Here is a 57,671-nt window from a genome sequence, read left to right on the forward strand (position 1 = left end):
TCCATTTAAAACATCTCCTTAAATAATAATGTGGTATTAAATATTCTTTTCCCAATTGTGATGGAAAGAAACATTACAGTCTAAGTTTTTTCAGATAACTTAAGCCTATATGCGAAAATCTTGCGCCCGGTCGCAGACCTCGTCGTAAAGGAGCCGTCTAATAATGGTTTTAAGACGACTCCCAACATATTATTGAAATAACTCTGGATACATTTCTTTGGCTAGTATTTCCATGCCATCGATTGTATTGTAGCCATAGCCAAACATATAGTTGTAATCAACGATATAAATCTGTTTATTTTGGATGGCTTTCATACTAGATAGTTTTGGATTTTCATAAATAGCATCTCGTACTTTTGTTAAGTCTGAGCCATCCCAGTTAGGTAAAATTAAAACATCAGGATTAGTAGCTATTAATGTTTCAAGATTTATATTACCTGTTTCCTCTTTAAAAACATTGTCCAATTTAATCATATTAAAGGCATCATGGAAAAATGTTTCGCCGTTAGCTGGCCAAACATACAAATCATCTGGGTCATTCGTATGCATGTAAGCAAAAGTTTTATGTTCTGTAATGCTTTCTAAGCTTTTTGCAATAAATTGTTGCTTTTCTTTTAATTCATCAATAAAGCTTTGTGCCTTGTCTTGCACATTGAAAATTTCACCTAGATTTTCGATGTCCTTATAAATCGAAGCATACGTGCCACCTGTAACAGACGATTCTAATACATATGTTTTAACACCCATAGCGTTTAATGAATCGACTGTGCCAACACCCCAATCGGCATTGTCAAATAATCCACCTCGTCCAAACACTAAGTCAGGATTTGTGCCTAGTGTCACCTCTTTGCCGACATAGCCATCACTTAAAATCGGTAACTTCGCATATTCGTCAGCAACAGTAGTGTCTGGTGCACCGAAATCTGCTCCAACACCAACGATTTTATCGCCTAATCCTAGATGTAATAATAGTTCCGCGGCTGGGCGAGTATTTGCCATAATGCGCTCTGGTGCCTTATCGAATACTTGCTCCTTTTTCGACCAAGCATCGCCACCCTCAGGTTTTGCAAAGTTTTCAATTGTAAGCGGGTAGTGTGCCTCGCTTGCTGTGCCCTCTGTTTTTTGTTCCGTTGAATTGCCACATGCTGCTAGCAATAGCATTGTAGCTAAACCAATTGCTAATAATGATTTCTTTTTCATAATGCTCCTCCTAAGCCATAAGCAAATCCCAATCCCTTTGTCACAGGATTAATGTATGTTTGGCATTGTATATGATATAAAGCTTCAATTGTCGTTGGTGTTAATACTTCCGCGGGTGTACCATGAGCATAGATTTCACCATCTTTGACTGCATAAATGTAATCGCAATAATTTGCTGCCATCTCTAAATCGTGCAGAGCGGCGAGCACTCCGATATTTAATTCCTTCACACATGACAGTATTTCAAGCTGATAACGAATATCTAAATGATTCGTTGGCTCGTCTAAAATCATAAATTTAGGCTGCTGCGCAATTGTTCTTGCTAAAATGACACGCTGTTTTTCACCGCCTGACAGGGAGAGAAAACTACGTTCTTTATAAGCTTGAAGATTTGTGCGTGTCAAAGCCTCCTCTACAATCTCAAAATCTGAAGCCGTATCGGATTCAAGTATTTTTTTATGTGGCGTTCTGCCTAGCATGACCATTTGGTGAACCGATAAATCAAAGTGCATTTCGTTAAATTGCCCTACTACACCTAGCTGCTGTGACACTTTTTTTTCAGATGATTTTAAAATATTCAAATCATCTAAAAACACGGTTCCCTGCTGTGGGGCTAAACTTTTATAAATACTTTTAAGCAAGGTAGATTTTCCGCAGCCATTCGGACCAATTAGACCAACGAATTGCTTCTTTTTCACGATGACCGAAATATTTTTGACAATGTCCTTTTTTCCGATTGAGACGGCAATATTTTGTGCTGTTAGTTCCATCATTTACCCTCCAAAATTGTAGCCTTTTTTGATAATCATATAAATGAACAGTGGTGAACCGATAACAGACGTAATAATACCGATGGGTAGCTCAACATTTGTAATAAGGGTTCTTGATAATATATCAGCCCATATCATAAATAACCCGCCTAATAATAATGTGCCGAGCATAAGTCGTTTATGGTCAGCGCCAAAAATGCCACGTGCAATATGCGGAATAATCAATCCAACAAAGCCAATCATTCCCGCATAGGCAACCATTGTCCCTGTAACGAGTGCAGCAAGCACCATATAAAGCTTGCGAAAAACACTTAAATTGATACCTAGTGTAATCGCCGATTCATCACCGAGTAGCATCGTGTTTAAAATGCGATGTTGGAACAGGAAAAAGGCTGCTCCAAGTACAACGATAAACGCTAAAATCGGTGTTTTCTCCCAGCTAGCAGAAGCTAGGCTTCCCATAGACCAAAAAGTAATTGTTTTAATTCCTTCTGCATTATTCGCAAAAAATATGATTAAGCTAGAAAAGGAGCTACATAGAGCACCTATGACTACCCCTGATAAGACAAGTTTTACAGATGTTGCTTTACCACCAATACTTGATAACAATAAAACTGCCATTGAAGTGATGATGGCTCCTGTAAAGGCACCAAATGCTACCCCAAATTGAGCAAGTAATGCATTACTGCCAAAGCCTACAAGGATAGCAAAGGTAGCCCCTAATGAAGCGCCAGAGGAAATTCCGAGTATGTATGGGTCGGCAAGGGGGTTTTGTACAACCGCCTGCATCACAGCGCCACACAAGGCAAGTCCAACGCCAATAAGTAAGGCAAAAATAATGCGCGGCATTCTCACTTGCAAAATAATATTCAAATAGGATTCATTTTGCGTTAGCTCAAGGGAGCCTAGTTTGCCGTTTGTTAAAGTGTGTAAAAGTATATCCATTGATTGTTTAAATGGTATACTCACTTGCCCAATCGATAAGGAGAAAATAGCTGACAGTATAATGGCACAAATTAATAGCAAAATAAATATATAATAGAGTTTGCTAGTACTTGTCCGCTTTAAAGCTCGTGTATTCAAAAAGTATCTCACCTCGACTTTTATTGATAATGATTATCATTATTGACTAATTCATTCTAATTGATATTGCTAAAAAAAACAATATGATTTTTTTATGACAATAAAGTGAAACCTCAATCAGTGGATGCTTACTGCCCGTTAATGTGGGATAAAAAGCGTTGAAACATCTTATTTTTCTTAGCATAATAAAATGATGGAGTAGCTTGAAGATTATCTGTGATGGATTAGCTCAAAATAGTGACAGAAGGCGATTTATCCGTATATGTTAATATAGATAGTGCTATTTCTATGACGATATGAAATGGTTTGAAGAAGGGGATATGCACATGTTCGTTCAAATGAAGCGCTTTATTGTAACGGCGGGGAATTCATATAAAGTAATCGAACGCTTTGTACGTAAGCAAGATGAGGGTCCATCTTGTATGGAGCGGCAACAAGGCTTTCTAAGTCGAGAATTGTATGTGAAAAAATTGGATATCAGTCGAGAAGAGGTTATAGTGCTTATTTACTGGGCATCAGAGGAACAATGGGGAAAGTATAATGTGGATGATAAGTCAGAATTAGAGCAAGCTGCATTTGAGCAGGTAGATTATATTATTGAATGTATCTATACTAACTATCGAGTCAGATAAATTGGATGATTTGAGAGGATTAGGATAATTTAAAAGGGTGGAGTACAGATGAAAAAATGGATTTATGGCTTAGCAATCGTTACTTTAAGCTTATTTATTATGCTACGATTCACATACGAAACGCCGTCTTTCATCAATTTCGATGATAAGTGGGCGCAGCTACTTCGTGGCAATGAACTACTTATTTTTTTCCATTACATTGGTGAGCCAATTTTTGTTGTCATTGTAGCGTTAATTCTTGTTATTTGGCAATGGAGGAAGGGCAATTACGATGGGGTTGCCTTTATTGTGCTAACAATTGCAGTAGGCAATGTTTTGAATCAGTTATTAAAAAAATGGATTGAGCGTCCCCGTCCAGATATGGTAGACCAGCTTTTGTCCTTCAGCTTTCCATCAGGACATTCAATGACGGGCGCTTTATATTTATTAACTATTGCTTACTTGCTATCAGAGGGGCTGAATCGTAGTAAGAAAGCCTTGCTAATTTGGGCAGTCGCATTAATTTTAATATGTTTAATCGGTTTATCTCGCATTGCTGAGAGTCGGCATTTTGCAACGGATGTATTGGCAGGCTGGAGCATGGGCTATACATGGTTTATCGTCTGTATGCTGTGGTATGAGCGCAGGAAGCGCGCTAAACTTTAGAACCAAAGTTGTAGTGATTGCGGAATAGCATCAAAAGAGTGATATAAATATGCAAAAGGAAAATTCGCATATAAAAAGGACTTAGCTTTCAAAAAGAACTGAGTCCTTTTTTCGTTGGTGCAGCATTCGAATTTTAATTATTATTCAATTTCCAATGCTACTACATAGGTAGCTATGTTATCTCCCCAAGTTCCTGCTATTTCAATTATATATTTTCCTTTTTCTTTTATTTCTCCAAATGAATTGTATGTTTTGATTATATTGCTACTGTTCCATAATCTTATTTCATACTGTGTTGGTTCTATTTCGAAATCTAGCTTTATAGGCTGCGATAGATTAACTTTAGTCCCTTGTTCAATATTTACCATTTCGGTTGGAGGTGCGTGGTCTGCTTGAACAGTTACTTGTTGTCCTGTGCTTTTATCAAAATAGCTCCAAGCATAAGTTCCTCTATGAGTTGTAATTTCAATTTCTTCGATTGTTAGTTTTAAAGCGGGTGGAGCTTCCTCATAATTTGTAGCTTTGGACAAATTTACACTATCGCATCCTATTAGTACAAGTAACAGCGAAAAAAACATTCCAATCCGAATTAAAATATTCATATATATCTCTCCTTTATATATTAGTCGTAATTATAAAAATAAAGTTACTTTATTTTGTATTTGATGGAAAGTTGAATAAGCCCATAAAATATTTCCTAGTAAAATAAAGTTGCGTAAAGGAAACTGCTTGCGTATAATACGATTAACTTAGTAAAGTGAGGAAATATTTATGGACGGAAATGTATTATTGGCACTTGGCTTAACATTGTTTGCAGGGCTAGCAACAGGAGTAGGTAGTTTAATAGCGTTTTTTACATCAAGAACAAATACGAAATTTTTATCTGCCGCCCTTGGATTTTCTGCAGGGGTGATGATTTATGTATCGCTTGTTGAAATTTTTGTAAAGGCGAAAGATGCTTTGACGACAGCACTCGGTGCAACAAATGGTTATTGGATGACACTGGTCGGCTTTTTCGGGGGAATGATTTTTATCGCCCTTATTGATAAATTTATTCCAAAGAAAAATAATCCGCATGAAGTGCGTACGGTTGAAGATGTAAATGCTATTGAAAGCAAGCCGCTTGCAGATGCAGATAAACTAATGAAAATGGGGACTTTTACCGCACTTGCCATTGCTATTCATAACTTTCCAGAAGGTATTGCCACATTTATGTCAGCATTACAGGACCCGAATTTAGGAATTGCAATTGCGATTGCTGTTGCAATTCATAATATTCCAGAAGGTATCGCCGTTGCAGTGCCGATATTCTTTGCTACAGGTATTCGAATGAAAGCCTTCCGCTTGTCTTTACTATCTGGCTTAGCAGAGCCTATTGGGGCACTTGTTGCTTATTTAATTTTAATGCCATTTTTAAATGATGTTATGTTTGGTGTTGTATTTGCTGGCGTGGCAGGGATTATGGTATTTATCTCATTAGATGAGCTATTACCAGCAGCTAAAAAATATGATGAAACGCATATTTCTATTTATGGCTTAGTTGCGGGCATGGCTGTAATGGCAATTAGCTTAGTGTTGTTAACGTAGATAAAAAAGCGCAGGAAATCTATTGTAAAACATTGATTTCCTGCGCTTTTTATGCCTCAAATATAAATATCTCGTTCCCAAAAACGTTGCTTGGCGATATTTTGGATAAATTGCTGTGAGAAGTTTGGATTCGCTGTGGCAAAAAGAATACCCTCACTTGCTTTGGCACGCGTAGCATTAAAATATGGGACGCCTGTTGTGGCGATGCCAATAGGTTTATAGTTTTGATAAACTTGGCGAATAAAAGCTGTCATATCGCTATTAAATTTCGCCTGATTAGCTGCTGTTCCACCAACAACATATAGTGCGTCGTAAAGGACAGGCGATGTTGTTAAAAAGGTCGCATCCACTTCGAAAGTTTGCCCATTTGCTGCCCTCACTGGTTCAAAAGTTTCTGCAATAATTTGATAACGTACGCCATAACGCTTAAATTCCTTCATCACTTGCTCTAGCTCCTGCGCATTAAATTGATTGCCGATAATAATAGCTACACGCAATGTTTGGGGAACGAATATCGTATTTTGTTGACTAAGGGCAGGTGAAGATGCAGTTACATCAATTTGCTGCTGTGTTGGTTTATTCACCGCTAGCCGTTCAGCAAGCGTGGTTGCCAGTGTGTAGTCAATGTTAGCAAGCATATTGACTACATTCTGTCTAATACTGCGGACATTTACCTTGCCTACCTCGAAGGAAAAAGCATCTACAATATGCTTTTTTTCCGGTGGTGACATACTGTTCCAGAAAAGTCGTGCTTGCGAAAAGAAATCATCAAAGGACTTACTACGTCCTTGAATGACACGTCCCTCTACTTTTTCTGGAAAATGAACATATCCTCCTTCAGCAGCAGTGCTTGTTGCAGGTGTATTATCAGCTAATGAGTTTTTATGGTAACTCACTTGACCAACATTAATCATTTGTCGGCTAAAGCCATTACGCTGGTTGTTATGGAAAGGACAAAGAGGACGATTAATCGGTATTTCAGTAAAGTTAGGGCCGCCTAGACGTAATAATTGTGTATCTAAATAAGAAAACAGACGACCTTGTAGTAGCGGGTCATTTGAGAAATCGATACCAGGTACGACATTGCCTGGATGAAAGGCTACTTGCTCTGTTTCAGCAAAGACATTATCCACATTGCGATTTAATGTAAGTTTACCAATCCTTTTAACTGGAATAAGCTCTTCTGGCCAAAGCTTTGTCGCATCAAGTATATCAAAATCATACTTAAATTCATCTGCTGGATCGAGCATTTGCACACCTAATTCATATTCAGGGTAAAAGCCTGCTTCAATAGCTTCCCATAAATCGCGACGCTGAAAATCAGGGTCTGCACCACCAATTTTTTGCGCCTCGTCCCAAATTAGTGAATGCACACCGAGAACGGGTTTCCAGTGGAATTTAATAAATTTGCTATGACCAGCCGCATTGACAAAGCGGAATGTATTAACGCCAAAACCTTCCATCATACGGTAGTTTTTGGGTATTGCTCTATCAGACATTATCCACATCACCATATGAGCAGCTTCTTGATTACTCGTGACAAAGTCCCAAAATGTATCATGCGCAGAAGAGGCTTGTGGCATTTCATTATGTGGCTCTGGTTTTAATGCATGAATAATATCAGGGAATTTTATAGCGTCTTGGATAAAGAACACCGGGATATTGTTGCCGACCAAATCAAAATTGCCTTCCTCTGTATAAAACTTCACCGCAAAACCGCGCACATCACGCGCTGTATCGTTAGAGCCTGAGCTACCAACGACATTCGAAAAGCGCACAAAAACAGGTGTTTTTGTGCCAGCCTTTTGCAGAAAATGTGCTCTTGTAAATTCCGACATGGATTCATACAGTTCAAATTCTCCGTGAGCTGCATAACCTCTCGCATGAACGACTCTTTCTGGAATGCGCTCATGGTCAAAATGCGTAATCTTTTCACGAAAATGAAAGTCCTCCATCAACGTAGGACCGCGCAACCCCGCCTTCAAAGATTCCTCATCATTGGACACTCGCACCTGCTGATTCGTCGTCATCCTTGTGCCATCATTATTTACTTTGTAGGCATCGAGCTGCTCTAGCTTTTTGTTTTCGTTGTTGTCATTAGTATTGTCTTTCATAAAATCCTCCTTTTAAAGCTTTGTACAGCGTATGAGGGGGGGAAAGAAAATATGAAGTAGGGTGTCAGGCACGCAAACAATTCTGAAAATTGAATACAATTTAGCAAAAAAAAGCCTAAGTTATGTTTTGATGTTTCAACATAGCTTAGGTCGCTAGCCTTATTTAAGAGTATTTATATTAACTAGCTGAGGTTGTGTTTTCAGAGGCTGCTGTGAAGGCTTCATTAATATGTTTAGCATTCTCGATTTCGTCGACTACAGCTACTGCAAAATCAGCTTGGCTAATATAGCTGTTATGCTGGGAGTTCATTAGTAAATAGTCATGACCTGTAATATAGTGACCTGTACGTGGACCTTCCGCATCAAACATGAGGGCAGGGCAAATAAAGCTCCATGATATAGAGGATTGTTGCAACTGCTGTAAATTTTGCAGTTGATATTTAGCGGCAGCTGTTAGTTGGGCCGGGTATTCCTCGCTGTCGAGCAGCCGTAATATTTTCTCTTTATTGGTAAATAGACAGCCAGAGCTACCGATATCTAATAATCGTGTTTGCGATGGCTGCAAAATAGATATTAAATGCTTACCTGCTTCTACATACAAATGCTCTTCGCCACTTTTGGGGGCAAAGGCATTAACGATGCAGTCGAATGCTTCGATATCAGCCGTTGTTAGCTCGAACAAATCTTTTTCGAGCGTTTGTACATCTTCCTTTAAAGTGGCTTGGTTGCGTACTATTGCTGTTGCATCGTGCTCTCTCATAATTGACTCTCTTAATATATTACTGCCAGCTTGACCGGCAGCTCCAATAACTGCGATTTTCATTAACATTTCCCCTTTCTCCAATCAAGTGATAGTACTATACCCAATTTATCAAAAAAGTATGCATAGATTTAGTAGAGTAAGGTTTAATGGAGCTTTGACAGGAACATGGAATAGAACGCAGAAAACGTAGAATAAATGGAGTTGTCCGAAAAGTCCATTTTGTTTTGCCACCGCATTGAAATAAAGGTTTTCATCGCTTCCCTTTTACTGAAGGATAACGCTGCTAAAGCTAATGTTCCTCCCATTTTTAAAAGAGGCGTTTTCTGTTTATAGGAATCAACATTTTGTGAAACATCATTGCTACTGTCCAAAATGCCGGCTATGCAAGGCTTTTTGGACAGCCTCTAAAGCTTGGAAGTTATGAAACTACAAAAAAATGGGGATGTCCCGAAGGCGGTGTATTGCCTACATTTGGGACGCCCCCTTGCAAATTATAATGGTGTAATCGTACTTCCCTTTTTAGCTGCTGTCGTTAAAACGATACGATGCTCAGGGAATTGCTTTTGCATGCTGACAACAAATTCGTCAGCAAGTGTTGGCGGTATAATTGAAATAAGCGTTGGGCCAGCGCCACTTAATGCTGTGCCGTATGCGCCAGCTTGTTTAGCTGCTTGGCGAATCTCCATGTAGCTAGGAATTAGCTGTGCGCGGAAAGGTTCGTGGAATAAATCGGATTCCATATAGCGACCGATTCGCTCGTAATCTTTAGCAATAAGCGAGGCGGCAAGCATATTTGCAGCAGCACTTGCCTTTACTGCATAAGAACGCTCTAGCTGAGTAGGAAGGACGCTCCGTGCCTTTGCTGTTTTTAATTCTACATTTGGAATAAATAGCACGAAAGCCACATCCATATTTTGTACATGAATCGTATCAACTATATTATCCTCTGTCATAGAGGAAATCGTTAAGCCACCTAAAACAGAGGCTGTGGCATTGTCAGGATGCCCTTCAATTTGTGATGAAATATTGAGTTTATCTTGTATTGTAAGCTTTAAATTACATAGCAAATTAGCTAGCTCGATTCCTGCAACGATAGCTGCTGCGCTACTACCAACGCCACGAGCCAAAGGTAACTCGCTTGTCATTACGACATGACAGCCCGGTAATTCCTTATCGTAGTGCTCAGCCACTTGCTTGGCAATTTGATAGATTAAATGATTTTCTACTGTTGTATCTGCTGGTACATGTTCACCTTGATGGACAAATTCCCACTCTTTCTGCGGGATTGCTTGCAATGTTAAATAAAGTGACAAACCGAGCCCGATAGAATCAAAGCCGGGTCCTAGATTTGCTGTACTGCCAGGAACTTTAATTTGCCAACTCATAGTGTTCCCTCAATATATGCGCGAATTTCTTCTTCATCGTTTTTCAACGATACTAAGTCTACTGTTGAGACGCTCATTGCAGTATCTGGGTCTTTCAAGCCGTTACCAGTAAAAATAGTGACGACTTGACTACCTTGTGGAATAAGACCTGCCTTCACCGATTTTATCACGCCTGCAAGGGAAGCGGCTGAACCAGGTTCAACGAAAATACCTTCCTTACCAGCGATTAATTTATAAGCAGCTAAAATTTCTTCATCTGTTACAGAATCAATAATACCACCTGACTCGTCTCGTGCTGCCTCTGCTAATTTCCAGCTAGCAGGATTACCAATACGTATAGCTGTTGCAACTGTTTCGGGAGTAGCAATTGGCTCACCTTTCGTAATTGCTGCAGAACCTTCAGCTTCAAAGCCAAGCACCTTTGGTAGACCTGAGTTTTTTGCTTCATTATAATCTTTAAAGCCCTTCCAATAGGCGGAAATATTTCCTGCATTGCCGACAGGAATACATAAGAAATCTGGTGCTTTTCCAAGTGCATCAACAATTTCAAAAGAAGCCGTTTTTTGCCCTTCAATACGGTATGGATTGACTGAATTAACGAGGGCAACAGGTGTCGTTTCGCTAATGCGACGTACGATATTTAAAGCATCGTCAAAGTTGCCGTCAATTTCAATAATTTTTGCGCCGTACATTGTTGCTTGTGCTAGTTTACCAAGAGCTACTTTTCCTTTAGGGATAACTACAACAGAGTTGATACCTGCGCGTGTCGCATAGGCAGCAGCAGCAGCGGATGTATTACCGGTAGAGGCACAAATAACGCATTTTGCGCCATCTTCAACGGCTTTAGCAACAGCAAACACCATGCCACGATCTTTAAAGGAGCCTGTTGGGTTCGCACCTTCGATTTTTCCATATAACTCAATACCTAACTCTTTTGATAAATGAACTAAATGCACTAATGGCGTATTTCCTTCATTTAAAGTTAAAGCAGGTGTTTTTTCAGTAACAGGTAAATATTGCTTATATTCTTCAATTAAACCTTTCCACATATCAAACATGACTCCTTTTGTTCTTTCTGAAAGAACAGTTGTTTTTGTATACAAGACATTGTAAACCTCTAGCTCTATCATTTCAATAGTAAAACAACAATTTAATTTAAACAATATTGTCACAATTAAAAAATAGGTGTATAGTATACATGCTTATACAAGTGTAAAGACAGGTGGTTATATTATGGCAAAACAGCAAGAAATGCAAATTTCACGCAATAAATTACTTGGTGTAGCAGGTGTTGGATGGATGTTTGATGCAATGGATGTCGGCATTTTATCCTTTGTCATTGCTGCACTCGCAATAGACTGGGGTTTAAACCCTGCACAAATGGGCTTGATTGGTAGTATCAACTCAATTGGAATGGCAGTAGGTGCGCTTATGTTTGGTGTACTTGCTGACAAAGTAGGGCGTAAAAAAGTGTTTATGTGGACACTTATATTGTTTTCGGTTGCAAGCGGACTATCTGCGTTAACGACAACGCTAGTATTATTTTTGATTTTGCGCTTTTTCGTTGGAATGGGACTCGGAGGAGAGCTACCAGTTGCTTCGACACTCGTTTCTGAAAGCGTTGAAACTAAGGAGCGCGGTCGCGTTGTTGTGTTGTTAGAGAGCTTTTGGGCAGGTGGCTGGCTACTAGCTGCAATCATTTCTTATTTCGTTATTCCAGCGACATTCTGGCCAATTGAAGGCTGGCGTGTTGCGCTTATTATTACTGCTTTACCAGCATTTTATGCGATTTATATTCGCATGAAGCTACCTGATTCTCCGCAGTTTACAGCGAAGGTAGAGGCTAAAAAGCGTTCTGTCTTGCAAAATATTCGCGAAGTATGGTCAAAGCCATATGCACGTTCAACATTTATGTTATGGGTGCTATGGTTCGCAGTTGTATTTTCATATTATGGAATGTTTTTATGGTTGCCAAGCGTAATGGTTGGGAAGGGCTTCGATTTAATTTCCAGCTTTAAGTATGTGTTAATTATGACGCTAGCGCAGTTACCAGGTTACTTTACTGCAGCTTGGTTTATTGAGAAGCTCGGACGTAAATTTGTACTTGTAACATATTTAATCGGAACAGCAGCAAGTGCTTTTGTCTTTGGAAATGCAGAATCTGTAACTATTTTACTTGTTTCAGGGATGCTACTATCATTCTTTAATTTAGGAGCATGGGGAGCATTATATGCTTACACACCGGAACAGTATCCAGCGATTATTCGTGGTACAGGGACAGGTATGGCGGCAGCAGTAGGGCGTGTAGGTGGTATTTTCGGTCCACTCTTAGTAGGGTCATTAATAACAAAAGGCTATGACATTGGTTCGGTTTTTGCGATTTTCTGTGTCGCAATTTTAATTGGAGTATTAGCAGTGTTATTTTTAGGTAAGGAAACAAAGCAGTTGGAATTAGAATAGAGGTAATATCTGAAGATATAGCAAGATAATTGTGTTGCAAAACAACTATCTCTGAAGCAAACTAGTTTAATAGAAGTTTGGGCTGGGGCTGTCTAAATAGGCGGTCCCTTCTTTTATGCAACGAAAATTCCCCGGAGAAACGCCGCTAAATTCCATGTTTATCACGTCTTCAAAGCAATCTAATATTATTTTAAACAGCCATAATTTTATTTTCTTTTAGCGATGTTCTTTGCGACGAGTAACCGCAGGAGCCAATTTTTTGTCCAAAGACAGGAATTCAGTCTAAGAATACCATGTCCTGTCATAACGACTGGATGAACAGCATCGTGCTGGCTCTAGCCTTCGTCAAATGTCACAGGGCATGCAAGTTTTAGGTTAATAGCCCAAAAATCCAGACTAGCGTTAGTTGTGTCATAATTAATTGAAACACGACCAAAACGTCCTAAAAGCAGTGCGCAGCACATTTTGGGGACGTTTTTATTTTTTTGAAACAAAAGGTCTTACTTATTCATCTAATAAGTAGATAGAAAGAGAGGGTGTGAAGGTGATTGTTAAAAAAGGCGCAGAAAGGAAATAGCGACGCATTTCTACAATTAATACAAGATGAAAAAGTGAAGCTATATAAAATGGCGTATATTTATATGAAAAATGAGGATGATGCGCTAGATGTAGTACAGGAAACTGTGACAAAGGCCTATGCCAATATAAATAGCGTGAAAGATGAGCGATACTTTTCCACTTGGCTTATGAAAATTTTAATTAATACAGCGCTTGAGCATTTACGTAAAAATAGCAAAATTGTATTAATACAAGAAAATGTAAAGGAGCAAGGACAGACGTTTAGCCATGATGAACGCATGGATTTACTACATGCAATTGAACAGCTAGAGGAGAAGTATAAAACGGTAATCTTGCTAAAATATTATCAAGATTTATCAACTAGAGAAATCGCAGAGTTACTTGGGTATCCAGAGGGGACAGTAAAAACAAATGTCCATCGAGGCTTGCAACAATTAAAAAAATTTTTGAATAAAGGGGGCGTATTGTATGGAGAACAATATTAAAAAAGCCATTGATGAAATGGAAGTGCCGATGCAAAAATTGGATGAAGCAATAAGCAAAGGGATTGTTGTATCTAAGAAAAAGCCGAGAAATATATTAGCGATGGGAGTATTAACATCCGTCGCAGCAATTTTACTCGTATTAGGTGCGGGGTTTGTGTCACCGACAGTCGGCAATGCACTTGCGAAGGTCCCATTTATGAGCTTTGTTTATAAAATTGAGGAGCAGGATAAAGGATTGCATAAAGCATTATCAGATAATAATGCGATTCAGTTAAATAAAACGGTGACAAGTAATGGCATCTCAGTTACTTTTGAAGAAATTGTTTATGATGGTGCGCGTATTAATGTGATTTATTCAATGCCTGAATATCAAGAAATAGGCAAGATGGAAATGTTCGTGAATGGCGAATGGCTGAATACAGGAGGGAGTATAACATCTTTGCACGAGGAAGATGGTTCATATCGCGCTCTATACGGTTTTCGCTTTGATGAGGACTTGCCAGATGCATTTGACTTAACATTAAAAATAGACATGATTGCTGGAGTAGAAGGTGATTGGACGTTTGAAACACCAATCAAGAAAGTAAAAAATAATCATCGTATATTGCAAGCTGGACAAACGGGTATGATGAACGGGATTGCTTTTGAAGTAAAGAGTGCTCAAACTTCAACTACTTCAACAAAGTTACAAGTAGAATTTACAGGAGAGATAAGAGAGAAAGTCGGCTATCCTATTGGTTTGTCTATATCTGAGACGATTACAGACCAAAACGGGGTTCCATTGAAAATATTAGAGAAGTCAGGTGAGGGAAGAACGGATTACGATTTGACATGGACTTATATATTAGAGCCACTTGCACCTGATGTGACAGAGTTACGGTTATATTATTATTCTGGACCAAAAATAGATGAGGTGGTTGAGGATATTATTGTGCCATTATCTAATGAGCTACCTCAAAAAATTGACCTAGGAGCTATGGGGGATATAGTGATTACGAATGTTGAACAAGATGGGAACGAAGCAACTTTAAGATTTTTAATTGATAGTGACTTCCCGTTCGATGGGGACTTAAGAACGCATCCTTTTGCTGTAGTGCTGGAAAATGGAGAAAGGATTGTGACAGATGTTGTACAAGCTGTTGGACGTAACGAATATCAATTGAAATATAAAGTTAACGTAGGTCAACCTTTTATTAAAACAAGACCGTTGACGATGATGGCAATTGAGCCAGAAGCGCAAGTGGTTATTTCAATCAAATAGTGACAGATTTTTCAGAAAAAACATTGAATATAATGATTATTCATGTTAATGTATGTTCAATTAAGCTAGTTGAGAATAGATGAGAAAGGGTAGAGAGAAGAGTATGAGTATTTGTGAGAGCATTAAAAAGCGTTTTATTCGATTATCCAAAGGCCAGCGTCGTGTTGCACAATTCGTATTGAATGACCCAAGTATTGTAACGACAAAGATTGCGTCTGAAGTCGGAAAAATAGCAGGGGTAAGCGAGTCGACAGTTATCCGATTTTGTTATGCTATGGACTTTTCAGGGTATAGTGAGCTACAAAAGAGAATGAAAGAAGATTTGGCTTATCGTCAGCGTGAATAGGTGAAAAATAGGGGGCTGCTAAGAAAGGAATTTCTTTCTCAGCAGCTCAAATTAATTATCCAGATAAAGGGAGCTATCTTGAAAAGACAGCTCCCTTTGCGTTTTGATAAATCAATCAATTAGCTTACTATAAATGATTTCATCATAATAAACATTATCAATTTTTACTGAATGCCTTTTCGTACCTTCAACTGCGAAGCCCTGTTTCTCAAAAAGGGCAATGGCTTTATTATTATGGGACATTATCGCCGCTTCAAGTCTTTCAACACCATTTTGCTGTGCCCATTTTATACTATTTTGTAATAATGCTGTACCGATGCCTGTGTTTTCAAATTTTTTTAATACACCGATACGTATTGTAGCTGCGTGCTGTAGACGCTGCTCTTTATAACCAGTAATGCGTGAATAGCCTGCAAATTCACCATTAGTAATGCAGAGGAGTATCGTTTGCCTTTTAAATTTGCGCCACTCTGCCATCTGCTTGCGTACAACTTGCACTGTTAGATGTTGAACATTTGGTTCATAATATTCAAACTCAGATTGTGCATAAATTTGCTCTTGCAGGCGAATAAATGAGCGAGCATCTTCTGTTTCAATTAACCGAATAATAGAAGCCTGTGAATTTTCGTCTGCATCATTCTCATCACTTCGTGCTTGTTTTAAACGGGAGAATGTTACGGCTTGCCCTAACTGAACATCAATTACATTATAATTGGCATTAACCCAAGATTGGTAATGTGTCAGTGGTGGCTTCGTTTTTTTCCACCAACTCAAGTTCAAATAAGCTGCATTTGGCAACGCTTGGCCCATAATATTTTCAATTGCTTCATATGTTAATGTAATTTCATTTTGCGTTGCATTCTGGAAGAACTCAGCTAATGGAATATACTTCTTTTCCATCTTTTTAGACATTGCTATCCTCATTTCTATGACTAAATTTAATATATATACGATTATTTTAACATATGCGTCAAAAAAATAATAATTAATGTTGAAATTTTTTGCATTTATACTAACATACGAAGTTAAAAAGGAGTTACGACTATGATTTTTTTTTAGCAAGTAGGAAGTTTGGAGCGTTTTAAATTACGGATAGAGGATGAATAGACTAATAAAGAAAGAACAAATTAAGTTAATAGCGCCTAATAATATTTAAGTAATTAAAGTAAAAAGCTATGTTAAATTAGAGAAGCTTAGAAATCTGCTTTATTTCAATGCTAAACTTCGAATTCAATTTAAGATAGAATTTGTGATAAAATAAGCTTGTTAATAAGCATAGATAAATTAGGAGGCTATATCATGAGCAAGACATTAGTTTTCGGACATAAAAATCCAGATACAGATACGATTACATCAGCAATCGTTTATGCGTATTTAAAGCAGCAATTAGGTGTAGAGGCAGAGGCTGTGCGTTTAGGAGATATTAATAACGAAACGAAGTTTGCTTTAGAAAAGTTTGGTTTCAATGCCCCGCGTTTTATTAGCGCTGTTACGGGAGAAGCAAATCAAGTAATTTTAGTAGACCATAACGAATTCCAGCAATCTGCTGAAGGTATTGAAGAAGTGCAAATTTTAGAGGTAATTGACCATCATCGTGTTGCGAACTTCCAAACTGCAGACCCGCTCTATTTCCGCGCGGAGCCTGTAGGTTGTACAGCAACAATTTTAAATAAATTATTTAAAGAAAACGATGTGGAAATTCCTGTAAATATTGCGGGTTTAATGCTATCTGCCATCGTATCAGATACATTATTATTCAAATCGCCAACATGCACAGAGCAAGATGTAAAAGCAGGTGAGGAATTAGCTGCTATCGCAGGGGTAGATGTAGCAGAATATGGGTTAGCAATGTTAAAAGCCGGTGCAGATTTATCGGATAAATCATTAGAAGATTTATTATCATTAGATGCAAAAGGCTTTGATTTCGGTAATTACAAAGCGGTAGTTGCACAAATAAACGCTGTTGATATTGAAGATGTGCTAGGACGTCAAGCTGAACTAGAGACATTATTAACAAAAAATGCAGAAGAGAATGGCTTAGATTTATTCTTCTTTGTCGTGACAGATATTTTAAATAACGACTCTACAGCGGTAGCAGTTGGACATGTAGCAGAAAAGGCGGCAGCGAGCTTTGGCGCAACAATTGTTGATGGACGTATTAGCTTACCAGGTATCGTATCACGTAAAAAGCAAATTGTTCCTGTATTAACAGAAGGCTTAAAATAAAAAGGGTGGCAGTCGAGATGGTAAATAAAATCTCGACTGCCCTTTTAGATTTTCAGGAAGTCTTTTATAAAAAGATATAAAGGAGGGGAAGTGTGAGGAGTATTTTCATATATTATTTTATATTTTTCATAGAACACTGACATATTTCTAATTTGCAAATATTCCAATCAAACAACAAAAGTTTCCCGGAAAAGGGCACGTAAGCTTGCTTTTCAGACCCCACCATTTTCTAATTTTAACGGATAAACAGCCGGACCCTCAATCACATTCCCTTTTTTATCGAAACGAGAGCCATGACATGGGCAATCCCATGTTTCATCCGCTTCATTCCAGCGCGTTTTACAGCCCAAATGAGTACATTTTGGTGCTGACATGCGCGTCATATAGCCTGCGATAAACTGCTCACTAATAAAGCCTGCTTTTATGAGCATGTCATATACAGTACGCCCTTGTATGCGACTTGGCATATATAGTTGTGTAGCGCGATGCTCATTTTTTGTAAAGTAGCCATGCAATATTTCCGCTGCTACTAGTGAGCTTGAAAGTCCCCATTTTTTAAAACCTGTTGCAATATAAATTGGAGAATCCTTTATCATTGGACCGACAAAGGGGATACTATCAGGTGTCGTCATATCCTGGGCACTCCAGAAAAAGCTAGGTGCAGATAGGTCAAATTTACTGTCGAGTTCTTGAGCGAGTGTGTCATAATACTTCATTGTGTCACTTTCTGTTCCAGCCGTATGGGATGTACCTCCATAAACAAAGTAAGACTGCCCGTCGATTTGAGCGGTACGAATTGTACGAGCTGGTGAGTCAATGCTAATGTATTGCCCTTGTAAAAGGTCTGAACATGTTGTTGCCGTCAAATAGGCGCGCTCTACTGTCAACTTCAAAGTATTTAAACCAGCGATGGAGTCGATTGGGTAATGCGTGCATAATACCAGCTTTTTGCAGGCAATTGTGTAGCCTTCAGCGGTTGTTACAGTTGGTTTATCTGTAACTTGTGTAACGCGTGTATGTGTGAAAAATTGGGCTCCAGCCTGCTGCGCTAGCCTTGCGAAATGTAGTAAAAACTGAACAGGATGAATTTGTGTTTCGCGTTGCATATCAAGGGCTAGTTGAACCTTATCTGTTAATTCCGTATCATTTGTTAAACTGGATGGGATGCCGATTTTCTTGTATGCCTCGTATTCCTGTTCTAATAAAGTGCGGTTGTCCATTTCGGTTGTATAAATAAATGATGTGGCCGTGTTATAAGTTGTTTTGTCTGCTTTTTCAAGCGACTGTTCAATCGCAGCTTTATTTACTTGATAGTAAAGCTTAGCATCTTCTTCCTTTAATGTATGATAAAAGAGTCCATGCTGCGCTGTTAGTTTACCAGTGGAATGCGCTGTTGCTCCTTCACCAATGCTTTTTCCTTCTAAAACAATGACGCGCAATCCTGCTTGTGCAAGTAAATAAGCTGTATAAACCCCACTTAAACCAGCTCCAACAATACAAATATCACAAACTGTATCGGACGATAAAGTTGATGTTGTTATTGGTGTTGTGTGATGAAGCCATAATGATTGTTGCATAAAATGCCCCCTTACCTATATTTAACATACAGTATAGGGAAATTTTCCTGACACTATTCACAAGTCAAAAAAATTGAATAATATATTTGCTTATTTGTACAATGGAATAGTAAAGGAGGCGGAGGCAATGATTATACAAGTATGGTCTGATTACGTTTGTCCGTTTTGTTATATTGGAAAAAAGCAATTAGAGCAAGCGCTCGAAGTGAGTGGTTATGGGGAACAAATTGAAGTGCAATACAAAAGCTATTTATTAGATCCGACAACCCCTGTTGATGCGGAGGAGTCGATTTACGGTCCATTAGCGGCAAAATATAATATGTCAATTGAGCAAACAAAGGCGATGACGCAAAATGTTGTAGAGCGAGCAAAAGAGGTTGGCTTAAATTACGATTTTGATCGTATGAAAACAGCGAATACGATTAAGGCACATCGTTTAGCTAAATGGGCAGAGGAGCAGGGTAAAGGTGCAGAGATGAACGAACGCCTATTACAGGCTCATTTTTTAGATGGTCTGGCGATTGGACGTACAGACGTATTAGTAGCTTTGGCTGAGGAAGTAGGCTTAAGCGGTGAGCAGGCGAAGGGAATGCTAGCGGGCGATGAATATAAGGAAGAAATGTATTCTGATATTGAAATAGCTCGTCAGCTAGGAGTGCGTGGTGTACCGTTTTTCGTCATTGATAATAAATACGGTATTTCAGGTGCACAGCCGCAACATTTATTTGAGCAAACAGTTGAAAAGGCGGCGGTAGAGGCTGGCCTGCAACGTAAGTTAAATATAGTTGGTGGTCAAGGAGCGCTTTGCGAAGATGGCGTATGTGATATTGAATAAGAGAACAGGCACGTTTGTCCTTTAAATTTGTATATAATTAATTTCAGTCAAAAGTCTTAGAGCAGTATGATTGATTTTTTTTTACTGCTCTATTATTATATATAATGTCTTGATTTCGAGATATTAAAGAATTGTATATTTAAAAGGAGATTTATAAATGACAAACGTATTAGTAATAAAAGCAAATAACCGCCCAGATGGCGTTTCAACACAAATGTACGAGGCTTTCATTGAGGAAGCAAAAGCTCAAGGTATTGAATTCTCAACATTTGATGTATTTGAAGAAAATTTAGCATATTTCGGACAAGAGCTATTTAACGCTTTCGGTAAAGCACAAGCAGGCGAAGAGTTAAACGAAAAGGAAGCTGCTTCATTAGCATCTTTCAATAAATCACGTGAAGCATTAACAGCAGCAGATGTAGTCGTATTTGCATTCCCATTATGGAACTTAACAATTCCAGCAGCATTACAATCATTTATCGATTACACATATGGCGCAGGCTATTCATTCAAATATGATGAAAACGGCAATTTAGTAAGCTTAATGACGGACAAAAAATATATTATTTTATCAGCTCGCGGTGGTATTTATTCAACACCAGAGGCTGCAGGCTCCGAAATGGCTGTTAATTATATTAACAACGTAATCGGTGGCGTTTATGGTATGCAAAAAGTAGACGAAGTTGTTATCGAAGGGCATAACGCAAACCCAGCGAAAGCACAAGAAATTATTGCAGAAGGTTTAGAAAAAGTAAAAACTGTAGCGAAAAATTTAACAGCTGTATTAGTTTAATATTTAGGCAAACTAGGGCAAGTTATATAAGCACATGAAATCAGAATTTTGATTTCATGTGCTTTTTTTATCATTAGTCAAAATAGGCGTTTTATATCATGTTACTAAAGTTAGAATTAATTTAATATTAAGATAAGGAAAAATAAGGTGGAATGAAATAAAGACTAGTAAAAAACAAAAGCCAATTCTTGATTAGTAGGCATTTTCCTCAAGTAAGTTGGTTTAACGTCTTTTGGCAGAATAATAGGTGACGAGATGATAGGTAAGCGTTAGACCTATTTAGCGAGTGTTCAAACATCTACTGATGAAGAGGAGCCCAACCCGGTATGCTAAGGTAACGACTGACTAACCAACATTATGTTGGTCCAAGCTCTGGGATGTCATAGATTTTGAAGAGAAGTTTTCAAGTGAATCTAGGATAATATGGTTGCAATTACGTTGAAGCGTAATTGATTATAAATGACAAGGAGTGACACAAATGAAGAATAAAATTTTCACAGGGACAGTAGCATCATTAATGTTAGCGGCAGGCTTAGGTGGAATGACATCTGCTGAAGCAGCAGAGGAATCTGTTACGCGTGGTGATTATGTTGTGCAATTAATTAAGGAACTAGGTGTGGAGTTGGGGGATGGTTCTACCGTTACTTTTAAAGATGTATCAAAGGAGCTAGCACCATATGTGGAAAAGGCGGTTGAACTAAATTTAATTAACGGTAAATCGACAGACACCTTTGCACCAGATGAAAAATTAACACGATTACATGCCTTTGTTATTGCGGCACGTGGCTTAGCAACAGAAAATGCACCACTCGATATATTGGCTAAATTTGCCGACAATGCAAAAATTCATGCATCCCATAAGCAGGATATGGCGAATGCAGCGGCATTAGAAATTTTGAATGGCTTTGCAGATGGTACGATTAACCATACGAAAATTGTGACTGAGCAACAAATGGAACTTATCGTTAAACGCTTTGTAGAGCAGTACAATAACGCAGCCACATTAGCTGAAGAAGATGAGGCAAAAGTTGCTTTACGTATTTTAGGTACATCAGATATTCATACAAATTTAGCTGACTATAATTATTATTTAGACCAACAGGCAAAGGATATAGGCCTAGCAAATACAGCTACATTAATTGACGAAGCGCGTGCTGAAAACCCGAACCATTTATTATTCGATAATGGTGATTTAATTCAGGGTACACCATTAGGCTCCTATAAAGCGCTTGAGGCAAAATTGCAGCCAGACGAGGTGCATCCAGCAGTAGCAGCACTTAATTCTTTGGGCTATGATGCCGCAACATTAGGGAATCATGAATTTAATTATGGCTTAGATTATTTGAATGAGGTAATGGATGATGCAGAGTTCACTTGGGTAAATGCAAATGTGCGCGATGCGAAAACAGGTGATTATTATTTTGAGCCATATGCTATTTTATCGCGTGAGGTTGTTGATGAAGACGGCGATAAGCATATGATTAAAGTAGGAGTAACAGGTATCGTGCCTACACAAATTTTAGGCTGGGATGCAATTCATCTCACGGGTAAAGTAACAGTTGATCAGCCACTGGATGCATTAGAAAAAGTAATTCCTGACATGGAGGCTGCTGGAGCGGATGTAATTATTGTACTTTCGCACTCTGGTATTGGCTCTGATAAAAATGTGCAAGGTAATGAAAATGTAGGTTATCAAATTACACAATTAGAAGGTGTAGATGCATTAATTACAGGACATTCCCATTTACAGTTTCCAGGTGATTATCAAGATTTAGTGAATGCTAATCAAGAAAAAGGAACAATTAATGGTGTACCAACAGTTATGCCTGGTGCATATGGTAGTCATTTGGGTGTTATTGATTTGGAGTTAGAGCTTGAAGGGAGTGAGTGGATTGTAACAAATGGTACAGGTGCAATTCGTTCCATTGAGCGTGATGAGCTAGTACCATCCAAAGAAGTAATAGCTGCTATTCAGGATGCACATGAAGGAACTTTAGAATATATTCGTCGCGCAGTTGGTGAAACATCAGCACCAATTAATAGCTATTTCGGCTTAGTGCAGGATACTGCGGCAATTGAGATTATTACACAGGCGCAAACTTGGTTTATTCAAAATCAGCTTAAGGGGACAGTAGACGCTGAATTGCCAATTTTATCAGCAGGCGCACCGTTTAAAGCAGGCTCTCGTGACAATGCAAGCGACTATACAAATATTCCAGCAGGCCCGTTAGCAATTAAAAACATGGCTGATATTTATCATTATGACAATACGATAGCCACTGTTAAAGTAACAGGTGCAGATGTAATTGAATGGCTAGAAATGGCAGCAGGTGTGTTTGCCACGATTGACCCGACTAAAACAGAAGAGCAAAATATTATTGATTCAGAGGCACGCTCATACAATTTTGACGTGTTAGATGGTGTAACATATGAAATCGATGTAACATCCCCAGCAAAATACGACCGTCGGGGTAATGTCGTAGATGAAACTGCAAACCGTATTAAAAATGTACAATTTGATGGTAAGCCAATTGATTTGTCACAAGAATTTTTAATTATTGCGAATAACTACCGTGTAGGTGGCTCTTACGGGGCTAATTTTGTGAAAGAGGATCAATCAAACTTAACGGTGTATGCTCATGAAAACCGTCAAGCAATTATTGACTATATTATTGAAAAAGGTACAATCAACCCACAAGCAAATAATAATTGGAAGTTTGTAGCCTTCCCTGAAAATATAAGAGTAGTTTTTCTTACTGCTGATGTAGCAAAAAACTATATTCCAGAAGGAAACAATATTGAATATATCGGACCAGATGCGAATGGTTTTGGGAAGTTTTTATTGAAATAAAGAATAAAAAGCCGTTTGGAAAGTAGTACCTTCCAGACGGCTTTTACAACTGCACTAAAATAGTTACTATTTTAATTGTTATTCAGCAAGCCCTTGTCCTGCTGAAAATTCTCGATACAGTTGATGCTTGGCAAGGAGTTCCTCATGTGCACCTTGCCCCGTAATTTGACCCTTTTCAATAAATAAAATTGTATCAGCGTGCAAAATAGTGGCTAGACGGTGTGCGATAATGAATGTTGTACGACCGTGCATTAAGCGCTGAAGCGCCTCTTGCACATATATTTCTGAGCCGCTATCCAAATTAGATGTTGCTTCGTCTAAAAGTAAAATTTGTGGATTATGCAGCAAGGCTCTTGCAATGGCGATGCGTTGACGCTGTCCGCCTGATAGCTTCATGCCACGTTCACCAACTTCTGTAGCAAATCCTTCCGGCAATTCCTCGATAAATTGTAGTGCATTTGCCGCTTTAGCGGCCGCTTTTAATTGCTCCTCAGTAGGCGGCTGCTTCATACCGTATGTGATATTGTCTGCAATTGTCCCGCTTAATAATGGGCTTTCCTGTGAAACATAGCCAATTTTACTGCGCCAAGCCTGTAAATCAAAAGTAGAAATCGGCTGATTATTAAATGTAATTTGCCCATTTGTTGGCTCATAAAAACGTTCTAAAAGTGAAAAGATTGTTGTCTTTCCACCACCGCTTGGTCCGACAAGTGCTGTTACTGTACCAGGTGAGGCAGTAAAGCTAAGGTTTTGCAATATTTGCTTTGTTTCATTGTATTGAAAGCTTACATTGTCAAAAGTAATTGTGCCCTGTGTTGCGGGCTGAGCTTTTGCACTCGTTTCACTAGGCATAGAGAAAATTTCCTGAATGCGCTCGGTTGCACCCATTGCCTTTTGGAATGATGTGAAAAATGTAGCCATTTGAGCAAAAGGCACGATAATTTGAAACAAGTAAAAAATAATTGCGACAAGCGCACCAGCAGACAAAGCACCACTTGCTACCTGTGTTCCTCCATAGCCTAAAATAACAACAAGGACAAGCATCATTAACAATGTCATGATTGGAGAGATAAGTGCCTGAACGCGCGCTTCTTTCAAACCATAGCCGAATAGAGAGCGAATTGCTTTATTACCTCGCTCGTTTTCAAAGGACTCTGCATTATATGCCTTTACTAGTCGAATATCTGCTAAAATACGCCCAAGTAAACCGGAAAAAGAAGCCATTTCAGATTGGGTAGCAATGGCAATTTTCTGCATAATTTTACCGAGCGGCATCATAATAAGCAGCGAAACCGGTACGCTAATAAGTAAAATGAGCGTCATTTTCCAATCGATAATAAAAAGCAAAATAATTGCACCGATAATGGAAATAGCACCAGAGATGACTTGTACCATTTGCTGAGTAATCAGCGTTTTTAATGTAGTCGTATCTTGTGTAATACGGCTCATCGTTGCACCTGTTTCATTCGTATCATAATAATTGACAGGCAAACGCAACACTTTATGCCATAATTTCTCACGTAAATCCGCAACGATTCGCTCCCCGATAAACGTCAATAAATAAAATGACACCCCTCCAGCAACTGCTTGCACGATGAAAACAGCCAAAATAATTGCAAGCATGCGCCAATTGAATAAGTCAGCGGTCAAATTATCAACTAAATTCATTGTTACTAATGGTAAAACAAGGCTAGCAATAGTTTCTGCTAATGTAATCGATAATGCTAAAATAATCATGCCAATGGGCCAATTTAAGCTTTTTAATAAAGCTACAAATGATTGAAAAGCACCTGATTTTGTTTTAGAAGTCTGTTCCATAAAGCACCCCCTCCCCTTTATACGAGTAGAATCAAGAAAAGTTCCGAATCTTTTGGGTGCCAGGCACACACACAATTTTCACACAATTTTACTTTCAAATGAAATGTCGTTAAAATAGAAAGGATAGAGGTGAAATAAGGATGACTGAACAAAAATTATGTCCACGGCTGGCAAAGGCAATGGAGTTATTAGGGAAGCGTTGGACGATACTTATTATTCATCAGTTAATAGATGGTCCGAAGCGCTTTAATGAGATTGAATCGGCCCTTCCGATAAGCGGGCGCTTATTGTCTGAGCGTTTAAAAGAGCTTGAAAGGGAAGAAATTGTGGAGCGCAAAGTGTATGCTGAATCACCAGTTCGTGTCGAATATAAATTGACAGAAAAGGGGCAGTCACTGCTGGGTGCAGTTCGCGAAATTGAAAAATGGTCACAAACTTGGTTGTAAGCGACAATTTACTTGTCAAATAGGTCATAAAAACAGATACTTAGAAAGTATAATTTAGATAGAGGCATAATCAATAGAGGGAAGGAATTGCTTTATGACATTACAACAGTGGGTAAATGATTTATCACAAATCATCAATCCTTCAAATATTAAAATAAATGAATCATTAAAAACGTATACAATGACAAAATTAGGTGGTCATGCGGATATTCTCGTTATGCCAAATACCGAGCAAGAGGCGCAGGCTATTGTGAAATATGCACACCAGCACAAAATTCCATTACTAATGCTTGGAAATGGCTCGAATATGGTTGTCCGAGATGGTGGGGTACGTGGTATTGTCATTAATTTTTCTAAATTAAATAAAATTTCAATAACAGAAGGCCTTGTTTTTGCACAAGGAGGCGCATTACTGAAGGATGTTTCGAAATATGCGGCAGCCGAGAGCTTAACAGGTTTGGAATTTGCTTGCGGCATACCGGGGTCAATCGGTGGTGCGATGGCGATGAATGCTGGAGCATATGGTGGTGAAATTAAAGATGTAATTGTGGAAACAGTCGTGTTAACGAAAGACGGGGAACGCATCGTCTTGACGAAGGATGAATTAGAGCTAGGCTACCGTACAAGTGTTATTGCTAAAGAGGGCTACTATGTTTTATCCTCGACTTTCCAATTGCAACGTGGTGAACAGCATATGATTGATGCGAAAATTGCTGATTTAACGCATCAAAGAGAGTCACGTCAGCCCTTAGAATACCCTTCAGCAGGAAGTGTGTTTAAGCGCCCGCCTGGTCATTTTGCGGGGAAATTAATTCAAGATAGCGATTTGCAAGGAAAAGGTGTCGGGGGGGCAGAGGTGTCGCAGAAGCATGCGGGCTTTATTATTAATAAAAACAATGCAACGGCGACAGATTATATCGAAACAATTCAAATGGTACAACGCGTTGTAAAGGAAAAATTCGATGTTGATTTAGAGCTTGAAGTAAAAATTGTTGGTGAAGACGCATAAGCTTGTAACGTCTCTCAGCAATGTTTTTTGCGACGAGTAACCGCAGGAGCACATGTTTCTGCATCGAAAGAGAAGCTTCAATATAGAAACCCCCCCTACAGGTGGAGAGATGAATGCTTATTCGGCTCTTGATTCAACGGGTATCAAACACTCACTGAATCAAAATAAAGCCTCTGGTGGATATAGGGAATTTTAAATTGTGCTTGCACAATTTAAAATTCCGATGAGAGTTAGCCGAGGCATAATTGATAAGGAGTAATTAAATGAAGTTTATTTCATGGAATGTCAACGGTATTCGCGCATGTATAACGAAAGGCTTTTTGGATTATTTTCATGCGATGGATGCAGATTTTTTCTGTATTCAAGAATCGAAATGTCAAGAAGGACAAGTTGATTTACAACTGGAAGGGTATTATCAATATTGGAATTATGCACAGAAAAAAGGCTATTCTGGCACTGCTATTTTTACAAAGCACAGACCACAGCATGTGTATTACGGAGTTGGTGATGAACAAGATGAGGTAGAGGGGCGTATTATTACGTTGGAATACGAAAACTTCTATTTGGTAAATGTTTATACGCCGAATGCGCAGCGTGATTTAGCAAGGCTTCCTTACCGCATAGAATGGGAAGAAAAATTAGCGCTCTATTTGAAGCAACTTGATGCACAAAAACCCGTCATTTATTGTGGTGACTTAAATGTGGCACATCGTGATATTGATTTGAAAAATGCCAAGGCCAATCAAGGAAACTCCGGTGTGACGATAGAGGAACGTGCCAAAATGACGGAGTTAATGGACGCAGGCTTCTGTGATACATTCCGCACATTGTATCCAGAGCGTACGGATGTTTATACATGGTGGTCGTATATGAATAAGGTACGTGAGCGTAATATTGGTTGGCGCATCGATTATTTTATTGTGTCAGAGCGCATTATGAAGCATGTACAGGAGGCGGATATTCATTCACAAATTTTAGGGAGTGATCATTGTCCTATCCTATTAAAACTAGAAGTAGACGCAATCTGATAGAGAGGTGGATTTTATGGGGAAAATAAAGAGCAAAAAAATAATTAATATTGCCATTTGGACTGTTGGCATTTTAATTATTTTAGCTGGTGCGGCAGTAGCAGGCGTACATATGTATGTGGCAAACTCCTTGCCGAAAATTGAAGGAGAAGTTGATTTATCAATATTAGAAGCAGATGTTAAAGTGACACGCGATGGCATGGGTGTACCACATATCGTAGCGCAATCAGAGGCTGATTTATACAAGGCGCAAGGTTATGTACAGGCACAGGATCGTCTATTTCAAATGGATTTATCACGCCGTCAAGCGAGCGGTAGATTAGCGGAAGTAATTGGCGAAAATGCGATATCAACAGATAAATTTTTCCGTACATTTAGCTTACGACATGCGGCTGAGCAATCGTGGAATGAGTATGATGCTGAGGCACAGCAAATTTTAGAATGGTATGCAGAAGGTGTAAATGCCTTTATTGATGAAGTAAAGGGCACTAGTAAGCTATCATATGAGTTTAAGCTGCTAGGATACGAGCCGGAGCCATGGACACCTGTCGATTCTTTAACAATCGGTAAATTTATGGCTTATGATTTAGGTGGAAACTGGAATATGCTAGCATTCCGCCATTGGGCTTTGCAAAATTATACAGAAGAGCAAGTTGAAGAATTAATGATTCATTATCCAGAAGATGCGAAATCGATTATTGAAGCAAACATAAATAATCCTGTTGATGTAGCAGGTGCTTTCAATGTAGAATTATTGCCAAATGAGTTTAATGGTAGCAATAACTGGGTTGTATCGGGCGAGTTAACAGAATCAGGTAAACCGCTATTAGCAGATGACCCGCATTTAGGATTAAATACGCCATCGATCTGGTATCAAATGCATTTACAATCACCAGAACAAAATGTGAGTGGTGTTATTTTTGCGGGGATTCCGGGAATTATTTTAGGACATAATGAAAAAATTGCATGGGGAGTAACGAATGTTGGTCCGGATGTACAAGACTTGTATATCGAGACACCAAACCCTGATAACCCTAAACAATTCAAGTATGACGGCAAGTGGGAAGATGCGATTGTCAGAAACGAGCCAATCAAAGTAAAGGGTGGAAAAACAATTGATTTCGAGGTTGTTGAAACTCGTCACGGTCCGATTATTTCAGAACTAGTATTTAAGGAAGAGGAGCCAACAGCCGTATTCTCTATGCAATGGACGGCATTGCAGCCAACGAGAGAACTGCGTGCAATTATTGGCTTTAATAAAGCGTCCAACTGGGAGGAATTCGAAACAGCATTAAACGATTTCCGCGCACCAGCACAAAATTTCGTCTTTGCTTCAACGGACGGTACAATTGCTTACAAAGCAAACGGTGACATTCCAATTCGCAAAAAAGGCGATGGTCAACTACCAGTACCAGGGGATTCTTCTGAATATGGCTGGGAAGGCTTTATTCCTTATGATGAATTACCAACAGTAGTGAATCCAGAATCAGGCTATATTGCCACGGCAAACAACCAAATTATTGGGGATGAATACCCTTATCATATAACAAAGTTCTGGGCACAGCCATATCGCTATGAGCGCATTGTCGAAATGATTGAATCAGTAAAAGAAAGCATCGGCACAATTGATGAAGAAACTGATGAAGTGTATGAAGGCTTTACAAAAGCAGAAATGAAGGCGATGCAAATGGACAAGAAAAATTTATATGCAGCTGAATTTTTACCAGGCTTCCTACAAACGATTAAAGCAAATGATGCAGAGGGCAAATATGCTGATATTATCTCGTTAATGGAAGAATGGGAGCTGTATGATAATCGCGATGATGCACAGCCACTTATCTGGCATTTCTTAATTGAAGAAATTAAAGAAACAATTTTCAAAGACCAAATGCCTGCAGACGTTTATGAAATGATGCCGGGTAAATATCAAATTATGGATGAAATGCTGCGCAATGCATATGCGGGTAATGAAGGCGTATGGATTGAGCAGGCAGGTGGTTTAGATGAATTAGTATATGGCTCATTTGAGCGTGCCGTTGCAGATTTACAAGTGAAATACGGCACATCTGTAGCGAAATGGCAATGGGGAAGCTACCATAAAATCTTATTTAAACACCCACTTGCAAGCGCATCTGACTTTATCGCCTCGTATGTGAACCCAGAAACGATGGCGGTTGGTGGTTCACGTGTAACAGTGCAAGCTGCTGCGAATGATGCAAATGGCTATGTTAACCACGGTGCATCATGGCGCTTTGTAGCAGATTTAGCAGATTTGAAATACACAGACCATATTGTAGCACCGGGTCAAAGTGGACATTTTAAATCGAAATGGTATGACAACCAAGTATCACGTTGGGTATACGGTCGCTACCACCGCACGTATATTAATGGTGAAATTGATCCAGCCTATGATTTAATTTTAAAGGCACAATAAAATAAATAGGGCGCATGAAATGATTTGAGAACATTTCATGCGTTTTTTTGTACGAATAACTAACTATGATTTACTTTGACTTCAATATCGTACGCTTCCAGAACCTCAAAACTGTTAGCGTTTAAAATATCTACTTCCATTGCGAAACCGCTCTCCATAAACATAAAATATACATGCTCGGAGAAATGGACTTTTTTAAATTTGGTTGAGATAATTGTAGGCATACGCTGTGACAGGTCAAACGGCAATAGCCATGATTAGTTAAGTGATTGCCAGCGACCATGATGATTCTCGAGCCTTGTTTAGATGTTCTAACTTCACTTGTTAAATTAGCATTAAATAATTTTATAGAAGTATCAGTAAAGTTTAGTTCATCACTTTCATTAATAAATGGTGTTTCTGGTAATGATGCAACATGATTCGTTGATGTTCGCGCAAATGCACCTCAAGCAAATCTAATATCATTTTTGACCTTATTACTATAGATAAAATCTGCGTAAGGGACGATGGAATCATTAGACGCTTCAGTATAAACATCTAGATTTTCTTCTCCATCAGTAAATGCGTTGGTATGAATGGGCATCAAGATTGATACGAACAATAAAGCTATTATCAGTGAATATTTTATTGTTTTTTTTCACTATTATCACCTCCGTTTAAAATTGCAACATATTTCTATGGATTTTTAAGGGTAAAATGGATTATATATGAAATTTATGATTGTATATTTTATCCTTTTTATCGCTGCTAATCCCATGTTTTCCTCATTTTCAAAATAAGCCTCCACTATTTCAATAAGCTAATATTTTATTCAAACACCATCACCACTGTCCAAAATGCCGGCGACTGCACGGCTTTTTGGACAGCCCCCTCGACATTCAAATAAACATTTGAATGTTTCTTGCATATATTATATACTACAATCAAATGGATGTTTGAATGAGGTGAGGAAGGTATGAAGGATGTTTGTGAAATAACGAAAATTAATGAAGAGACGGTGGAGCGTGTGCAAGGGCAGTTGCCGGAGCTTGGGCATGTTGCGAAGTTTTTAAAAGCGCTAGCAGATGAAACGAGATTAAAAATTGCTTATGCGTTAACAATAGAAAAAGCGTTATGTGTGTGCGATGTTGCGGCGATTATTGGCTCGTCCGTTGCTACAGCTTCACATCATTTACGCTATTTAAAGGAAAATCGTTTAGCAAAATCTCATCGTGAAGGAAAGCTTGTGTATTATTCGCTAGCGGATGACCATGTTTATCAAATTGTGAAAATTGCCTATGAGCATGCGGAGGAGGACAGATAAAATGGCTACAAAAGAGCAACAATATCGTCTTGAAAATCTGTCTTGTGTCAATTGTGCGGCAAAATTTGAGCGTAATATTCGAGACATTACGACTGTTGAGGACGTACAGCTCAACTTTGGTGCAGCAAAGCTAACAGTTGTTGGTGACGCGACTGTTGAGCAGCTTGAAGAGGCAGGTGCCTTTGATGGCATTAAAGTTAAATCAATAAATGACCGCCAAAAAACAACAATTCCTTTTTATAAGCGTAAGGAGAATATTTTTGCAGGTCTCTCTTTATTATTTGTACTTGCAGCTGTTATAATGAGCTCATTTTACGAAGAGGACAGTGCGCTTGTCGTAAGTCTTTATATAGGGGCAATTGTTGTCGGTGGGCATGCGATGTTTTTAACAGGCTTTAAAAATTTACTACGTTTTGAATTCGATATGAAAACATTAATGACAATTGCAATTATTGGTGCGGCTATTATTGGGGAGTGGCAGGAGGCGGCAGTTGTTGTCTTTTTATTCGCTGTAAGTGAAGCGTTAGAGGCGTATTCGATGAATAAGGCACGTCAATCTATCGAAACATTAATGGATATTGCACCACCTATTGCGTTGATTAAGCGCACACATGGCGACCATATGCATGAGATAGAGGTTCCGACAGAGGATGTTCAAATTGGAGATATTCTTATCGTTAAGCCGGGGCAAAAAATTGCAATGGATGGCATTGTTATAAGTGGTACATCTGCTGTCAATCAAGCGTCCATTACAGGTGAGTCGATTCCCGTTCATAAAACACTAAATGACGAGGTATTCGCAGGCACATTGAATGAAGAAGGTGCGCTTGAAGTAAAAGTAACGAAGCTTGTACATGATACAACGATTGCAAAAATTATTCATTTAGTAGAAGAAGCGCAGGCGGAAAAAGCACCATCTCAAAAATTTGTTGACCGTTTTGCGAAATACTATACACCAGCGATTATCGTTGTGGCGATACTTGTCGCAATTATTCCATCGCTTATTACAGGCAATTGGCTAGAATGGATTTATCAAGGCTTAGCGGTGCTTGTCGTTGGCTGTCCGTGCGCATTAGTTGTCTCAACACCCGTCGCAATTGTTACAGCGATTGGGAATGCCGCAAGACATGGGGTATTGATTAAAGGTGGTGTTTACCTAGAGGAGTTAGGGCATATTAATGCAGTTGCCTTCGACAAAACAGGCACATTAACGAAAGGTACACCAGAAGTAACACAAATTATCACGACGATAATTCCAAAGGAGGAATTATTAGCTCTAGTTGGTGCTGTGGAAAAAAAATCTCAGCATCCATTGGCACAGGCAGTGTTGAAAAAAGCTGCTGCACTACATGTGGAAATAGCGAATGCTACAGATTTCCAATCGGTCACTGGAAAAGGCGCTTATGCAACGGTGGAAGGGCATAAGATTGCAGTAGGCAGTGTCAATTGGATTGGTTCACTCGCATCTATTAATGAAGAGCTAACAGAGCAAATTGCAGATTTCGCGGCTGAAGGGCAATCTGTTATTGTTGCAGCACGCGATGGTGAATGTATCGGTATATTAGCAATTGCTGACCAACTGCGTCAGGAAAGTAAAGAGGTTGTTTCACAGCTTGAGCATAGTGTAATGTTAACGGGCGATGCACCATTAACTGCACAGACAATCGCAAAGAATCTTGGCATTACAGATGTGCGAGCAGGCTTGCTGCCGGAGCATAAACTGCAAGCGATTAAGGAATTACAAGGACAATATGGCAAGGTTGCAATGGTAGGTGATGGCGTTAACGACGCGCCTGCCCTTGCAACAGCATCTGTCGGTATTGCAATGGGTGGTGCGGGTACAGACGCAGCATTAGAAACAGCCGATATCGTGCTAATGGGCGACGATTTAACAAAGCTTCCGTATACGATGCGCTTAAGTAAAAAAGCATTGTCAATCATTAAACAAAATATTGCTTTCGCTTTATTACTAAAACTAATTGCCTTATTGCTAGTCATTCCGGGCTGGCTCACACTATGGATTGCGATTTTTGCAGATATGGGTGCGACATTGCTTGTCGTATTAAACTCACTACGTTTACTGAATAAACAGTAGGCAGGGGCGTCCTAAAAGCAGTGTATTACCAGCTTTTAGGACGCTTTCGGGGGTGTTTCATCTAGGAAAGCTTTTTTGGAAATGGGATAAAACACTGAGCTTAGCGGTTTCTTTTGAATTTAAAATAAGCGTAAAGCTAATTTTTTACTGTGCTGTAGAGAAGTTTGATTTTTGAGATGACTCCCATAACTAATAAAATGCATGAAATTAATTTGGAAATTTTTGATTTCATGCACTTTTTATTTTAATGTATTTTACTTAATTGTAAGTATTATTTTTCTAAAATACTAAAAATTCGTTTATATAGCAATGGATAGGTGAAATGAAAGTGATATGAAACTAGGTTATAGAAAGACCTCTCATTATTTTACAGATTGAATTTTTATTTTTATAGTAGCGAACAGGTTATTTGCAACATAATATATGATGTTATATGATAAGGGGACAGATTTAAAGATGTACTAGCACAAAACTTTTGGGAGCTTCATAGTACATGAGCGATTGAGGCGATGTAAATGACACAACCATTTTTAATGAATGTTACTGAAGAAATTGTCCGTGGACTCGTTCGATTTTTGCTTTATGGAGTAGAGTATCAAACGTTTTGTCATTGTGAACGATGTGAAATGAATATTGTTGCCGAAGCATTAAATAATTTACCACCGCACTATGTTACATCAAACGTAGCAAGAGCTGAAGCGTTCAACGTATTAAACACACCACAAAATATTGAGACGATTAATAAAGAAATTATCCGTGCGATTTATGAAGTTGGACAAGATTTTAATCACAACAAATGATTACAAAAACAGCCTTCAATTAGCCAATATGCTAATTGAGGGCTGTTTTACAATTAGGTGAATACTCTGAATCTAAATAATAGTTATACTTAGTAAAATCCATTTGATGATGCATTTTGCTCTGGAAGAACTCAAAATTATCTTTTGTTATTGAAAAGGAACCTGTTACAGGATGAAGTGTTGAAAGACGCAATGTTTTCTGGTATTCCTTTAATGAAATATTTCGTAATATTTCTTGTCCAATGACCACATCATCTTCGATATTGGTCCAAATCACAGACCTTACCATATCTCTCTCTTCTGTATAATAAGGTGAAATCATTTCCTCTACAAATAAATTTTGTGCTTCAGTGAATCTCAATGGTTCATCGTAGTAGCTATTTGAGCCGATGTATAAATAGTAATCGTAGCCAAAATGGACAAAGAAGTTCCTTGTTATAAAATTACAATGAATGAATTCTCGTAGCACCATTTTAGCAATTAGACGAACGTGCGCTATAGAAACTTCTTGGTCATCCTGTAAGTGAAGCTTGTCAAATTCTTTGTCATACAAGGTGGATTCTCTATTGATATCAATATAAGTTACTGTAGGAATCCAGATCGACTTTATGTTGTTCGCCTCTAAAAACCTTATAATTGTATCAATATAGGCAGTTTCAACCTTGATGTAATTTTCCAATGTTAGTAGTCCATCATACATATTTTTCCCAATATCTGAAGAGCTAGTCCATTCAGAGCCTATTGTGTAATATCCATGCTCGTTTCGGTGGATTGGATTATATTTTGTGATGCGCCATTGGTATTTTATTTTTACGCTCATTTATATCTCCCTATTTTGGTTTGAAAATACTAATACAGAAACAATACTATAAGTAACTTCTTTTCTCAAATCCGTCTAAAAAAGAAACCATTTGTAGAAAATACTCAATAAAAGCGTCTGTGATTATTAGAAAAAGCATGCAAATATCTACTTTTTCAATAGCCCTCTAGAACATCACCGTTTTCAGTTAACTTTTCGCCTGAATATGTAGTAAACTGAAGATAGTTAACTAAAATCAGCAAAAGTCTACCTGCATCTATAAGTGCTGGGAAAAATGTAAGAAAAGCTATTAAATTAGAGGAAGTCTTAAATTTCTGCTGATTCAAGTTAAGATTCTGGAAGATGTCACAGATTTTGAAGAGAGGCCTGCGTAATACAGGTTAAATAGCTCCAAAAAACTGGACTAGAGTTAACCAGGGGCTAATTGATATGAAAGAGAGGGGTTATCGGATATGCCAACACCAAGTATGGAGGATCATATCGAGCAAATTTATTTATTAATTGACAATAAAGGGTATGCACGAGTGTCCGACATCGCAGAAGCATTATCTGTTCTACCTTCGTCTGTTACAAAAATGGTTCAGAAGTTAGATAAAGACGGCTACTTAGTATACGAAAAATATAGAGGTTTAACACTTACACCAAAAGGGGAAAAATTAGGTAAACGACTTGTACAAAGGCATGATTTACTAGAGGAATTTTTACGTATTATTGGTGTAGACGAGGAGCGTATCTATGAGGACGTTGAAGGAATCGAACACCATTTAAGCTGGAATGCAATTGACCGAATTGCAGATTTGGTACAACTAATGGAAGAAGAGAAGGACTTTGTAGCAAAGCTAGATGCAATGAAGGCACAGCAAAATATATAAGACGCAGAAAGGAATTTGCGAAAGATGAATGAATTACGCTCAGGGCAAGTTGTAGAATTAACTGTATTGGAACAACAAGGCTCTCGCTATGTATTAACAAACGGTGATGCAGAAATTCCGTTAAATATGTCGGAAGTGGCGGAGACAGTCGCTGCAGGGGAGCGCATTACCGTATTTTTATATGCAGACCGCCGAGGAGAGTTGCAAGCAACAACAGCTTTACCAACAATTTTAGAAGGACAGTACAATTGGGCACGTGTCTTAAAAGTAACTCGTGAAGGTGCAGTTGTTGATATTGGAACATCACGTGAAGTAATTGTTAAAGCGGAGGATTTACCTGCATTACAAGAGCTTTGGCCGCAGCCCGGTGACCATTTATTTATGACGCTTCGCACAGACCGCAACGGTGATTTATTTGGTCGCTTAGCAACCGAGGAAAAAGTGAATGAACTTTATGAGGGTGCTTTTGATGAAATGTATAATAAAAACATTATAGCACGCCCGTATCGCTTATTGCCTGTAGGGTCGTTTTTAATTGGGATTGATACGCCATACCGCATTTTTGTTCATTCATCAGAAATGAAGGCGGAGCCACGCTTAGGACAAGACATACAAGTGCGCGTGATTGATGTAAAGGAAGACGGCTCACTTAATGGCTCGTTACTTCCTCGTAAGCATGAGCGCTTAGGTGATGATGCAGAGAAAATTTACGCTTATTTAGAAAGTGTTGGTGGCAAAATGCCATTTGGTGATAAATCGACACCAGAGGAAATTCAGGAAATGTTTGAGATGAGTAAGGGCGCTTTTAAACGAGCACTAGGCTCATTAATGAAGGCGGGAAAAATTAAACAACAGGATGGCTGGACAGAGCTTCTATAAGCACTACAAGGCTTCCTGCAACCTTTTACTTTTAAACACGTACTAATAGACAAGGGAAAGACGTATGATAATACGAATTACCGACAATAGATAGTGAAGTGTTTGAGGGGAGTAAAAATATGAAGCAAAAATGGATAATAAAGCTTGTTATAACAGTGTTAGCTTTAGCGGTATTTGCGCCGCTTGCTAGCGCCACAACACAAAAGCCAATAAATGAAAAACTTGGTGTACCAATTGTTGTATACGGTGCAAATCTTTCAGATGCGGAAAAAGAAATAATGAAAACGGCATTTCGCGTCAATGAAGAATCTGAAATTGATGAAGTGACTGTATCTGGTGACGATTTAGTACAATATATTAAAAATAGTAATGCTAGCTCTCGCATGTATTCTTCGGCAAAGATTACGCGACAAGAAGAGGGCAAAGGACTAGTTATTAGTATTTTAACACCGGAAAATATTACCGAAGTAACAGCTGAAATTTATGCCAATGCAATGGTAACAGCTGGAATCGAGGATGCAATTGTAGAAATAGCAGCACCGAAGCCAGTGACAGGTCATTCAGCTTTAGTAGGTATTTATAAGGCATACGAAGTGAAAACAGGCGAGAAGCTTGATATTGAGCGCACAGATGTAGCAAATGAGGAGTTAAATATTGCGACATCGATTGCGGATAGCGCTGGTATTTCTGATGAGAAAGTTGCAGAACTTTTAACGGAAATTAAAAAAGTAATTGCAGAGCAAAAGCCTGTATCTCGTGAAGAAGTTCAACAAATTGTAGAAGAGCAATTATCGCGATTGCAAATTAATTTGAGCGAGCAAGACCGTCAATTATTAATTGATTTAATGGATCGTATTCGCTCGCTTGATATTGATTTTTCAAAGCTATCATCACAGTTATCTGATTTAAGTAAAACAATTGAAGAAAAGTTTGCACCTATTCTTCAAGACGAAGGTTTTTGGAATGGTGTAAAAAACTTTTTTAATAAATTAATAGAAACTATTTCTTCGTGGTTTAAATAACTTGTGTGTGGGGATACCTGCTGAATCAGAGGATGACAGTCTAAAACACTGTAACACCTGTGCAGACGATTGGGTGACCAACATTATGTTGAACCCAGCTCAGGCAGAGGTCACAGATTTCGAAGGGGAAAGCTCTAAAAAGTCTGGACTAGAGTTAGCCGAGGCGTAATTAATATAATTTGAAGGGGATGGATATAGTGGAATTTACTTTAGTCAATCATAATGGACATTTAGCTTATGAATATGAGCAGAATGGCGAGCGTTTAGCTGAGATTACATGGTCTGAGAGAGACGGTGTGATGCATATGGATCACACATACGTGTCAGACCAATTGCGCGGACAAGGGGTAGCAAAAAAGCTGTTAGATAAAGCAGCAGACTACGCACGCGAAAATAATTTGAAAATGCATGCAATTTGCTCCTATGTAGTCGCTTCTTTCGAGAAAAGTGATGCATATAACGATGTGAAGGCATAAAATAAAGGGTTATCCGAGAACTGGCTAATACGCCTTTTCGGATAACCTCTTTGCTTTTTTATTGAAATATAAATTTTAAAGATTGCAAACATTGCTTTTAAAGCCCTTTCTTTCAACTTTAAAATGTCTAAATATTCGTATTAAAATACAAAGAAGTACACGAGCGATGTTAACACGCCTGCAGCTCCTAGTATTGATAATACTTCTTGTCCGCCAAACTGTATGTCTTGAAATTTAAACATTTTTCATCGCCCCTTTCCATTGATATTATTTTTATACCCTAAATTAAAGAAATAGAAACATTCTTCATAAAAATATACTAAAATAGACGCTATCTAACTTGTTTTAGAGTGAGCTGCCTGATAGAATGTTTAAACTATAAATCGGTAGGGTATAACTTCCATATAACAATAAGAACAGTGGAGGGAATCATAATGGCAAAACTAAAAGGAAAAGGCGTTGTTATTGCAGGATTAGTAGCAGGAGCAGCAAGTTATTTAAGTAAAAAGGAAAATAGAGACAAGCTAATGGGCTATATTCAGGATGCTAAAGCTAAAGCGACTGAAATGATGGATGGAATGAAAGGAAATGGAGCATCAATGGAGGAAGAAACACCGCTACAAGATTTGGCTGAAACCGCTGGTAGCGCAAATACGACAGAAATTCGCGAAAATAATATGATTGCGGAAGGAGCACAAACAGCGGTGCAATACTACAATGAAAATGACCAAGAAGAATTAACATAATGCAAAAATTGAAATATAATATTCGAATAAAAGGGAGAAGGTTGTTTGAAGGCAGGCACGCCGCTTTCAAACAACCTTTACTTTTTTATTGGAATAACAACCAATTAGGAAGATATCCATATTCTTTTAGAAGTTGTAAGGCTAGATTTTTTATCGAAGAGGAGCGTCCCAAAAGCAGCGCATTGCCTGCCTTTGAGACGCTTTCGATGATGCTTCATCAAAGGAATCACTGGATAAAATAGAAAAGAATTTCTTTGGAAATGGGATATCATTGGGTTTAGCAACTTTTTTTGAATTTAAAATAAAGTGAAACTTCAATCAGTGGAGGTTTCCCCCATCCCCCACTTACCCTTAGCGCATTTTTACTTAAGTCTTAGAAGCGGAAGTCTTACTATCCGTTAATGCGGGATAAAATAGCATAACGTTAATTTTTCACTGTGCTAAGGAGATGTTCAGCTTTCTTATACAGCTAATTTATGGTTTTATTAGCTAGTAGTCAATCTTAATGCGCAGCTTGTTTTACCTTGCTAAAGTTAATTAAGCTTACACCAGCGAAAATTAATAAAATAATCCCCGTTAAAATAAAGCCTTGTGTATGGTTTAATGCAAGTAATCCCAGTAAAGATGAACCGATAACTACACCAAATGAGAAGAATGCATAGAAATAGCCATATGCTTTCCCTCGTACCTCAGAAGATGTAGAGTCGATTAACAAAGAGTTAATCGATGGGAATAATAGACCGAATCCGATACCATAGCAAGCAAGTGCGGCGTATAACATGCCGCTGTTATTTGATTGGCTTAAAATAAGTTGGCTAACGCCCATTAAACCAATGCCAATTGCCAATGTATAGCTAGGGGCCACTTTATCAAAAATGCGGTTTGTCGGTAAAACAAAAACGAGTACTGCTACAATGCCAAAGGTGCTCATCAGCATCCCACTCATACGTGAGTCAAAGCCTAGTGATTGCACATGTAAAGGCAATTGATATGCAATAACACCTTGGGAAAACATCAGGAAGAATGCACCTGTGAATGCTTTTAAGGTTCCGCTGTTGCGGAAAAATGTGCTTACAGGAATCATTCGCTCCTGTTTGCTTGATTTAGTAATCTTTGTATTACGCAATATAACAAGCGTTAAAATTCCTAAAATAAGCATGAAAGTAGCCGTAATGCCAAAAACAAACGGTACGCTTTGGCGGCTCGCCATAATGCCGCTAAACGCGGGTCCTACAATTGCAGCAATCCCGACAAACGCTCCAGAAATTGCGCTGCTTTTCCCGCGTTTTGTTTGCTCTGTAGCATTTGCTAAATAAGTAAAGGCTGCAGGAACAATAAACCCAGCTACTAGACCATGAACAAAACGAATCGCTAATAGAAGTATAGGTTCCTCAACCAGTCTATATAATAAAAGGGAGCCCCCTGTTAGCAATAAACCAATCACAAGAACATGGAACGGTCCTTTTTTATCTGTCCAAAAACCTGATAAAATATTGCCGAATGTATTAGAAAATGAATACATACCTACAGCAAGTCCTGCTATAAATGGTGTAGCACCAACAGATTCTGCAAAGGTACTCATCACAGGTAGCTGTGTAAATAAATCGAAAAATGAGAAGAAAATTATAGCATATATAAAGAAACGCATAGTAAGCCTCCATTTGATAATATTTCTCAATAATTAATTATATCATTTTTTCAATAAAAAAAGACAAAATCTGATTGAACAGATTTTGTCTTTTTATTTTGATTCAGCAGTAAACTTCCACAGCTACAAATGGTGAGATTAATGCTTATTTGGTCTTGATTCAGTGAGTGTATAAGCACCCGCTGAATCAAAACCTAGCCGCAATTATACTCATGAGTAATTGGTTTTTAAGCTTGAGCAGGTACTTCTTGTTTCATTGTTTTGTTTTTAGCAAGATTTACGTGCCAAGAAAGAGCTTCTTCTAAAATATGTGGTGTTTGGTGGTTACCAGTAGCTTCAACAGCGCGGTTATAGTAATCGCGTAATTGCTCTTTGAAGTCTGGATGTACACAGTTTTCAATAATTAATTGTGCACGCTCTTTCGGTGCTAAGCCACGTAGGTCAGCAATACCTTGCTCTGTAACGATTACGTCTACATCGTGCTCTGTATGGTCTACGTGAGAAACCATTGGTACGATAGAAGAAATTGCGCCGCCTTTTGCGTATGATTTTGTTACGAAAATACCTAGACGAGCGTTACGAGCGAAGTCACCTGAGCCACCGATACCGTTCATCATTTTTGTACCTGAAACGTGAGTAGAGTTTACATTACCATAAATGTCCAACTCAAGCGCTGTGTTAATAGAGATTAAGCCTAAGCGGCGGATAAGCTCTGGGTGGTTCGAAATTTCTTGTGAACGTAATACTACTTTATCAGCATATTTTTCTAGGTTGCCATACACTTTTTTCTGTAATTCTTCAGTAAGTGTAATCGATGTTGCAGCAGCAAATTTAACTTTACCTGCATCAATTAAGTTGAATACAGCATCCTGTAATACTTCAGAAGCAACTACTAAATCTTCAAACTCTGAATCAGCAAAGCCTTCTAATACAGCGTTTGCAACAGAACCTACACCTGATTGTAAAGGCATTAAGCTATTTGTTAAGCGACCTGCTTTAATTTCAGAACGGAAGAAGTCTAATAAAATATTTGCCATTGTTTCTGTTTCTTCATCTGGCGGTACGATTAATGAAGGCGCGTCTGGCTCTTCAGAAATAACAATTGCTTGAATTTTTTCAAGTGGCACGCGAATACCGATTTCACCAATGCGTTGCTGAATATTTGTCATTGGAATTGGCTCACGAGCACCTTGCTCACCAGGGATATAAATATCATGAATACCTACTAATGATTCTGGATGAGAAATATTTAACTCTACAATAATATTTTCTGCATATTGTGCAAAAATAGGCGAGTTTCCAACTGAGTTTGTTGGAATGATTAAGCCATCTTCTGTGATGGCAACAGCCTCAATAATTAAGTGCTTAATTGGTCCAATAATTCCTTGACGTACTAATTCAGCATTATGAGAAAGGTGTGCATCCACATAAGTTACTTGACCTGAGTTAATTAAGTTACGAATACCTGCATCTGCAATGAATGGTCCACGCTTGCGAATTGCACCAACAGTTGCCAAATGATTGTCAACCTCTGGACCAAGCGATGCTCCTGTGTAAACGTCAATTTTTAATGGCTCGCTTTTTGCGCGTTCTGCAAGGGCCTCTGGTACAACTTTTGCGTCACCAGCACGTGTAAACCCACTCATACCTACTACAGTGCCGTCTTGAATAAGAGCAGCAGCTTCAGCAGCAGAAACAATTTTATTAGCTAATTCTTTTACCCCTAAGCGTTTTTCAATTCTTGAATCCATTGAAAATCCTCCTTCGCAAAAAAAGTTTATTTGGACTAGCGCATAAGATTCTCTCTACTATATAAGATAGAGAGAAAATGCTTCGTTTACCTAATTCAGCGAGTGCTCCAACACTTGCTGAGAGGAACTTAGCCACATCTAGTGGCAATGACTGAATGACCAACATAGGTGTTAGTCTAAGCCTTAGACCGATATCGCAGAAGTGATAATGAAGCTTGAAACAATCTGGACAGATTTGGCTAAGACATAATTAAAAAGAAATTTGAATTTTCTGTTTTTTAAAAACAGTTATTAAAATACATACCACCACATATTATCACTAAATTGTCACAAATTCTTCACCTTGTACATGAAAGTGCTTAAAAAATGTTTAAGCGAGAAAAAAAGAGAATTTGCGATATATTAGAGATTTTGTAGCGGTATGTAAATATAACCGAATACTGATGTTAGCTTCTTTAAGCACATGTTTTTTGTATTGATAGCGTAGCGACAGGTAAAAGATATAGAAGTCTCAACCCCTATAGGTCATATGCATTAAACCTATTTCAGCGGGTGTCCACCCACTCGCTATTAAAGAGGAACTCAGTCTAAGAATAATGCATACTAAGATAACGACTGAGTGACCAACATCATGTTGGTCTAAGCCTCTGGCGGCAATTCCGCGTCCGTAATTATTTAAAAGCCGAGTGAGCGACGGAAGTAGCTTGCGTAACGCTGGCTTACAGGGATACGTGTCCCATCCTTCATAATAAGTAAAAACGTTGAGTGAGAGTCTGGTTGAATTTCATCAATAAAATCAATGTTTACGATGTATGACCTGTGGCAACGAATGAAAGAGTCAGGCGCTAAAAATAGCTCCAAATCGCTTAAGTTCAAGCGATGATAGCCTGCGCGATTCATTGTTTTAACATATGTTTTACGTAGCTGTGTTTCTAAATAGATGACTTGGTTGTGTTTAATTGGGTACCAGCAGTCGTCTATTTTAATTGTAATGTAGTTTGTTAAAAACGGTGACGGCTTTTGAGGGAAGACGGCTGTTATTGCGCCTTTCATTTCACCTTCTTCCATTAAAGGAATGCTCATCCCGAAATAGGGTACTCCAAATACCTCAGGTTCTATATAGGTGCTTACTTTTTGCCCATAAGTAAGAGCTTGAAATGCCGCGGAACCCTTTTTTACCGGATCGCCAGGTTTAATTTTTAAGTCAACTCTTTTGCTGGGTTGATAATATAAATATTCATCCGTATTTGAAATTGCAATTGATGTATCCTCAGGGAAAAATTCTTTAATAATTTCCATAATTTCTTCCACTTGTTTTGGATCCATGATACGACACCTCTTTTATAAATAAAGTCTTTATCCTCTATTTTACTATATTTGTTCACATTTATGCTATAGCAGATTTGAGAATAATGTAGTGATTACATGCTTTTTCCTACAAAGACGCTAAAGTTTTCGGAAAATTCGATATTTTAAACGATTTATTTACAGTATGCTTAATTATTCTTGCAAGCTATAGCTGTGAAAATAATCTGTTTACAATGAAAATCTACTGTATGATATGGATGAATGGAGAATCATCCTATTTTATATTGGATTTGAATAAATTATTTTATAGATTAATTTTTCTACATTAGGTTTAAAATGGAAATCTATGTTGTTTCTTCTTTTATATTTATATAGCTTTAAGTTTTGTTTAGATGTTGTTGAGTCAAGTTTACTATAATAATGAATGACGTCGTGGGCTAAAAGAAATCTAATTGTAGATTGGGGTCTCGACTTTACTCATATTTTCGCTAAAGACTTTTAGCTTTTGTTCTAAATGAAAATAGTGCTTTAGTAAAATAAAGGGAATAGCAATTTAGCTTTTTAAACAATAGTAAAAATCAACTAATGAAATAAAAAATATTGGTTGATAAAAAAACATAAATTATGGTAATATTCACTGTAGTTACTAAAAAATATCTAATGATTTAGCGAAAATATAGTTTCTGAGTAATGGTTTTAACGTCTTTCAGCAATATTTTTTGTACCGAAAGCGTAGCGACAGGTACAGAAATCTCCCACCTCTGTAGGTAGCGAGATGAATGCCTTTATTTGACTCATTTCAGCTAATGTCCAAACATCTGCTGAATCATAGGGACTCTGAGAACATGGCATACTAAAATAACGATTTAGTGACCAACATTGGGTTGGCCTAGATGTCACAGATTTTGAAGGGAAGCCTGTGCCATGCAGGGTAGTTAACAGTTGTCACATGACATGATGGTTTTAGGTTAACTACCATGAAACAGCTTGAAAGCATCTGGACGCAACTACATAATAAAGGCGTAATTGATTATGACAAAAATATACATCTTGTTAAACAACTAAGAATCTAGGAAGGTATGAGAGTATTTTTTAGGAAAGATGGGATATATTATGCAACCACAACAATCGATAGCAGGAACAATATCTAAACGTTATTTTCAGGAAATTGATAATATTAATCAATACGATGGTGTGGAAGATTTTTTTGCTATAGAGTCGAGATTATTATTTGAAATTTACCATTTAGAAGAGACAAAGGCGAAAGAATCGTTACGTGCATTAATTGATATTTTATCTATTCGTTTCGGCAAACAAATGATTAAAGCGGTACGCCACTATTTTGTGGTTTTATCATCAATTGTTGCACGCAAGCTACTCGATAATCAAGTACCTCCTAAAAAGGCATTTGCATTTAATTTAGCTTGTGCTGACATGATTGAAAATAAAATGAAGGATGCTGAATTTTTACAGTTCGCGGATGATTTAATAGAATTTTATGTGTATTTCATTGCGGACCGTAAGCAGCCGACATTTAGCCATCAAACTGTTAATAAAGTTATTATGTATATAAATGATGAATTAGAAACAGATTTAACCGTGGAAAATATTGCAAATAACTTTCATATTAGTACAAGTCATTTATCACGTATTTTCCGAGAACATGTTGGCATTACATTGGTTGAGTATTTAAACGTCCGTCGCGTTGAAGAATCACAGTATTATTTGAGGCATACGAATAAAAGCATTACTTCCATTTCAAATCAATTCCATTTTTGTAATCAAAGCTATTTTACGCGTATTTTTAAAAAATATACTGGCGTTACGCCGAAGCATTTCCGAGATGAGCAGCATCACAATTTTTACCGCTTTGAAATGGTTGATAAAAAGATAGAAAATGTTTAATATTTTTAAAAGTGGCTGTTGGGATTGCAAATATATCTCAGCAGCTCTATTTATTTTGATTAATCAAATGACAGAGGGAATTTTTGTCTAACACCACCACCTATGGTAACGACTGAATAACCAGTCGAGCCTCGCACGGATATCGTAGATTTTGAAGGGAGGCTTGCACGACGTAGGCGACTTAACCGTGTTACAATTAACCCGGAAAATTTAGGCTGAGGTTAGCTTTGATGTAATTGATATAGTCAAATAATTGAGCACATGAAAAGATTGCTGTATACTCACCATATTAACAACTTTAGAAGGTGACCGTATGAAAAAAATAATGCTGTTCGGTATGCTAGGAAGCCTAAGCTTACTATTAAGTGGCTGTAAGGCAGTCGAGAACCAAGAAGGTTTTTTTTATAGCTTTTTTGTAAAGCCGATGGATCGATTGCTAGATTTTTTAGGGAATGACCTATTTAACGGAAGCTATGGTATGGCTATTATTGCAATAACAGTAGGTATTCGTTTAATATTAATGCCCTTTATGCTACGCAATTACCGAGCGCAAGCAGCAATGAAGTCGAAAATGGATATTGTAAAGCCGAAAATGGAGGAAATCCAGCAAAAAATGAAAGAGGCTGAATCGAAGGAAGAGCAAGCGAAGATGCAACAAGAAATGCTAGCACTCTACCGTGAACATAATATCAATCCATTAAATATGGGCTGTTTACCGATATTAATTCAAATGCCGATTATTATGGGACTTTACTATGCCATTTTATATTCACCAGATGTGAAGTCACATCCATTTTTATGGTTCAGTTTAGGTTCACCTGATATCATTATGACGGTTATTGCTGGAATTGTGTATATGGTTCAAGCGCAAGTATCGTTATGGACAGTGCCTGAAGCACAAAAGGCACAAATGAAAATGTTTATGTACATTTCACCAATTATGATTGTGATTATTTCATTTTCATCAATGGCGGCATTACCTTTATATTGGTCAATTGGTGGTTTGCTGTTAATCATTCAAACATATATCGGACGAAAATATTATTCAGAGCAGAAATAATGGGGAAAACACTATGAACGAGAAAGTAATATCTATGCTACTAGTCATAGCTAGTAGTGCACTAGCTATATTTTTTATTATTAAACAAAATTTTAATTTAGCCGTGTTGTTTTTAACGGTTATGTTTACATTTTCAAATTTCTTTCGCTATCGTAGCTTTATGCGTCAAGGCTATGTGAAGGAAGCGAAGTGGATGCGGAATTTAGCCATATTTTTTGGCTTGGCAACAGTTGTCGTAGTTTTTATTTTAGTTAAAAAGTGATAGAAAATTAAGTAAGGAAAGTAGGCGCAGGAATGAGGGGCAATCGAACGAAAAAAACAAGTGATACTTGGAAAATCGTTATTATTACAATTACTTCATTATTGATTATTAGTGCCATTGTGTTGACAGTAAAAGAAAAGCAAGAATTAACTAATCCTTCATTACAGTCGCCTGTTGATGAGCAGCAGGATGTAAATAACAATTCTACTGAGCTTCCAACTGAAGTAGATGAACAAGAAGAGTTAGATGAAAAAGATGGCACGCAATTAGAGGAAGAGGAGCAGCCAGTAGAATCAAAGGAGGAGCCAAAACGAACTGAGTATGATGAAAGCGGCTATCCGGTAACGCATATTGAGCCAACGGAACCGACTTACGTGAAGGGTGTTTTAATCGCAAATAAAGAGTACCCTTTACCGAAGACGTATAATCCAGGAGAGAATTCTGAGGCGAAGGTGGCATTAGAAAAAATGCTTGCGGGTGCAAAGGCAGCAGGGTTCAATCTTGTAGCATTTAGTGGTTTTCGCTCCTATGAATATCAAACAACATTATATACAAATTATGTTAACAGAGATGGACAAAAAGCGGCAGATCGTTATAGTGCACGTCCGGGTTATTCTGAGCATCAAACAGGCCTTGCTTATGATATAGGGGAGAAAGGGCGCGAAAGCTTATGGTTGACAAGTGAATTTGGTGAAACGGCTGCAGGAAAGTGGCTACATCAGCATGCTCATGAGTTTGGCTTTATTTTACGCTACCCACAGGGCAAGGAAAACATTACAGGCTATATGTATGAATCATGGCATTTTCGTTATATAGGTCTTGAAATGGCAAAAGCAATTTTCGAAGCAGACATAACATTAGAAGAGTATTTAGGAATAAAATAAAAGAGCTATTAAGCAAATAAAAACTTCACGAATATAATAAAATGGCTGTTGAGAAATGCAGGGATGAGCCTGCTTTCTCAGCAGCCATTTTTTTATTCGGTAGATGGACATGTAGCGATTAAAGATTCATCTTATAAAATGGGTGAAAGTAATCGAGAAATGGATTCTTTAAATTTTACTACGTTTGAACGATTATCGTAAATTTCTTTTGTTAACTCAGTACTGTCGAAAATATCTGACTCAAATGCCTCTGCTAAATAATGCGCAATTGGTCGGTCGTAAATAAAGGCGTTGACTTCGAAATTTAAACTGAAGCTGCGCACATCGATATTGGCTGTACCAACTGAAGCAACCTCATCGTCGATTACGAGCATTTTAGAATGAATGAAACCTTTATTGTATTGATAAATACGTGCACCTGCTTTTAGCAAAAGTCCTACATATGAATAATTTGCCCAATAAACAAAAGGATGGTCTGGTTTGTTTGGAATCATAATTCGCACATCGATTCCGGATAATGCGGCGATACGAATCGTATCTAAAAAGCTGCTATCAGGAATAAAATACGGTGATTGAATATAAATATATTTTTTGGCATCTGCAATTAACCGTAAGTAGCCATTTTTAATAACTGTCCAATCTGTATCAGGTCCACTTGACACAATTTGTAGTGCCGCTGTTCCTTTTTGAGGGATAACAGGAAAATAGCGCTCAGCATATTTTACACGATGATGGTGACTTGCTTGATTCCAATCGAGTAAAAAGCGAGTTTGTAAAGGATGGACGGCGCTTCCCTCAATACGTAAATGAGTATCGCGCCAGTAACCAAACTTTTTGTTTAAGCCTAAATATTCGTCTCCAACATTAAATCCACCAATATAGCCAATGCGTCCATCAATTACAACGATTTTGCGATGGTTTCGATAGTTTAAACGCGGATTAATAAGCGGTAAGATAGAAGGGAAAAATACTTCTATTTCTCCACCGAGATTTAACAGCTCTTTAAACTGCTTTTTCCGTACACTACGTGAACCCATTTCGTCATATAAAATGCGAACTTTCACACCTTGTCGTGCCTTTTTAACCGTCGCATCAAAAATTCGCTTACCTATATTATCAAGCTTGAAAATATAGTACTGAATATGAATATGGTCTTTGGCATGCATAATATCTTGAATGAGTCGCTCAAATTTTTCGGTGCCATCATTTAAAATATCGACATGATTATCTTGTGTTAAAACAGCATGATTCGTAATTAAATTCATATAAATTAAATCTTGATGTGCTTCGATATGCTCTCCACGAAATTCAAGTTTATTTTCTTTAATAGCCTCAATTTGATAATCAATTAATGCTTTAATACCGATGCTTTCGCGCCCTTCCCAACGGTAAAAATGCTTTTTACTAAGCTGTCTACCGAGCAATAAATATAACATGAATCCAACGACCGGAAGGAAAAATAATACTAATAGCCATGCCCATGAAGATGATGGGTCTTTGCGCTCTAAAAAAATAACTGCGATAGCAAATAAAATATTGAGCACTAAAATAATAAGAGCAACAAAGCTAGTTTCTATAACAGTAAGCATAGCAGCACCCACTTCCTAATTTTTTGAATACACGAAAGATATGTACAATACCTTAAATAATAGTAGCATATGTAGACTGTTTTAATAAAGGTATCTCGATGTAGTAATGTTTTTTGTAAGGAGTAGACAGCGGAAGCACATATTTTGTACTGACAAGCACATTTACGGAAGTTTTCCATTACCATCCCAAAAAAGGAGTTGTTCGAAAAGTCCATTTTGTTTTGCCACCGCATTGAAATCAATGTTTTCATCGCTTCCCTTTTACTGAAGGATAACGCTGCTGTTCATCACATTTTTAAAAGAGGCGTTCTCTGTTTATAGGAATCAACATTTTGTGAAACATCATCGCTCCTGTCCAAAATGCCGGCTATGCACGGCTTTTTGGACAGCCCCAGTAATTGATGTAGAATTTGATGAATAAAATAATAGAAATGGAGCATATTGTATAAGTGGGTAGAGAGAATTGCAGTCACAGTTAATATAGGCTAGATAATAATAATTTACGCAGTTGTAACATAATTGATAAATTTTCAAGTGAGAATTAATGGTATGATATGTATAGAAAAACAAGTCAGACCTCTAAAGAGTGAAACTTTCTACTATCCTAAAACGTTATCCTAATTACTACTACTGAATTAGGGTAGGCCTCTAGTAAATGTAACAGATTTTAAAGAAAAGCTTTTTCGGTTTTACTCAAAAAATCTGGAAGTGAGTTAGTGGAGGCATAATTGATATATTCTATAAAAAGGCTGAGGTGGAGCAAATGGCGAAAGAAATCGACTTAAAGAAAATTGTTTCAAATTTATCTAAGTTAGGTGTGAACGCAACTGTTACAAAATCTCGCATCGAGCTTTTGAAAGTATTGACACCACCAGTACAATCACCACAAGCACAACAAGCATAAGAAAGAGTGAAGGAGCCGTCTGAAAAATCATTTTGAGACGGCTCCTTCGTTGTATCATATATTTCGAGCAATAAAAACACGTGGATAAAACTATGTCCTTATCACAAAAATTAAACTCGTCAATTAAACGGACCAGCCGCAAATATATTAAAGGTGTGTAATAAAAGTATTATTTCAAAAACGTCTGAAAAGCATTGCCTCTGCACGCTTTTCAGACGCCCCTACAAGGTTTTATTCATCATCGTCATTACCAGAGAACATATATGTTTTATAGTGGAATCGCATACTAAAGACGAGCCCAATTGCGAGTGTATTCCCCATTAACGAGCTTCCGCCATAGCTAATGAATGGCAATGGGATACCTGTAATTGGAAGAAGTTGAATCGTCATACCGATGTTTTCAAAAACATGGAATGTAATCATTGCGATGATACCGGCACAAACATATGTGCAAAATGGGTCTTTCAGCAGTAATGTCGTTTTAGTTAAATGATAGATTAATAAGAAGTATAAGCAAATAACAAAGCTTGCTCCGACAAAGCCCCAATCCTCGCCGATTACTGCAAAAATAAAGTCGGTATGGTTTTCTGATACGTATACTTCTCGACCTTGAAAGCCTTTACCAAAAATTTCCCCTGAGCCAATCGCATTAAGCGAAGTGATAAGGTGATAACCTTCATTTGAAGAATACGAATATGGGTCGAGCCAGGAATAAATGCGGGCAAATTGATACGATTTGAAACCAAATGTTTTTTCTAAAAAATCCTGCATATAAAGTGCCATCCAAAGTAGTGCACCGCCTATAGCACTACCACCAACAATAACAGGTAATATGATTTTCCATGAAATACCTGCTACAATAATAAGTGCTGCTGTAATGGCGATAAAAACAAGCGATGAACCAAGATCGGGCTGCTGCATAATAAAAGCTAATGGTATCATGAGTGTAATCCCGATTTTAGCAAGTAAAATAAAATCTGTTTTTAATGACCTGATTAAATGCTTTTCATGATGCTTACTAATTAACCTCGCTGTAGCTAAAATGAAAAAGGTTTTCATAAACTCTGAAGGTTGAATACTACCTACACCGGGGATATGATACCAGCTTTTAGCTCCATTTTTTTTTTCAGCAATTTGTCCGACACCGTCGGGCATGAAAAGAAGAACGACTAGCAGTAAAATGCCTATACCATATAAATACCAAGACATTTTTTTGTATTGGTCTGGCTCGAAATACATAACGAAGGAAATAATAATTGCACCTACGAGATACCATTGTAATTGCTTTGGCACAAAATTATAATTTCCGTATTGTCCACCTGTCTGAGCAGATGCTATCGCTAATAAACTAATGGCGAGAAACATTAATAATATGACAGCAAGTGCCCAATCAAAACGCTTCATAAATTGACGATTATTTTCCATAAAATTCACCTTATTCATAAGTGCTTAATTGCATGATTGATATTTAATTCAGTGAATGCTGTAGCTCTCACTGAAAAAAAGGAACTCCTTTTAAAAGACCTGCGTCTTATTGGAGTAGTTAATTCAAAGTTTTGGTGCGAACGACTAAGCTGTATCATGAATATTCACCGAGTTAGCCGAGGCGTAATTGATTTTATCATATTATATGAAAAAATACTGCAAACTAAGTAATATGTAGTGAAATTTCAAGCAATCACAACGGTTGTTTGTTCGATTTTTTACAATTGCACCTTAAGGAAAGTAAAATATTTGCTATTAGTTAGAAGTCGCTGTTTTTGAATCGGTAAGAATTGAGACGATACATTATTTAAAATGTTTCAAAAAAACAAGGAATAGGCATATAATAGGAGTATTATTGGAATTGAAGGAGCGGGTAGGCAGTGGCAAGAAAAATGAGGGCGGCAGAGGATTATATGCACCATTTGTATGTACATATGAATGATGTTGACCACTTTGTGATATTCAGTAGGTTAACACATAAACAATTTCTGTCTTCTGCAGCATCATTAAAAAATTTACTTTTAATAAAGCACGCTTATGAAGATGGTTCTTTTAATATGCATACACTGCTAGATTTTATTTCAACAGAAGATTTACCGGGCTTTGCACGAACGGATTTAAAAGGAGATTTATGTTTATTAGATTTTCACAACGAGCAGCAAGTAAATGAATTAACGCCTCTAGAGCAGGCCGAGCTTTTGTATATTGGTCATAAAAAAGAGCCACTTGCTTCGCCGTTTTTCCAAAAGTTACAAAATCGTTATATTTACTATGCTGCGCCTGAAGATCAAATGACTAAAATATATTTCCGCTTCTTGGCAGATGTGGAGCATCTTATTGCCAATTTATTGAATCAAATGGTGAGGGAAAAGGAAGGCACTGGTAACTTCTGGCGACGCAAATCTGCCAAACGAATACCAGCAATTGATGCAAATGTATTGCGCTCTTGGCGTCATTATATGAAGGAGGGCGCGTTGTTATCGTTAAGCAAGCAAGAGAAGCCTAATTCCAGTTACAGCATTGAAATTAGAACATTACTGGACTACGATTTTCCAGATGAAGTTTGGGACGATTTGAATGATATTATTAAACAGCCGTATGATGAGCAGATTTTAATTAGTTAGTTTTAGAACGTTTTGTGAGGATTAATTGATAATATTAGGGGGAAATAAAATGGTAAAAAAAATAGGGTTAGTATATGGCGGGAAATCTGCGGAGCATGAAGTATCGCTATCGACAGCAACAGCGGTTATTAAGGCTGTCGATTTTACTAGCTATGAAGTGTATCCCATTTATATTACATTGGACGGTGAATGGCGTACAGGTCCCCAATTAACAGCTCCTGTAGAAACTGAGGGGCAATTACAATTTACTAGAGAAGAAAGCAAGCCAAATAATATTACGGAATTTATTGAAGCGCATAATGCTATTCAATTTGATGTCATTTTCCCGCTGCTGCACGGAACAAATGGAGAAGATGGAACAGTACAGGGCTTGTTTGAAGTATTAAATATTCCGTATGTTGGGAATGGCGTATTAAGCTCTGCTGCTGCTATGGATAAGGTTATCATGAAGCAGTTGTTTGAAATAGCAGGCTTACAGCAAGTTCCATATATTTATTTTATACGAAGTGAATGGAAGAGCAATCCGCAAAGTATCGTAGAAAAATGTGAAAAGCAATTAATCTGGCCGTTATTTGTTAAGCCAGCAAACTTAGGTTCAAGTGTAGGAATTAGTAAAGTAAATAATAGTGAGCAGCTAATCGAGGCAGTGGAGCTTGCTCTTCAATATGACCGTAAAATAGTTATTGAGCAAGGGATAGTTGCCCGCGAGGTTGAAGCAGGAGTGTTAGGCAATGATGAGCCACAAGTGTCTGTAGCGGGTGAAATTAAACCTACAACAGAGTTTTACACATACGACTCAAAATATAAGGATGGTTCAACAGCGCTAATAATACCTACTGAACTTTCTACGCAAGCATCTGAGCAACTAAAAGATATGGCAAAGCGTGCATTTAAAATATTAGATTGTGCAGGGCTTGTACGTGCAGATTTCTTTGTTACAGCAGAAGATAAGGTATTGATTAATGAAGTGAATACAATGCCGGGCTTTACACCTTTTAGCATGTATCCATTGCTATGGCAAAATACAGATGTGCCTTATTCGCAATTAATAGATAGATTAATTCAATTAGCTGTAGAGCGCTATGAAGAAAAGCAGCAGCTTCAGTACAACAAAGATTGAGTGGGATAAAACGTGAAAAAAACAATAAAGCAGTTAGCTACATGGTTAAAAATAGATGAGCAAACACATGAGGATGTTGTTGTAACAGGTATTTCAATTGATACTCGTACAATTCAAGCTGGAGATTTATTTGTGCCATTTCGAGGTGAATCAGTGAATGGTCATAAATTTGTTGAGCAAGCATTTGAAAAAGGGGCTGCTGCTTCCTTATGGCTTAACGATGAGCCAAATCCACCAGAGAATCTGCCGTTAATTTTTGTTGATGATGCTGAGCAAGCGCTGCAACAAATGGCTATTGCTTATCGCAGTGAGCATAAGGCGACATTTATCGGTATTACCGGCTCAAATGGCAAAACTTCTGCTAAAGATATCGTAGCGAGTGCATTAGCGCCATATTTTAAAGTGCAAAAAACAATCGGTAATTTCAATAACCAGTTAGGGCTGCCACTTACTATTTTACAGCTTGATGAAGATACGGAAATATCAGTGCTAGAGATGGGCATGAGTGGTTTTGGTGAAATTGAGCTTTTAGCCCGTATTGCGCGTCCACATTTGGCCATTATTACAAATATTGGTGAAGCGCATATGCAAGATTTAGGCTCGCGTGCGGGCATTGCACAAGCGAAATATGAAATTACGCAAGGCTTACTCGAAGAGGGCTTCCTTATTTACGATGGAGACGAACCGTTATTGTGCAATTTAGTGGCGGAGGATGCCTATACGGAGGCAAAAGCATTTGGCTTTAATACGAAGCATGAGCTCTATGCCACTCATATTACAGCTACGGAAGAGGGCAGTAGCTTTACGGTAGATGGTTTAATACAAGGCGATTTTACAATTCCTATTTTAGGTAAGCATCAAGTGAAAAATACGTTAGCTGCGATGCTTATATGTAAAGCGATGAATTTAACAGATGAGCAAATTCGCACAGCACTGGCACAAATTGAATTAACAAATATGCGTATGCAATTAGTGCCAAAGGGTACATTATTATTTATAAATGATGCCTATAATGCTGCACCAACATCAATGCGCGCAGCAGTTGATTTTATGCAAACAACGACTATCCGACCTGAAAAATGGCTTGTGCTTGGTGACATGCTTGAGCTTGGAGATGACGAGCAAGCCTTCCATGAAAATATGGCGAAATATATAGATAAAGCGGCTGTACAATACATTTGTTTATATGGTACTCGCATGAAATGGCTATACGACAAACTGGCTGCAACATTTGATGCGCAGCATATAATCTATAGCGAGACAGACTATATGCCAATCGTTGAAAAAATACAGGCTGATGCTAGTGAGCAGTCCATTATTTTATTAAAGGGCTCGCGCGGCATGAAGCTCGAAACAATTTTGACTTATCTGTCGTAAAGTTGAACGTAAGTAGCTAAGCCTATGGCAATCTTATATTTGATTTCCAAAAGCGAGTGACTGGCAAATCGCTTTAGCATATTGTGTTGTTCATGAATGCGGGGTTAGCATGTTAGGAAATATTTCTGACATGCTATTTTGTTTCTGCAAATTGGGCAATATAAGGTGAAACTTCAATCAGTGCCCCCGCTGAACCAATCGGGCAATTATGGGAAGCTAATCATCCTTAGCGAATTTTCACTTAAGTCTTGAAGTGAGAGTCGTAATGCCCGTTAATGTGGGGTAAAAGAGATAGGAAGGTTGGTGTTGCAAGGTGAAGCAAGGAATTTTATTACTGCATGGCTTTTCGGGTGGACCATATGAAATCGAGCCCTTAACAGAATATTTACGGCAGCATATGAAATGTGACATTGTGACACCTACTTATTGTGGGCACGGGGAGGAACTTTCTATGCGTGGCTATAAGGCACAGCACTGGTTAATGGATGCGGAAATTGCCTATCGCCAGCTAGCTAAAAAGGTCGATGAGATTACGGTTATTGGCTTTTCGATGGGCGGTGTTATCGCTTTATATTTAGCAAAGCGTTACCCTGTGAAAAAACTAGTACTATTAAGTGCGGCCATTAAGTATATGAGCCCAGTCCAAATGTTAGAGGATTTGCGCCAAATGGCAAAAGAGGCAGTAAAAGGACATTTAAAAAATAATGAATTATTTCAACGCTATGAGCGCAAACTAATGACTGTTCCACTAAGTTCGATGGTTGAATTTATGCGCATTGTGAAAAAGGTCGAGCCTTATATTGGGCATATCAATGTGCCCACATTTATTATCCAAGGAGAGAAGGACGGCATTGTTCCGCATATCGCAGCCCATTTTTTATTTGACAGTATTCGAACGGAAGAGAAGCATTTATTTTTATCGGCAAATGGTAAACATCATATTTGTTATAGCGATGATTGTGAAGAATGGTTTTGTGAGGTGCTGGCATTTCTTTGCACAACGTAAAAAGTCAGATTATTAAGTTAAGCATTATCATTGCATACTGTCTGTGCACGTGATAGACTATGTAAAGCAATGGATACATTTTGTGCGAAGACTCTTCAGATTACATAGTGAAGAGTGCTTTTTTTTGAATTTAACGGTTTCATTCTATAGTTTTCATATTTGATGTTGATTACCTAAGTAGAATTAAACCGCTCGGCAACGACCGGGCTTTCCTTTTCATATTAAGAAAGCTTCTGCGCAATGTTCAGGAAGCGCAGAGAGAATTTTTACGTAACGGAAACCGTTCCACATATAGGCTCGATTTTGCCGACACTTCATCTGAAAATGTAACCATTTGTCAACTTATAAGGAAAAAAGGAGATTGAAGAGTTTGACAAATTTTTCAGAATTAAATATTAGTGAATCTACATTACGCTCAGTGAAGCGTATGGGATTTGAAGAAGCAACACCAATCCAGGAAGGTACAATTAAATTTGCATTAGATGGTCGCGATATACTTGGCCAAGCACAAACTGGTACTGGTAAAACTGCCGCATTTGGTATTCCTCTAATTGAGAAAATTGACCCTAAAAACCCAAACATCCAAGCATTAGTTATTGCTCCAACTCGTGAATTAGCAATTCAAGTTTCGGAAGAGCTTTATAAAATCGGATATGATAAACGTGTGAAGTTATTATCTGTATACGGTGGTCAGGAAATTGGGCGCCAAATTCGTGCATTGAAAAACAGACCACAAATTATCGTTGGTACACCGGGACGTATTATTGACCATATTAATCGCCGTACATTAAAGCTTGAAGATGTGCAAACATTAGTACTTGATGAAGCGGATGAAATGTTAAATATGGGCTTTATCGATGATATTAATTCGATTTTAGAAAACGTACCATCAAATCGCCAAACATTAC

Annotated in this window: 51 protein-coding genes (2 of these 51 only partly in view); 33 read left to right on the plus strand and 18 right to left on the minus strand. The window is 38.0% G+C overall.

Features of this window, described 5'->3' with window-relative positions; translation table 11 throughout:
- The 4 genes from fumC to MHH70_RS13875 form a co-directional block, all read right to left on the minus strand.
- A protein-coding gene (gene fumC, locus MHH70_RS13860; RefSeq protein WP_066169217.1) for a class II fumarate hydratase crosses the window boundary here: on the minus strand, window positions 1-5 show its 5' portion. Its footprint begins 1,387 nt before the window's first position; 5 of the gene's 1,392 nt are visible here — the first part of the coding sequence; it begins with the start codon at window positions 3-5; its stop codon lies off the left edge, out of view.
- 184 nt (window positions 6-189) lie between these two features.
- Window positions 190-1,200 carry an ABC transporter substrate-binding protein gene (locus MHH70_RS13865; protein WP_107943364.1) on the minus strand — a complete coding sequence of 337 codons (1,011 nt, stop codon included), beginning with the start codon at window positions 1,198-1,200 and terminating at the stop codon, window positions 190-192.
- The gene (locus tag MHH70_RS13870) at window positions 1,197-1,970 is read right to left on the minus strand and encodes an ABC transporter ATP-binding protein (RefSeq protein ID WP_342473210.1); all 774 of its coding nucleotides are present in this window, start codon (window positions 1,968-1,970) and stop codon (window positions 1,197-1,199) included. The genes MHH70_RS13865 and MHH70_RS13870 overlap by 4 nt, the downstream gene beginning before the upstream one ends.
- A 3-nt stretch (window positions 1,971-1,973) precedes the next feature.
- On the minus strand, window positions 1,974-3,053 hold the full coding sequence (locus MHH70_RS13875; RefSeq protein WP_066169211.1) for an iron ABC transporter permease: 1,080 nt from the start codon (window positions 3,051-3,053) through the stop codon (window positions 1,974-1,976).
- 326 nt (window positions 3,054-3,379) lie between these two features.
- Between MHH70_RS13875 and MHH70_RS13880 the strand changes: the two genes are divergently transcribed.
- Window positions 3,380-3,685, plus strand: coding sequence for a hypothetical protein (locus MHH70_RS13880; protein WP_066169209.1), 306 nt, complete (start codon window positions 3,380-3,382; stop codon window positions 3,683-3,685).
- A gap of 48 nt (window positions 3,686-3,733) precedes the next feature.
- Complete coding sequence (locus MHH70_RS13885) at window positions 3,734-4,330, plus strand: phosphatase PAP2 family protein (protein WP_066169207.1); 597 nt, start codon at window positions 3,734-3,736, stop codon at window positions 4,328-4,330.
- 140 nt (window positions 4,331-4,470) lie between these two features.
- On the opposite strand, the gene MHH70_RS13890 is transcribed toward MHH70_RS13885, so the two are convergent.
- Window positions 4,471-4,932, minus strand: a complete 462-nt coding sequence (locus MHH70_RS13890) for a hypothetical protein (protein WP_107943361.1) — start codon at window positions 4,930-4,932, stop codon at window positions 4,471-4,473.
- A 169-nt stretch (window positions 4,933-5,101) separates the two neighbouring features.
- On the opposite strand from MHH70_RS13890, the gene zupT reads away from it, so the two are divergent.
- Window positions 5,102-5,917, plus strand: coding sequence for a zinc transporter ZupT (gene zupT / locus MHH70_RS13895; RefSeq protein ID WP_066169203.1), 816 nt, complete (start codon window positions 5,102-5,104; stop codon window positions 5,915-5,917).
- Window positions 5,918-5,973: 56 nt separating this feature from the next.
- Here zupT and MHH70_RS13900 read toward each other — a convergent pair whose 3' ends face one another.
- The 4 genes from MHH70_RS13900 to thrC all read right to left on the minus strand — a co-directional run bounded on the left by MHH70_RS13900 (window position 5,974) and on the right by thrC (window position 11,228).
- Complete coding sequence (locus MHH70_RS13900) at window positions 5,974-8,031, minus strand: catalase (RefSeq protein WP_342471779.1); 2,058 nt, start codon at window positions 8,029-8,031, stop codon at window positions 5,974-5,976.
- Between the two features lie 178 nt (window positions 8,032-8,209).
- Window positions 8,210-8,854 (minus strand): NAD(P)H-binding protein, encoded by a 645-nt coding sequence (locus tag MHH70_RS13905; RefSeq protein ID WP_066169199.1) that lies wholly within the window; start codon window positions 8,852-8,854, stop codon window positions 8,210-8,212.
- A gap of 431 nt (window positions 8,855-9,285) precedes the next feature.
- A complete protein-coding gene (gene thrB, locus MHH70_RS13910; RefSeq protein WP_107943359.1) occupies window positions 9,286-10,179 on the minus strand; it encodes a homoserine kinase in 894 nt (297 codons plus the stop codon).
- On the minus strand, window positions 10,176-11,228 hold the full coding sequence (gene thrC / locus MHH70_RS13915) for a threonine synthase (protein WP_066169195.1): 1,053 nt from the start codon (window positions 11,226-11,228) through the stop codon (window positions 10,176-10,178). The genes thrB and thrC overlap by 4 nt, the downstream gene beginning before the upstream one ends.
- 184 nt (window positions 11,229-11,412) lie before the next feature.
- Between thrC and MHH70_RS13920 the strand changes: the two genes are divergently transcribed.
- The 4 genes from MHH70_RS13920 to MHH70_RS13935 all read left to right on the plus strand — a co-directional run bounded on the left by MHH70_RS13920 (window position 11,413) and on the right by MHH70_RS13935 (window position 15,310).
- The gene (locus MHH70_RS13920; protein WP_107943358.1) at window positions 11,413-12,639 is read left to right on the plus strand and encodes an MFS transporter; all 1,227 of its coding nucleotides are present in this window, start codon (window positions 11,413-11,415) and stop codon (window positions 12,637-12,639) included.
- Window positions 12,640-13,187: 548 nt separating this feature from the next.
- Window positions 13,188-13,703, plus strand: coding sequence for a sigma-70 family RNA polymerase sigma factor (locus MHH70_RS13925; protein WP_342471780.1), 516 nt, complete (start codon window positions 13,188-13,190; stop codon window positions 13,701-13,703).
- Window positions 13,687-14,964, plus strand: a complete 1,278-nt coding sequence (locus MHH70_RS13930; protein WP_342471781.1) for a DUF4179 domain-containing protein — start codon at window positions 13,687-13,689, stop codon at window positions 14,962-14,964. Before MHH70_RS13925 ends, MHH70_RS13930 begins: the two co-directional genes overlap by 17 nt.
- A gap of 103 nt (window positions 14,965-15,067) precedes the next feature.
- Window positions 15,068-15,310 carry a MurR/RpiR family transcriptional regulator gene (locus MHH70_RS13935; protein WP_066169188.1) on the plus strand — a complete coding sequence of 81 codons (243 nt, stop codon included), beginning with the start codon at window positions 15,068-15,070 and terminating at the stop codon, window positions 15,308-15,310.
- Window positions 15,311-15,421: 111 nt separating this feature from the next.
- Here MHH70_RS13935 and MHH70_RS13940 read toward each other — a convergent pair whose 3' ends face one another.
- Window positions 15,422-16,222 carry a GNAT family N-acetyltransferase gene (locus tag MHH70_RS13940; RefSeq protein WP_342471782.1) on the minus strand — a complete coding sequence of 267 codons (801 nt, stop codon included), beginning with the start codon at window positions 16,220-16,222 and terminating at the stop codon, window positions 15,422-15,424.
- A gap of 387 nt (window positions 16,223-16,609) precedes the next feature.
- Between MHH70_RS13940 and MHH70_RS13945 the strand changes: the two genes are divergently transcribed.
- A complete protein-coding gene (locus tag MHH70_RS13945; RefSeq protein WP_107943354.1) occupies window positions 16,610-17,536 on the plus strand; it encodes a manganese-dependent inorganic pyrophosphatase in 927 nt (308 codons plus the stop codon).
- A 212-nt stretch (window positions 17,537-17,748) separates the two neighbouring features.
- Here MHH70_RS13945 and MHH70_RS13950 read toward each other — a convergent pair whose 3' ends face one another.
- Window positions 17,749-19,113, minus strand: coding sequence for an FAD-dependent oxidoreductase (locus MHH70_RS13950; RefSeq protein WP_342471783.1), 1,365 nt, complete (start codon window positions 19,111-19,113; stop codon window positions 17,749-17,751).
- A gap of 127 nt (window positions 19,114-19,240) precedes the next feature.
- On the opposite strand from MHH70_RS13950, the gene MHH70_RS13955 reads away from it, so the two are divergent.
- The 3 genes from MHH70_RS13955 (at window position 19,241) to MHH70_RS13965 (ending at window position 23,592) form a co-directional block, all read left to right on the plus strand.
- On the plus strand, window positions 19,241-19,948 hold the full coding sequence (locus tag MHH70_RS13955; RefSeq protein ID WP_066169179.1) for a DsbA family oxidoreductase: 708 nt from the start codon (window positions 19,241-19,243) through the stop codon (window positions 19,946-19,948).
- A 157-nt stretch (window positions 19,949-20,105) separates the two neighbouring features.
- Window positions 20,106-20,741 carry an FMN-dependent NADH-azoreductase gene (locus MHH70_RS13960; protein ID WP_107943352.1) on the plus strand — a complete coding sequence of 212 codons (636 nt, stop codon included), beginning with the start codon at window positions 20,106-20,108 and terminating at the stop codon, window positions 20,739-20,741.
- A gap of 478 nt (window positions 20,742-21,219) precedes the next feature.
- The gene (locus MHH70_RS13965) at window positions 21,220-23,592 is read left to right on the plus strand and encodes a bifunctional 2',3'-cyclic-nucleotide 2'-phosphodiesterase/3'-nucleotidase (protein ID WP_342471784.1); all 2,373 of its coding nucleotides are present in this window, start codon (window positions 21,220-21,222) and stop codon (window positions 23,590-23,592) included.
- A gap of 78 nt (window positions 23,593-23,670) precedes the next feature.
- On the opposite strand, the gene MHH70_RS13970 is transcribed toward MHH70_RS13965, so the two are convergent.
- Entirely contained in the window at window positions 23,671-25,410 is a 1,740-nt protein-coding gene (locus MHH70_RS13970; RefSeq protein ID WP_066169173.1) for an ABC transporter ATP-binding protein, read from the minus strand.
- Window positions 25,411-25,550: 140 nt separating this feature from the next.
- On the opposite strand from MHH70_RS13970, the gene MHH70_RS13975 reads away from it, so the two are divergent.
- The 7 genes from MHH70_RS13975 (at window position 25,551) to MHH70_RS14005 (ending at window position 34,525) form a co-directional block, all read left to right on the plus strand.
- Window positions 25,551-25,856, plus strand: coding sequence for a helix-turn-helix domain-containing protein (locus MHH70_RS13975; protein ID WP_066169170.1), 306 nt, complete (start codon window positions 25,551-25,553; stop codon window positions 25,854-25,856).
- A 94-nt stretch (window positions 25,857-25,950) separates the two neighbouring features.
- Window positions 25,951-26,865, plus strand: coding sequence for a UDP-N-acetylmuramate dehydrogenase (gene murB / locus MHH70_RS13980; RefSeq protein ID WP_107943350.1), 915 nt, complete (start codon window positions 25,951-25,953; stop codon window positions 26,863-26,865).
- A 263-nt stretch (window positions 26,866-27,128) separates the two neighbouring features.
- The gene (locus MHH70_RS13985) at window positions 27,129-27,893 is read left to right on the plus strand and encodes an exodeoxyribonuclease III (protein ID WP_342471785.1); all 765 of its coding nucleotides are present in this window, start codon (window positions 27,129-27,131) and stop codon (window positions 27,891-27,893) included.
- A 16-nt stretch (window positions 27,894-27,909) separates the two neighbouring features.
- Window positions 27,910-30,327: a penicillin acylase family protein gene (locus tag MHH70_RS13990; protein WP_342471786.1), complete on the plus strand. Its 2,418-nt coding sequence runs from the start codon at window positions 27,910-27,912 to the stop codon at window positions 30,325-30,327.
- A gap of 955 nt (window positions 30,328-31,282) precedes the next feature.
- On the plus strand, window positions 31,283-31,630 hold the full coding sequence (locus MHH70_RS13995; RefSeq protein ID WP_066169160.1) for a metalloregulator ArsR/SmtB family transcription factor: 348 nt from the start codon (window positions 31,283-31,285) through the stop codon (window positions 31,628-31,630).
- A 1-nt stretch (window position 31,631) separates the two neighbouring features.
- On the plus strand, window positions 31,632-33,725 hold the full coding sequence (locus MHH70_RS14000; RefSeq protein WP_342471787.1) for a heavy metal translocating P-type ATPase: 2,094 nt from the start codon (window positions 31,632-31,634) through the stop codon (window positions 33,723-33,725).
- 515 nt (window positions 33,726-34,240) lie between these two features.
- Window positions 34,241-34,525 (plus strand): late competence development ComFB family protein, encoded by a 285-nt coding sequence (locus MHH70_RS14005; protein ID WP_066169156.1) that lies wholly within the window; start codon window positions 34,241-34,243, stop codon window positions 34,523-34,525.
- A gap of 31 nt (window positions 34,526-34,556) precedes the next feature.
- On the opposite strand, the gene MHH70_RS14010 is transcribed toward MHH70_RS14005, so the two are convergent.
- On the minus strand, window positions 34,557-35,345 hold the full coding sequence (locus MHH70_RS14010; protein ID WP_342471788.1) for a hypothetical protein: 789 nt from the start codon (window positions 35,343-35,345) through the stop codon (window positions 34,557-34,559).
- Window positions 35,346-35,797: 452 nt separating this feature from the next.
- On the opposite strand from MHH70_RS14010, the gene mntR reads away from it, so the two are divergent.
- The 5 genes from mntR to MHH70_RS14035 all read left to right on the plus strand — a co-directional run bounded on the left by mntR (window position 35,798) and on the right by MHH70_RS14035 (window position 39,340).
- Window positions 35,798-36,217: a transcriptional regulator MntR gene (gene mntR, locus MHH70_RS14015; RefSeq protein ID WP_066169152.1), complete on the plus strand. Its 420-nt coding sequence runs from the start codon at window positions 35,798-35,800 to the stop codon at window positions 36,215-36,217.
- 24 nt (window positions 36,218-36,241) lie between these two features.
- Window positions 36,242-37,096 carry a S1-like domain-containing RNA-binding protein gene (locus tag MHH70_RS14020; protein ID WP_342471789.1) on the plus strand — a complete coding sequence of 285 codons (855 nt, stop codon included), beginning with the start codon at window positions 36,242-36,244 and terminating at the stop codon, window positions 37,094-37,096.
- Window positions 37,097-37,215: 119 nt separating this feature from the next.
- Complete coding sequence (locus tag MHH70_RS14025) at window positions 37,216-38,118, plus strand: DUF1002 domain-containing protein (RefSeq protein WP_066169147.1); 903 nt, start codon at window positions 37,216-37,218, stop codon at window positions 38,116-38,118.
- Between the two features lie 197 nt (window positions 38,119-38,315).
- Complete coding sequence (locus MHH70_RS14030; protein ID WP_235616067.1) at window positions 38,316-38,594, plus strand: GNAT family N-acetyltransferase; 279 nt, start codon at window positions 38,316-38,318, stop codon at window positions 38,592-38,594.
- 434 nt (window positions 38,595-39,028) lie between these two features.
- Window positions 39,029-39,340: a hypothetical protein gene (locus tag MHH70_RS14035; RefSeq protein WP_066169143.1), complete on the plus strand. Its 312-nt coding sequence runs from the start codon at window positions 39,029-39,031 to the stop codon at window positions 39,338-39,340.
- Window positions 39,341-39,842: 502 nt separating this feature from the next.
- On the opposite strand, the gene MHH70_RS14040 is transcribed toward MHH70_RS14035, so the two are convergent.
- The 3 genes from MHH70_RS14040 to MHH70_RS14050 form a co-directional block, all read right to left on the minus strand.
- Window positions 39,843-40,988 (minus strand): MFS transporter, encoded by a 1,146-nt coding sequence (locus tag MHH70_RS14040; protein WP_107943343.1) that lies wholly within the window; start codon window positions 40,986-40,988, stop codon window positions 39,843-39,845.
- 227 nt (window positions 40,989-41,215) lie between these two features.
- On the minus strand, window positions 41,216-42,739 hold the full coding sequence (locus tag MHH70_RS14045) for a succinate CoA transferase (RefSeq protein WP_066169138.1): 1,524 nt from the start codon (window positions 42,737-42,739) through the stop codon (window positions 41,216-41,218).
- Between the two features lie 675 nt (window positions 42,740-43,414).
- Entirely contained in the window at window positions 43,415-44,065 is a 651-nt protein-coding gene (locus MHH70_RS14050; RefSeq protein ID WP_066169137.1) for a LytTR family DNA-binding domain-containing protein, read from the minus strand.
- Between the two features lie 1,092 nt (window positions 44,066-45,157).
- On the opposite strand from MHH70_RS14050, the gene MHH70_RS14055 reads away from it, so the two are divergent.
- From MHH70_RS14055 to MHH70_RS14070, 4 genes are all read left to right on the plus strand, one after another.
- On the plus strand, window positions 45,158-45,952 hold the full coding sequence (locus tag MHH70_RS14055) for a helix-turn-helix transcriptional regulator (protein WP_107943467.1): 795 nt from the start codon (window positions 45,158-45,160) through the stop codon (window positions 45,950-45,952).
- 313 nt (window positions 45,953-46,265) lie between these two features.
- Window positions 46,266-47,012 (plus strand): membrane protein insertase YidC, encoded by a 747-nt coding sequence (yidC, locus tag MHH70_RS14060; RefSeq protein ID WP_066169133.1) that lies wholly within the window; start codon window positions 46,266-46,268, stop codon window positions 47,010-47,012.
- A 13-nt stretch (window positions 47,013-47,025) separates the two neighbouring features.
- Window positions 47,026-47,274, plus strand: coding sequence for a hypothetical protein (locus MHH70_RS14065; RefSeq protein ID WP_066169131.1), 249 nt, complete (start codon window positions 47,026-47,028; stop codon window positions 47,272-47,274).
- A gap of 32 nt (window positions 47,275-47,306) precedes the next feature.
- Window positions 47,307-48,158 (plus strand): M15 family metallopeptidase, encoded by an 852-nt coding sequence (locus tag MHH70_RS14070; RefSeq protein ID WP_342471790.1) that lies wholly within the window; start codon window positions 47,307-47,309, stop codon window positions 48,156-48,158.
- A gap of 131 nt (window positions 48,159-48,289) precedes the next feature.
- Here MHH70_RS14070 and cls read toward each other — a convergent pair whose 3' ends face one another.
- Window positions 48,290-49,747 (minus strand): cardiolipin synthase, encoded by a 1,458-nt coding sequence (gene cls / locus MHH70_RS14075; RefSeq protein ID WP_066169127.1) that lies wholly within the window; start codon window positions 49,745-49,747, stop codon window positions 48,290-48,292.
- Between the two features lie 763 nt (window positions 49,748-50,510).
- Between cls and MHH70_RS14080 the strand changes: the two genes are divergently transcribed.
- On the plus strand, window positions 50,511-50,651 hold the full coding sequence (locus MHH70_RS14080; protein ID WP_201261946.1) for an Lmo0850 family protein: 141 nt from the start codon (window positions 50,511-50,513) through the stop codon (window positions 50,649-50,651).
- A gap of 231 nt (window positions 50,652-50,882) precedes the next feature.
- Here the strand turns inward: MHH70_RS14080 and MHH70_RS14085 are convergent, their stop codons facing one another.
- Complete coding sequence (locus MHH70_RS14085) at window positions 50,883-52,076, minus strand: FtsW/RodA/SpoVE family cell cycle protein (protein WP_066169125.1); 1,194 nt, start codon at window positions 52,074-52,076, stop codon at window positions 50,883-50,885.
- 440 nt (window positions 52,077-52,516) lie between these two features.
- On the opposite strand from MHH70_RS14085, the gene MHH70_RS14090 reads away from it, so the two are divergent.
- The 5 genes from MHH70_RS14090 to MHH70_RS14110 form a co-directional block, all read left to right on the plus strand.
- A complete protein-coding gene (locus MHH70_RS14090; RefSeq protein WP_107943340.1) occupies window positions 52,517-53,260 on the plus strand; it encodes a hypothetical protein in 744 nt (247 codons plus the stop codon).
- 49 nt (window positions 53,261-53,309) lie between these two features.
- Window positions 53,310-54,380, plus strand: a complete 1,071-nt coding sequence (locus MHH70_RS14095) for a D-alanine--D-alanine ligase (RefSeq protein WP_066169122.1) — start codon at window positions 53,310-53,312, stop codon at window positions 54,378-54,380.
- 12 nt (window positions 54,381-54,392) lie between these two features.
- Entirely contained in the window at window positions 54,393-55,757 is a 1,365-nt protein-coding gene (gene murF / locus MHH70_RS14100) for a UDP-N-acetylmuramoyl-tripeptide--D-alanyl-D-alanine ligase (RefSeq protein WP_342471792.1), read from the plus strand.
- A gap of 313 nt (window positions 55,758-56,070) precedes the next feature.
- Window positions 56,071-56,763, plus strand: coding sequence for an alpha/beta fold hydrolase (locus MHH70_RS14105; protein WP_342471793.1), 693 nt, complete (start codon window positions 56,071-56,073; stop codon window positions 56,761-56,763).
- A 370-nt stretch (window positions 56,764-57,133) separates the two neighbouring features.
- Window positions 57,134-57,671, plus strand: the 5' end (the start) of a protein-coding gene (locus MHH70_RS14110) for a DEAD/DEAH box helicase (RefSeq protein ID WP_066169116.1). Its footprint extends 968 nt past the window's final position; the window shows 538 of its 1,506 coding nt (coding positions 1-538); its start codon is at window positions 57,134-57,136; its stop codon lies off the right edge, out of view.

It is taken from the genome of Metasolibacillus sp. FSL H7-0170, from assembly GCF_038593115.1.
Classification (GTDB): Bacteria; Bacillota; Bacilli; order Bacillales_A; family Planococcaceae; genus Metasolibacillus; species Metasolibacillus fluoroglycofenilyticus.

Coding starts and splice junctions, on each gene's coding strand:
- MHH70_RS13865 (WP_107943364.1), bottom strand. CDS start 1,200: ATGAAAAAGAAATCATTATTAGCAATTGGTTTAGCTACAATGCTATTG.
- MHH70_RS13870 (WP_342473210.1), bottom strand. CDS start 1,970: ATGGAACTAACAGCACAAAATATTGCCGTCTCAATCGGAAAAAAGGAC.
- MHH70_RS13880 (WP_066169209.1), top strand. CDS start 3,380: ATGTTCGTTCAAATGAAGCGCTTTATTGTAACGGCGGGGAATTCATAT.
- MHH70_RS13885 (WP_066169207.1), top strand. CDS start 3,734: ATGAAAAAATGGATTTATGGCTTAGCAATCGTTACTTTAAGCTTATTT.
- MHH70_RS13890 (WP_107943361.1), bottom strand. CDS start 4,932: ATGAATATTTTAATTCGGATTGGAATGTTTTTTTCGCTGTTACTTGTA.
- zupT (WP_066169203.1), top strand. CDS start 5,102: ATGGACGGAAATGTATTATTGGCACTTGGCTTAACATTGTTTGCAGGG.
- MHH70_RS13900 (WP_342471779.1), bottom strand. CDS start 8,031: ATGAAAGACAATACTAATGACAACAACGAAAACAAAAAGCTAGAGCAG.
- MHH70_RS13905 (WP_066169199.1), bottom strand. CDS start 8,854: ATGAAAATCGCAGTTATTGGAGCTGCCGGTCAAGCTGGCAGTAATATA.
- thrB (WP_107943359.1), bottom strand. CDS start 10,179: ATGAGTTGGCAAATTAAAGTTCCTGGCAGTACAGCAAATCTAGGACCC.
- thrC (WP_066169195.1), bottom strand. CDS start 11,228: ATGTGGAAAGGTTTAATTGAAGAATATAAGCAATATTTACCTGTTACT.
- MHH70_RS13920 (WP_107943358.1), top strand. CDS start 11,413: ATGGCAAAACAGCAAGAAATGCAAATTTCACGCAATAAATTACTTGGT.
- MHH70_RS13930 (WP_342471781.1), top strand. CDS start 13,687: ATGGAGAACAATATTAAAAAAGCCATTGATGAAATGGAAGTGCCGATG.
- MHH70_RS13935 (WP_066169188.1), top strand. CDS start 15,068: ATGAGTATTTGTGAGAGCATTAAAAAGCGTTTTATTCGATTATCCAAA.
- MHH70_RS13940 (WP_342471782.1), bottom strand. CDS start 16,222: ATGTCTAAAAAGATGGAAAAGAAGTATATTCCATTAGCTGAGTTCTTC.
- MHH70_RS13945 (WP_107943354.1), top strand. CDS start 16,610: ATGAGCAAGACATTAGTTTTCGGACATAAAAATCCAGATACAGATACG.
- MHH70_RS13950 (WP_342471783.1), bottom strand. CDS start 19,113: ATGCAACAATCATTATGGCTTCATCACACAACACCAATAACAACATCA.
- MHH70_RS13955 (WP_066169179.1), top strand. CDS start 19,241: ATGATTATACAAGTATGGTCTGATTACGTTTGTCCGTTTTGTTATATT.
- MHH70_RS13960 (WP_107943352.1), top strand. CDS start 20,106: ATGACAAACGTATTAGTAATAAAAGCAAATAACCGCCCAGATGGCGTT.
- MHH70_RS13965 (WP_342471784.1), top strand. CDS start 21,220: ATGAAGAATAAAATTTTCACAGGGACAGTAGCATCATTAATGTTAGCG.
- MHH70_RS13970 (WP_066169173.1), bottom strand. CDS start 25,410: ATGGAACAGACTTCTAAAACAAAATCAGGTGCTTTTCAATCATTTGTA.
- MHH70_RS13975 (WP_066169170.1), top strand. CDS start 25,551: ATGACTGAACAAAAATTATGTCCACGGCTGGCAAAGGCAATGGAGTTA.
- murB (WP_107943350.1), top strand. CDS start 25,951: ATGACATTACAACAGTGGGTAAATGATTTATCACAAATCATCAATCCT.
- MHH70_RS13985 (WP_342471785.1), top strand. CDS start 27,129: ATGAAGTTTATTTCATGGAATGTCAACGGTATTCGCGCATGTATAACG.
- MHH70_RS13990 (WP_342471786.1), top strand. CDS start 27,910: ATGGGGAAAATAAAGAGCAAAAAAATAATTAATATTGCCATTTGGACT.
- MHH70_RS13995 (WP_066169160.1), top strand. CDS start 31,283: ATGAAGGATGTTTGTGAAATAACGAAAATTAATGAAGAGACGGTGGAG.
- MHH70_RS14000 (WP_342471787.1), top strand. CDS start 31,632: ATGGCTACAAAAGAGCAACAATATCGTCTTGAAAATCTGTCTTGTGTC.
- MHH70_RS14005 (WP_066169156.1), top strand. CDS start 34,241: ATGACACAACCATTTTTAATGAATGTTACTGAAGAAATTGTCCGTGGA.
- MHH70_RS14010 (WP_342471788.1), bottom strand. CDS start 35,345: ATGAGCGTAAAAATAAAATACCAATGGCGCATCACAAAATATAATCCA.
- mntR (WP_066169152.1), top strand. CDS start 35,798: ATGCCAACACCAAGTATGGAGGATCATATCGAGCAAATTTATTTATTA.
- MHH70_RS14020 (WP_342471789.1), top strand. CDS start 36,242: ATGAATGAATTACGCTCAGGGCAAGTTGTAGAATTAACTGTATTGGAA.
- MHH70_RS14025 (WP_066169147.1), top strand. CDS start 37,216: ATGAAGCAAAAATGGATAATAAAGCTTGTTATAACAGTGTTAGCTTTA.
- MHH70_RS14035 (WP_066169143.1), top strand. CDS start 39,029: ATGGCAAAACTAAAAGGAAAAGGCGTTGTTATTGCAGGATTAGTAGCA.
- MHH70_RS14040 (WP_107943343.1), bottom strand. CDS start 40,988: ATGCGTTTCTTTATATATGCTATAATTTTCTTCTCATTTTTCGATTTA.
- MHH70_RS14045 (WP_066169138.1), bottom strand. CDS start 42,739: ATGGATTCAAGAATTGAAAAACGCTTAGGGGTAAAAGAATTAGCTAAT.
- MHH70_RS14050 (WP_066169137.1), bottom strand. CDS start 44,065: ATGGATCCAAAACAAGTGGAAGAAATTATGGAAATTATTAAAGAATTT.
- yidC (WP_066169133.1), top strand. CDS start 46,266: ATGAAAAAAATAATGCTGTTCGGTATGCTAGGAAGCCTAAGCTTACTA.
- MHH70_RS14065 (WP_066169131.1), top strand. CDS start 47,026: ATGAACGAGAAAGTAATATCTATGCTACTAGTCATAGCTAGTAGTGCA.
- MHH70_RS14070 (WP_342471790.1), top strand. CDS start 47,307: ATGAGGGGCAATCGAACGAAAAAAACAAGTGATACTTGGAAAATCGTT.
- cls (WP_066169127.1), bottom strand. CDS start 49,747: ATGCTTACTGTTATAGAAACTAGCTTTGTTGCTCTTATTATTTTAGTG.
- MHH70_RS14080 (WP_201261946.1), top strand. CDS start 50,511: ATGGCGAAAGAAATCGACTTAAAGAAAATTGTTTCAAATTTATCTAAG.
- MHH70_RS14085 (WP_066169125.1), bottom strand. CDS start 52,076: ATGGAAAATAATCGTCAATTTATGAAGCGTTTTGATTGGGCACTTGCT.
- MHH70_RS14095 (WP_066169122.1), top strand. CDS start 53,310: ATGGTAAAAAAAATAGGGTTAGTATATGGCGGGAAATCTGCGGAGCAT.